The sequence below is a fragment of the Streptococcus vestibularis genome, assembly GCF_900636445.1.
GTDB lineage: Bacteria > Bacillota > Bacilli > Lactobacillales > Streptococcaceae > Streptococcus > Streptococcus vestibularis.
Window position 1 is genome coordinate 115,343 of the sequence record NZ_LR134275.1, and the last position, 57,671, is coordinate 173,013.

The window sequence follows — 57,671 nt, forward strand, 5'->3', positions numbered from 1 at the left end:
AGCAATTAACCAAGTAGCAATATACATTATCATGTTAACCAAAAATGCGACAACGATGACTATATTCCAATCATGGGATAAATTAGTAGTTACAATCCCCATAATTGTCGTACCAAAAAGTCCACCAATCTGTTTGTTAGCGTTTAGAGTTGCACCAGCAATTCCAGATAATTCTTGACCAGCAGCTTCCATAAGAATGGTTGTAGTTGCTGGAGTTAACACTCCGATACCTAGACTCATTAAAGAAAATAAAGGAATTAGGATGTATAGTTGAATTTCATGAAAAAGAACTCCAATTCCAAAAATTCCTGCTGCTCCTACAATGGCAAAAATAATTGAGACAGTAGCGAGGCTTCCCACGGAAAATCGTTTTACAGCACGTGCGTAAAATAAATTACCAATAATTAAGACAATCATTCCTGGTAGAATGAGTAGTCCAGAAACTATTGAGGAGAGGTTTAAATAAGTTTGAAAATAAAGTCCTAGCACCAAAACAATACCATATAATGAAATGTTAACTACTAAACCTAACAGATTAGAGACAATAAACTTAGCATTTTTTAATAGTTGGTGGGGAACAATAGGTGCTTTACTTTTTTTATCGTGGACTACTAAACCAATAGCAAATAATATAAATAGGAGAAGAAACAATAAAAGATTTGAGTTACTATAACCATATTGATTCCCTTCAACAAGGTAAATAACTAGACTTCCGATAGTTGTAACCAGCAATATATTACTAAAGATGTCAATTCTGGTTTTTAGATTGGCAATATTATTTTTCACGAGAAGTAATATCGAAATTACTGTCAAAATTCCAAATGGAATATTGACCAAGAAAATACCCCTCCATCCGAAGTAGTTAATAATTAGTCCACCAATAAAAGAACCAGTACCGGTTGCAACAGAAATAATTGCTGTCCAGATTCCTAACATACGTGCTCTTTTAGTAGAATCGGGGTATGAAATGAATAAAAGTGCTAATGAACTTGGCATGAACAAAGAAGCACCGAAACCTTGAATGAATCTAAGTATAATTAATGTTTCAATATTTGGTGAAAAAGAGCACCCTAACGAGGCAAGTGTAAAAATTGTCATTCCAATTAATAAAATTCTTTTAGCACCATATTTTGTTGTTAAATTTCCTGAAAGTAGGAGCAAAGACCCTAAAGCTAGTGTATAGGCATTAATAATCCAAATGGATTGCTCTAATGAGACGCTCATAGCTGTTTCAATATGAGGCACTGCAAGAACAACTCCGGTTGTATCTAGGACCGCCATAATGTATCCTAGCGAAAGAATAAAAAGTAGATAAGCTGGTGCTTTTGTATTTGTTTTTTTCATCAAGCTTCCTCCGTTATTTCATCAAACCAATTTTCATTTATCAATCAAAAGTAATATGTTTAACTTTCTGAAAATATTTTACTTGTGTATATCCATTACCAAAGTATCTTCCATCAGAACTGCCGAGGATATCTTCAATACGATCAAACTTAGTTATAATATCCATAGTAATTTCTCCCTTCAAGTGATATAATTAACTTATCATGTAATTATTTATGAAACAAGAAGGGAAAAAAAGTATAGTAACTATCAAAAAAGGAGGAAATGAATGGAGACTTGCAAGATGCAACCTTTGAAAAAATCAATTTGTCCAGCAAGAAGGGTCTTGAATTTACTAAAGGGTAAATTTACTCTTGAGATTTTATCTGAAATTATTGATGGTAATATACATTATGGTAGTCTTTTGCGTAGTGTAGAAGGTATTAATCCTAGAATATTAGCTCAACGGTTACATGATTTCGAGCAAGAAGGTGTTTTATCAAGAAAAGTTTTACCGACATCGCCTCCACAGGTTGAATATAAAATGACAAAAAAAGGTATTGCTCTAAGAAGTATCGTTGAAGAAATGAAAAAATGGGAGCAAACTTATAGAAATTAGATTGAATTTACATAATTTATTATTAATATTTTTCTATAAAATAGAAAATGTAATTCTGAAAGATTTGGTAACCTTGTTAATCAAAGCAACGTAAAACCCTAGTTCAAATGTGTGACTAGGGTTTTTTGGCTCTATAATTTTTGTCGTGGGTAAGACCATAGGTAAAAATAGGCAAAATAAAAAATCATCTAAATAGTGGTGTGAACTTTTTGGTAAAATCTAGCTCAATTCGTGTATTTTTAGGGTAAAATTCACACCACTCAATTGAAAGTTACTCAAATTAGATGAAATATTTCTTTCTGAAAACGTGGAGAAACATTGATATTAAGCATATATTGAAATTCATTCAAATACGAGATGTTCCAACCAGGTCTTAAGAAAGCTCGTAAAGCTAGCCAGTTCTCAAAACGTTAAGAACCAGCTACAATACAGAATTTACAACACTTCATGGTTCACACCATGGGGTGTTTTTTTGATGTTTTTTAATAAAATTCACACCATCATTTTTTGGCTACGAAATGCGATGTCACTTACAGTATGATTGAGGGGATTATTAGTGTTGCCATAAGTCTTTGTAATTTCTTTGTCGCTATGAGTTAGAGTTTCTGAAATTATTTCTAGCGAAACCTTATCTTCTTTTGCGAGTGTGGCACCGGTATGTCTAAGTTTGTGTGGAGAAGCTGTTTACTCAAAGTCTAATAACTACGGTAATATCAATTTTTTAAAATATTTGACCATAGGTTTAGTTTTACTCTTTGAGGTTAATCACTCAAAGTAAACCAATCTCATCTATTTGTGCCTAAGCTTTGGGGAGGTTTCTTACTCTCGTGTTTAGGAATAGTGAGAATAGGCTGGTATTTCATCTTTATATATACGAATTATAGAATATATTAAAAAAGTTTTAAAGAAATGTTGACAGATTTATAAATAGTGTTATAATCTATAGATATCAGGAGATATCAGGAGATATCAGGAGATATCAGGAGATATCAGGAGATATCAGGAGTCCTGATAAAGAATATAATATCCAATAGGGGAGAAATAATTATGAAAAAAGTATTGCTTACATCAGCTGCAGTTCTTGCGGTTTTTGCAGCAGGAACTCAAGTTTTTGCACAAGGTGAAAATCCAAAGAACTCAAATCAATTAACTCAAAAATCATATGTTTCTTGGGCTGATGCAGCAGCAGAGGCTAATGCTCAAGTAGATGCTCATTCAGCAGATATCGCAGCAGAAGCTCAAAATGATCCTACAGTTAAAGCGGCAGCCAATGCATTGGCTCAAGCACAAGATACTGTAGGTCACAACCACGAGTCAGATGTGGCAGCTGCTCAATCTAAATATGATGAAGCTCTATCTAATGCAACTAACGCTGTTCGTAATAAGTACATTCAAAAATTTCAACAAACTTACGTTGATGCAGCTAAAGCTGAAGGACGTTACTATAATGAGAGTGGTGTAGAAGCTAACCGTACTAATGATCAACGTATTGAAGATGATTTGATTGCTAATGGTAAGAAAGCTGCAAATGATAAAGCAGAAGCTAAAACTGCTCCATCAAAAGAAGATATGAAAAAAGCTCAAACTTCAGCAGAAAAAGTTAAAAAAGCAGAAGCAAAATCTAAAGCAGCTAAAGAAAACAAAGCTGGTTCTAAAGCAGAAGCTAAAACTCTTCCAAACACAGCAGCTGTTAAATAATTAATCGTTATTGCTGAAAAGAATATCACTGGGGCTTAGGCTTCGGTGATATTTTTCTATAGATAAAGAAAAGGATTTCATATTTCATGGGTAGTCATAATCGTAAATCTACTGGATCTCTCAAAAAACTGATTGTTGGGATTTCAGCCTTAGTGATTGCTGCTTTGGCGATTTTCCTTGGATTCCAGTACATGTCGCCAAAAGCGTCATCTTCTAGTGGCGTTAAGAGTGCTTTGACTACAAAAAAAGCAAGCACTTATAAGATTTCAGATGAGGAAAAATCTTATTTAAAGAACAAATTTGATGGTCTTACTGCAACTAACCCTGACGCCATAGCCTATATTTATGCGCCTGGTACACAGTTGGATGAGCCGGTTGTACAAACTAAAGATAATTCTACATATTTAGATAAAACATTTGAAGGAGGTAATGAACCTCTGTTTGGTACTGTGTTTATGGATATGGACAATAAGAAAGACTTTAGTGACCGTTTGACTTGGCTCTTTGGTCATGCTCGAGGAAGTCAGGTAGAAGACCACCGTATGTTTAATGATGTTAACTATTACAGTGATCAGTCGTTCTTTGATAACCACAAATATGTTGTTATAGAAACCCCTCAACGTAAGTATTATTATGAAGCGCTGGCTATGGTTATCGTGCCGGAGGATACAGCATTTTATCGTACATCCTTTAAAGATGATAAAGACTTTAAGGAACAATTGGATATTATTTATAATACAGCTGATGTTAAAAACAAGGATTTGAAGGTTAGTGCTTCAGATAAATACCTCGTTCTGTCCACTTGTCGTGAGGAGGATGCAACGATTCGTGCTAATCTCTACTTGCGTCAAATTCCAGATTCTGAAATGACAGATTTTGTTGCTAAGCATGGCAAAGATTTGGAATATAAACCAACACGTTAATAATTAAGGGAACTCTACTTCTTATGAAGTAGAGTTTTTATCTTGTCTAAGAAAACTGATCTTTTCAATCGTCGTGGAATTGAGATGTAACCGTTTATTAATCTTTTTTATCATCTATGGATAACATTTTTTTGTTACACTAGGAGTATGAAAAAGGAGATTATGATGAAACAGAGCCAAGCTAAAAAGCATGACAATGCGATGACTAATAAGATTTTGATGGGATTGATTGCTCTTGTCTTAGGTTTGCTTTTTCTTGAAATTTTGATTATTCATAGTAAAAATGAGCAGCAAAAGAGTGCTTCGAATCAAGTACAGACAGCACGTATCATGGCTAATGGGGACTTACTTTATCATGACGGTCTCTATATGAGTGCCTTACAGGCAGATGGTAGCTATGATTTCACGGAGAATTTTACATATGTGAAGCCATGGTTAAAGCAGGCTGATTTGGTCTTGGGTGATTTTGAGGGAACTATCAATCCTGATTATCCTTTGTCAGGCTACCCTTTGTTTAATGCTCCTCAATCAGTGACCGCAGCTATTAAGGATGCTGGCTATGATGTTATGGATTTGGCCCATAATCATATTTTGGACTCTGGTTTAGAGGGAGCTTTTACAACGGCTGATGCTTTTAAAGAGGTGGGCATTGACCCTGTTGGTGTTTATGAAAATCCTGTGCGTGATAAGGCGCCACTCCTCATCAAGAATGTTAATGGGATCAAGGTTGCAATACTTTCCTATGCTTATGGTTACAATGGCTTAGAGTCGAACTTGACGGATAAAGAGGTTGCAGACCACTTATCGAATTTGGATGAAAAACGTATGAAAGCCGAGATTCAGCGTGCAGAAAAAGAGGCTGATGTTACGGTTATCATGCCACAGATGGGCGTGGAATATCGTTTGGAACCGACAGATGAACAGATAACACTTTACCATAAGATGATTGATTGGGGTGCAGATATTATCTTTGGAGGTCACCCTCATGTGGTTGAGCCATCTGAGGTGGTTAAAAAGGATGGACAGCAGAAACTCATTATTTACTCAATGGGAAATTTCATCTCTAACCAGCGCATAGAGACTATGGATGGTGTGGATAGTGCGAAGTGGACAGAGAGGGGTGTCTTAATGGATGTTACTCTGGAGAAAAAGAATGGTCAAACCGCGATTAAGACAGCTCAAGCGCATCCAACCTGGGTTAACCGTACACCTAAGGGAACAACTTCGCCAGAGGGATATCCTTTATATACTTATCAAACCTATATTTTAGAGGATTTCATTAAAGGTGGAAAATACAGAAATAAACTGGACGAAGAAACCGAAGAGCGTATAGATACTGCCTATAAAGAAATGAATGCTCATGTTAATCTAAAATGGAAATAAGGCTAAGATATCGCTGAAATTTGGCGATATTTTTCTTTATCGACAAGTTACCAACAGACTTATCCACAGATGTGGAAAAGTCTGTTGATAGTGTTGAATGTTGATTTTTCAAGGTTTTAAAAAAAGAAAATTATTTAGGTTGTGAACAAGTTTATCCACAAGTAGCTAGGTCAAGGAGAGGATGTTTTCATAAACGATATTAGGTGAATTTCTCGGAAACATTCGTCTTTTTCAAGAAAAAAGAAGCAATTTTCATAAAAAATAGCATTTTTAATCAAAATATGCTAAAATTATACAAAATTAAATGATGGAGGCTTCTCATGAAAGCGATTATTACAGTTGTAGGTAAGGACAAAGCAGGTATTGTTGCAGGTGTTGCGACTAAGGTCGCAGAACTTGGTTTGAATATTGACGATATCTCTCAAACAGTTCTTGATGAATTCTTTACCATGATGGCGGTTGTATCATCGGAAGACAAACAAGATTTTACACACCTACGTGCTGAATTGGAAGCCTTTGGTGAGTCATTAAACGTCAAAATCAACATCCAAAGCTCAGCGATTTTTGATGCCATGCACAACTTATAAGATAGGAGTAGTTTAAAATGGATATTAAACAGGTTACAGAAACCATTGCCATGATTGAGGAACAGAACTTTGATGTTCGTACCATTACCATGGGGATTTCACTCCTAGACTGTATCGATTCAGATATCGATAAGGCGGCGGAAAAAGTCTATAATAAGATTGTATCTAAGGCTAAGAATTTGGTAGCTGTTGGTGACGAAATTGCTGCTGAACTTGGTATTCCGATTGTTAATAAACGTGTTTCTGTTACTCCGATTTCAATTATCGGTGCGGCGACAGATGCGACAGATTATGTACCTTTTGCCAAGGCACTAGACCGAGCAGCTAAGGAAATTGGCATTAACTTTATTGGTGGTTTCTCTGCATTAGTTCAAAAGGGCTACCAAAAAGGTGATGAGATTCTTATTAATTCTATCCCACGTGCGCTTGCTGAGACTGATTTTGTCTGCTCATCTGTCAACATTGGTTCAACAAAGACTGGTATTAACATGACAGCGGTACGTGACATGGGACGTATCATCAAAGAGGCTTCTGAGGCAGATCCAATGGGGCCAGGTAAATTGGTCGTCTTTGCTAATGCGGTTGAAGATAATCCATTTATGGCAGGCGCCTTCCACGGTGTTGGTGAGGCTGATGTTGTAATCAATGTTGGGGTTTCAGGTCCCGGTGTTGTGCAACGTGCTGTTGAGAAGGTTCCAGGTGAAAGTTTTGATGTTTTAGCTGAAACAGTTAAGAAAACCGCCTTTAAAATCACGCGTGTAGGGCAGTTGGTTGGTCAAATGGCTAGCGAACGTCTAGGTGTCGAGTTTGGTATAGTAGACTTGTCTCTTGCGCCAACTCCGGCAGTGGGTGATTCGGTAGCTCGTGTACTTGAAGCGATGGGGCTTGAAGTTGTTGGGACGCATGGTACTACTGCGGCTCTAGCTCTTCTTAATGACCAAGTTAAAAAAGGTGGTATCATGGCATGTAATCAGGTTGGTGGTTTGTCAGGTGCCTTTATCCCAGTTTCTGAAGATGAGGGAATGATTGCAGCGGTTCAATCTGGGCATATTAACCTTGAAAAATTAGAAGCCATGACGGCTATCTGTTCTGTTGGTCTAGATATGATTGCCATTCCTGCTGATACGCCAGATACAACAATTGCTGCCATGATTGCTGATGAAGCAGCTATTGGTGTCATTAACCAGAAAACAACAGCCGTTCGTATTATTCCTTATGGTAAGGAAGGGGACATGTTGGAACTTGGAGGTCTTCTTGGCTATGCACCAGTAATGAAGGTGAACAAAGCTTCATCGGCTGACTTCATTGCGCGTGGTGGCCAAATCCCAGCCCCTGTTCACAGCTTTAAAAACTAAGCGGATGATAAGTGCTTTACCGAATTGGTAAGGCATTTTCTGATGATTTTGCTAGCTAGATAGTCGGGTGGATTTGTGCTATAATGAATTCAAAATGACGGAAAGAAGGAGGGGTTATGAGTAAGGTTAAGTTGTATATTGCGAGACACGGCAAAACCATGTTTAACACCATTGGTCGTGCACAAGGTTGGTCTGATAGCCCTTTGACTCCGTTCGGTGAAGAAGGTATTCGTGAATTGGGGGTAGGTCTGAAAGCAGCAGGTATTTCTTTCAAGGCCGCATATTCTAGTGATTCAGGTCGAACGATTCAAACCATGGATATCATTTTACGTGAGACGGGTTTGGAAACCATTCCTTATAAACGTGACAAACGTATCCGTGAGTGGTGTTTTGGTAGTTTAGATGGTGGCTATGATGGTGAACTTTTTTATGGTGTGCTACCGAGAACAGATGCTTTTCAAGGTAAGGAGTTACATGAGGTAACTTATCCTGAGCTTGCACAAGGTATCCTTGATGTGGATACGGCTGGTTGGGCAGAGTCTTGGGAAGTACTCAGAAAACGTATTATAGAAGGGTTTACAGCTATTGCAGAAAATCTTGAGAGGTCTGGTGGTGGTAATGCTATCGTTGTTAGTCACGGTATGACCATTGCAACCTTTGCTTGGTTAATTGATCCTTCTGTAGAGCATCCTTCATTGGACAACGGTTCGGTTACTGTTGTTGCTTATGAAAATGGTAAATTTACATTAGAAGCGCTTGGCGATATGACCTATCGTCAGGTTGGGCGAGAGATAATAGAAAAAGAAAATGGTAAAAAATAACTATCCAAGTCGCCGTAAGGCGAAAAAGCAAACTAACTGGTTTTTGGTTATCAGTGGTGTCTTGATTACAGTTCTTTTAGTTGCAGCAGGACTTTATTCAGTATTTGGTGTCAGTCGTACGGTCCAACAAACCAATGGATTATCAGTAACAAAAAGTAGTAAGCAAGCTACCGATGCGACTCAAAGCAAGGATACAAAGGGACTACCTGACGTATCTCCTAAAGACTGGGAATTGCTTTTGGTAAATCGAGATAATAAGTCTAAAGAACTTAATCCTGAGCTTGCTAATGTCGATGGTGTTTCTGTAGATGCAAGAATTGCTAAGAACGTTAAGCAGTTTTTAGCAGCTGCTCAAGAAATTGATCCAAGTTATCACTTGATATCAGGTTATCGTAGTGTTGCTTATCAGACAGAACTTTATAACAGTTATGTTCAGCAGGAAATGGCTGCTGATCCGACTTTGACAGAGTCTCAGGCAGAGAAGAAGGTTCAGACTTATTCACAGCCACCAGGTGCTAGTGAGCATCAGACAGGTCTTGCGATTGACATGAGTACTGTAGACAGCTTAAATGAAGCAGATCCAGATACTGTGGCTAAGGTCAAAAAGTTAGCGCCAAAGTATGGCTTTGTTCTTCGTTTCCCAGATGGTAAGACATCGTCAACAGGTGTGGGTTATGAGGATTGGCATTTCCGCTACGTTGGTAAAGAATCAGCAGAGTACATGACTGAACATAATATTACTTTGGAAGAATATTTGGCATTATTAAAGGAGAAAACTAAGTGAGACGACGTTTTAAACTAACAGCCTTCATAAGCTTAGTTGCTCTTTTCGCTTTAGGTATTCTCTTGCCTTTGATTCTTCATGCCTCTACAGATGATAATGCTCGTTCGGTAAAGGTTGCTTATACGCAGAAAGGGTTTATTGAAAACTTAGCACCAACAGCACAAAAAATGTCTAAAAACTATGGTGTCCCTGCGTCAATTCTCCTTAGCCAAGCTGCATATGAATCGAATTATGGTAGTAGTCTCTTATCTGTTAAATATCATAACATCTACAGTCTCCCTGCTCAGCCAGGTCAAGAACGTATTCGTTTAAAGGATAGTATCTACAGTAAAGGGGAATGGCAATACCAAAAGGTGGATTTTGCAGTTTTTAAGGATTGGTCAAGTTCTATGATGACTTATTTAGAAGAACTTCGCCAAGGAACGTGGGGCGAGTCGACCTATAAAGAGGTGGCAGGAACGACTAGTTATAAAGTTGCAGCAGAAAAACTACAAGCTGCGGGTTTTAGCAGTGATCCAGATTATGCCAAACACCTCATATCTATTATTGAGACCTCTCATTTGTCAAAATATGATTGATAAGATTAGAGTACCTCTGAGGTGCTCTTTTTTTGCTTTTCTAGGTCTTAAGATGTATTTTTAGCACTCTTACAAAAAGAGTGCTAATTTTTTGGTTTTTTGGGTTGACATGTTCAAGTTTAGGTGTATAATAGAATCATAAGTTAGCAGTCGATGTGTTAGAGTGCTAATAAATAGAAATGAGGTGACATCGTGATTACGCAAAGGCAAAACGCTATTTTGAATTTGATAGTTGAGATGTTCACTCGTACACATGAACCGGTTGGTTCTAAAGCGTTACAAGAATCAATTGATTCGAGTTCAGCGACCATTCGTAATGACATGGCCAAGCTTGAAAAGATGGGCTATCTTGAAAAAGCTCATACCTCTAGTGGGCGTATGCCAAGCCGAGCAGGTTTCCAGTATTTCGTTGCTAATTCTTTGAATCTTGATACGATTGATGAACAAGATATTTATCAAGTGGTCAAGGCCTTTGATTTTGAAGCCTTTAAACTTGAAGATATCTTGGATGCAGCGGCGAAGCTGCTGGCAGAAATGACAGGATGTACAGCAGTGATTCAAGATGTGGAACCGACACGACAACGTCTGACTGGATTTGACATTGTTCATCTATCCAATCACGACGCTTTAGCGGTTCTTACTCTAGATGAATCTAAGCCGGTGACAGTTCAATTTGCTATTCCAAAAAATTTCTTGTCTAGTGATTTGGAAACTCTTCATAAGCTTGTTCAAGAACGTTTTTTGGGAAACACTGTCTTAGATATCCATTACCGATTGAGAACTGAGATTCCTCAGATTGTGCAAAAGTATTTCAAAATAACAGATAATGTTCTAGATTTGTTTGATTATATCTTTTCACAACTTTTTAAGGAATTGATTTTCATCGAAGGTAAGGTTGCATCACTGACTTATGCCGACTTAAAAACCTATCAATTTTTGGACAATCCACAACATGTGGCACTTGAGCTTCGATCAGCTATCTCCGATGATGAAGTGACCAAGATTTCGGTTGCAGAATCAACTGAAGAAGTGCTTGAAAATGTCACAGTTATGAGTCATAAATTCCTGATTCCTTATCGTGGGATGGCACTCATGCATGTGATTGGTCCAGTTGAAATGGATTATCGTCGCATGGTTAGTTTGGTCAATGTTATTAGTAGAGTTTTGGTTATGAAGTTGACGGATTATTACCGTTATCTCAATAGTAACCATTATGAAGTTAATTAAGCTATAACGTTTTAAAAAGTATAGAAAGAGGTGAATGCCTTGACAGAAGATATTAAAAAAGAAGAAGTAAAAGAAGAGGAAGCTACCGAGACAACTGAAGAAGTTGTAGAAGAAACAAGGGAAACTTCTGAGCTTGAAGAAGCACAAGCGCGTGCGGAGGAATTTGAAAATAAATACCTTCGTGCCCATGCAGAGATGCAAAATATTCAACGCCGTGCTAATGAAGAACGTCAACAATTACAAAAGTATCGTAGCCAAGATTTAGCAAAAGCAATCTTGCCATCACTTGATAACCTTGAACGTGCTCTTGCTGTTGAGGGTTTGACTGATGATGTCAAAAAAGGTTTGGAAATGGTGCAAGAAAGTTTAGTGCATGCTCTTAAAGAGGAAGGAATCGAAGAAATTCCAGCTGATAGTGATTTCGATCATAACTTCCACATGGCGATTCAAACAATGCCTGCAGATGATGAACATCCAGCAGACACGATTGCACAAGTTTTCCAAAAAGGTTATAAACTCCACGAACGCGTTTTACGCCCAGCTATGGTAGTTGTATATAATTAATTGAAAACTTGTCCGAAATGACAGAAAACTATGAATGAAAGATAAAAAAAGCAAAATAGAAATTAAAGTAAAAAGGGGAAAACATATGTCTAAAATCATTGGTATTGACTTAGGTACAACAAACTCAGCAGTAGCAGTTCTTGAAGGAACTGAATCAAAAATTATCGCAAACCCAGAAGGTAACCGCACAACTCCATCTGTTGTGTCATTCAAAAACGGTGAAATCATCGTTGGTGACGCTGCAAAACGTCAAGCAGTAACAAACCCAGATACAATTATCTCTATCAAATCTAAGATGGGTACTTCTGAAAAAGTTTCTGCAAACGGTAAAGAATACACACCACAAGAGATTTCAGCTATGATTCTTCAATACTTGAAAGGTTATGCTGAAGATTATCTTGGTGAAAAAGTAACTAAAGCAGTTATCACAGTTCCTGCTTACTTCAACGATGCACAACGTCAAGCAACAAAAGACGCTGGTAAAATCGCTGGTCTTGAAGTAGAACGTATCGTCAACGAACCAACAGCAGCAGCCCTTGCTTACGGTTTGGATAAGACTGATAAAGAAGAAAAAATCTTGGTATTCGACCTTGGTGGTGGTACATTCGACGTATCTATCCTTGAACTTGGTGACGGTGTCTTTGACGTATTGGCAACTGCAGGGGATAACAAACTCGGTGGTGATGACTTTGACCAAAAAATCATCGACCACATGGTTGAAGAATTTAAGAAAGAAAATAGAATCGACTTGTCAACAGACAAGATGGCTCTTCAACGTTTGAAAGATGCAGCTGAAAAAGCTAAGAAAGACCTTTCTGGTGTCACTTCAACACAAATCAGCTTGCCATTCATCACTGCTGGTGAGGCTGGACCTCTTCACTTGGAAATGACATTGACTCGTGCGAAATTCGATGATTTGACTCGTGACCTTGTCGAACGTACGAAAACTCCAGTTCGTCAAGCCCTTTCAGATGCAGGATTGAGCTTGTCAGATATTGACGAAGTTATCCTTGTCGGTGGTTCAACTCGTATTCCTGCTGTTGTAGAGGCTGTTAAAGCTGAAACTGGTAAAGAACCAAACAAATCAGTTAACCCTGATGAAGTAGTTGCCATGGGTGCTGCTATCCAAGGTGGTGTTATCACTGGTGATGTCAAAGACGTTGTCCTTCTTGATGTAACTCCATTGTCACTTGGTATCGAAACAATGGGTGGAGTGTTCACAAAACTTATTGACCGCAACACTACTATTCCAACATCTAAATCACAAGTCTTCTCAACTGCAGCAGACAACCAACCAGCCGTTGATATCCACGTTCTTCAAGGGGAACGCCCAATGGCAGCAGATAACAAGACTCTTGGACGTTTCCAATTGACTGATATCCCAGCTGCACCTCGTGGTATCCCACAAATCGAAGTTACTTTCGATATTGATAAGAACGGTATCGTATCTGTTAAAGCGAAAGACCTTGGAACTCAAAAAGAACAAACAATTGTCATCCAATCTAACTCTGGTTTGACAGACGAAGAAATTGAAAAGATGATGAAAGATGCTGAAGCAAATGCTGAAGCAGATGCAAAACGTAAAGAAGAAGTAGATCTCCGTAACGAAGTTGACCAAGCTATCTTTGCGACTGAAAAAACAATCAAAGAAACAGAAGGTAAAGACTTCGATACAGAACGTGATGCTGCTCAATCAGCTCTTGATGATCTTAAGAAAGCTCAAGAATCAGGCAATCTTGATGACATGAAAGCTAAATTGGAAGCTCTTAATGAAAAAGCTCAAGCTCTTGCAGTTAAACTTTACGAACAAGCTGCAGCAGCACAACAAGCTCAAGCAGGAGCAGAAGGTGCACAAACAGCAGATAACTCAGGCGACGACGTCGTAGACGGGGAGTTTACTGAAAAATAAGATGCAAAGCCCGTTAAAACCTCACAGTGAAAATAGGAGATTCGACGCAGAAACTTTAGTTTCTAGGAAGATTTATTTTTTTCACCAAGAGGTTAGGGGGTGCTCAATTCTGACTAATTAGTAAATGATAGTAAGAAATCCAGAGGTTGCAAACCAGCCTCTGTTTTTCGCTAAAATAAGTGAATATAAGATATAGTTTTACTTCGTATCATAACAAATAAATATAGAAAGGAACAAAGAGTGTTCGTCATTGAACACGGGCTATGGATTAAGCCAAAAAGAAAGTTGGTTTCAAGGAACTGATAGTTTATCTTCAAAACTATTACTTTGGCTTTCTCCATTAGATGCCCTTTGTATCTAAAATTATGAACAATACCGAATATTACGATCGTCTTGGGGTATCTAAGGATGCCTCTCAAGATGAAATTAAACGTGCCTATCGTAAGATGTCTAAGAAATACCACCCAGACATTAATAAAGAACCAGGTGCAGAAGAAAAATATAAAGATGTCCAAGAGGCTTACGAAACTCTAAGTGACGACCAAAAACGTGCAGCCTATGACCAATATGGACCAGATGGTGCGAATGGTTTTGGTGGTCAAGGAGGTTTTGGTGGCTTCGATGGTGGTGCAGGCTTTGGAGGCTTTGAGGATATCTTCTCTAGCTTCTTTGGTGGTGGTGCTACTCGTAACCCAAATGCTCCACGTCAAGGTGATGACCTTCAGTACCGTGTCAACTTAAGCTTTGAAGAGGCGATTTTTGGTGCAGAAAAAGAAGTGCACTACAATCGTGAAGCGACATGTAAGACATGTTCGGGATCTGGTGCAAAACCTGGAACAAGCCCTGTAACTTGTGGTCGCTGTCATGGTCAAGGGGTTATCAATGTTGATACGCAAACACCACTTGGTATGATGCGTCGTCAAGTAACCTGTGATGTCTGTCATGGAACAGGTCAAGAAATTAAGGAGCCATGTCAAACTTGTCACGGAACAGGACATGAAAAACAAAGCCATAAAGTATCTGTCAAGATTCCAGCAGGTGTTGAAACAGGTCAACAAATCCGTCTTGCTGGTCAAGGTGAAGCTGGTTTCAATGGTGGACCTTATGGAGATCTCTTTGTAATCATCAATGTTAATCCAAGTGATAAATTTACGCGTGATGGATCAACAATTTACTATACACTTAATATTTCCTTTGTCCAAGCAGCCCTTGGTGACACTGTCGAAGTACCAACAGTTCACGGAAATGTTGAGATGACCATTCCAGCAGGAACTCAAACAGGCAAAACTTTCCGTCTAAAAGGAAAGGGTGCTCCACGTCTTCGTGGAGGTTCACAAGGAGACCAACACGTTACAGTTAAGATTGTAACTCCTACGAAGCTAAATGATGCTCAAAAAGAAGCTCTCCTTGCATTTGCCAAAGCAAGTGGTGATGAAAAAATCGCACCACAGAAAAAAGGTTTCTTCAATAAAGTAAAGGATGCCTTAGAAGATTTATAAAGGAAGGACGCTTAATGCGTCTTTTTCTTTTTTGCCAGAAACTGTATGGGGTCAGTTGGCAATCGATCTACTTTTTATCCTTAAAAAAATCTGATATGATAATTTCATGGTTAGATATAAAGCGACAATTTCCTATGATGGTACACTTTTCTCAGGTTTTCAAAGACAACCAAATGCACGTTCTATTCAAGAAGAACTTGAAAAGACTCTATTACGGTTAAATAGTGGTACTCCTGTCACCGTTCATGGAGCGGGTCGCACAGATGCAGGTGTTCATGCCTATGGACAAGTTATCCACTTCGATTTACCTCAGGAGCGAGATCCAGAGAAGTTACGTTTCGGTTTAGATACACAGTGTCCAGATGATATTGACATTGTTAGTATCGAGCTTGTATCGGAGGAATTCCATGCGCGATACAACAAGCATAGTAAAACCTATGAGTTCCTAGTAGATGCAGGGCGACCTAAGAACCCCATGATGCGTAATTATGCTACCCACTATCCCTACCCTCTAAGTCTAGCTCCTATGCAAGAGGCTGCTATGGAATTGGTTGGCACACATGATTTTACAGGCTTCACAGCTTCAGGGACCTCTGTAGAAAATAAAGTGCGTACAATTACCCAGGCAAGTGTATCTATCGATGAGAAAACTGGGTTTTATATCTTTACTTTTTCTGGGAATGGCTTTCTTTATAAGCAAGTTAGAAATATGGTTGGAACATTGTTGAAAATTGGAAATGGACGCATGCCAGTTTCGCAAGTGAAGACCGTGTTGGAAAGTTGTGACCGCAATCTTGCGGGGCCAACCGCAGCAGGTAATGGGTTATATTTGAAGGAGATACGATATGAGAGATAAATTGATTTTAGCGATTTCAGGGAATGATATTTTTAGTGGTGGCGGGCTTCATGCGGATTTAGCGACCTTCACCACAAATAAACAGCATGGATTTGTGGCTCTTACCTGTCTAACAGCTATGACTGAGAATGGTTTTGAGGTCATTCCGGTTGATACTAATGTTTTTAAACAACAACTTGATTCACTAAAAGATGTCCCCTTCTCAGCAATTAAAATTGGTTTGTTGCCTAACGTTGAGATCGCAGAATTAACGTTGGATTTTGTTAAAAATCATTCTGATATTCCAATTGTCTTGGATCCCGTTTTAGTATGTAAGGAGACTCATGACGTTGAAGTTTCTCAACTACGTGATGAATTGGTTAAATTTTTCCCTTATATCACGGTTATCACTCCGAATTTACCTGAAGTCGAACTGCTTATAGATAGGAAGGTTAAGACTCTTGATGAGATGAAGCATGCGGCTAGCTATCTCAATGAATTAGGTGCTAAGACTGTCGTTGTCAAAGGTGGAAACCGCTTGGATGGTAATAAAGCGATAGATGTCTTTTATGATGGAAGAGACCACAAATTGTTTGAAGAAGCTGTGCTAGACAAAAACAATACCGGTGCAGGATGTACATTTGCTTCAAGTATAGCTAGTGAATTAGTTAAAGGATGTTCAGAAACTGAAGCTGTGGCAAATGCTAAAGCCTTTGTTTATGAATCAATTAAACAATCAAATGAATTTGGAGTAGTTCAATATGCAAAATAAGAAAACAAAAGAGCTAACATTATTGGCTATCTTAACAGCTTTATCAGTGACCTTTGGATTCGTAGCTAAAATTCCAACTCCGACAGGGCTCTTAACCTTGGTAGATGCGGGAATCTACTTCACAGCCTTCTATCTTGGGAAGAAAGAGGGGGCAATTGTGGGCGGGTTGTCTGCTTTTCTGATAGATCTGCTATCATCTGCTCCGCAATGGATGTTTATCAGTTTGTTAATCCATGGTGCACAAGGTTATTTTGCTGGCTTTAAAGGGAACTATCGTATCCTAGGCCTTCTGATTGCAGCAGTTGTGATGGTGGGTGGCTATGCACTTGCTTCAGTATTTATGTATGGAACAGGAGCTTCAATCGCAGAAGTAATTCCTAATTTCTGCCAGAATGCCCTTGGCGTAGTTGTTGGATGGGTATTGTATCAAGGATTCAAAAAAGTTCAATCTAAAAAAGGTTAATAGATTTACTAAAACCCTATTGACAATAACTAAATTGGGTGTTAAGATATAAAAGTTGTCTTAAGTGATTTGTCTCTAACTCGTAAAGGTTCCAAAACTTTAAAAAAGTTATTGACAAGTTTAAGCAGAGATGATATTATAAATAAGCTGTTTCGAAAGGGATGGCAAACGCCAAGAAGTGAAAAAAACTTTAAAAAAGGTGTTGACAAGATATTCTATCTTTGCTAGAATATAGAAGTTGTCTCAAGAGAGACAAAGACCTTTGAGAACTGAATAAGAAACCAAGTGCAGGGTTATGATAGAAGAATTATAACCTGTCAATTTACAAGAATAAATCGTCAGACGACGGTAATGAGTTAACGCTCGAACAATTATTAAAGATTTTAATGAGAGTTTGATCCTGGCTCAGGACGAACGCTGGCGGCGTGCCTAATACATGCAAGTAGAACGCTGAAGAGAGGAGCTTGCTCTTCTTGAATGAGTTGCGAACGGGTGAGTAACGCGTAGGTAACCTGCCTTGTAGCGGGGGATAACTATTGGAAACGATAGCTAATACCGCATAACAATGGGTGACACATGTCATTTATTTGAAAGGGGCAATTGCTCCACTACAAGATGGACCTGCGTTGTATTAGCTAGTAGGTGAGGTAACGGCTCACCTAGGCGACGATACATAGCCGACCTGAGAGGGTGATCGGCCACACTGGGACTGAGACACGGCCCAGACTCCTACGGGAGGCAGCAGTAGGGAATCTTCGGCAATGGGGGCAACCCTGACCGAGCAACGCCGCGTGAGTGAAGAAGGTTTTCGGATCGTAAAGCTCTGTTGTAAGTCAAGAACGAGTGTGAGAGTGGAAAGTTCACACTGTGACGGTAGCTTACCAGAAAGGGACGGCTAACTACGTGCCAGCAGCCGCGGTAATACGTAGGTCCCGAGCGTTGTCCGGATTTATTGGGCGTAAAGCGAGCGCAGGCGGTTTGATAAGTCTGAAGTTAAAGGCTGTGGCTCAACCATAGTTCGCTTTGGAAACTGTCAAACTTGAGTGCAGAAGGGGAGAGTGGAATTCCATGTGTAGCGGTGAAATGCGTAGATATATGGAGGAACACCGGTGGCGAAAGCGGCTCTCTGGTCTGTAACTGACGCTGAGGCTCGAAAGCGTGGGGAGCGAACAGGATTAGATACCCTGGTAGTCCACGCCGTAAACGATGAGTGCTAGGTGTTGGATCCTTTCCGGGATTCAGTGCCGCAGCTAACGCATTAAGCACTCCGCCTGGGGAGTACGACCGCAAGGTTGAAACTCAAAGGAATTGACGGGGGCCCGCACAAGCGGTGGAGCATGTGGTTTAATTCGAAGCAACGCGAAGAACCTTACCAGGTCTTGACATCCCGATGCTATTTCTAGAGATAGAAAGTTACTTCGGTACATCGGTGACAGGTGGTGCATGGTTGTCGTCAGCTCGTGTCGTGAGATGTTGGGTTAAGTCCCGCAACGAGCGCAACCCCTATTGTTAGTTGCCATCATTCAGTTGGGCACTCTAGCGAGACTGCCGGTAATAAACCGGAGGAAGGTGGGGATGACGTCAAATCATCATGCCCCTTATGACCTGGGCTACACACGTGCTACAATGGTTGGTACAACGAGTTGCGAGTCGGTGACGGCAAGCTAATCTCTTAAAGCCAATCTCAGTTCGGATTGTAGGCTGCAACTCGCCTACATGAAGTCGGAATCGCTAGTAATCGCGGATCAGCACGCCGCGGTGAATACGTTCCCGGGCCTTGTACACACCGCCCGTCACACCACGAGAGTTTGTAACACCCGAAGTCGGTGAGGTAACCTTTTGGAGCCAGCCGCCTAAGGTGGGATAGATGATTGGGGTGAAGTCGTAACAAGGTAGCCGTATCGGAAGGTGCGGCTGGATCACCTCCTTTCTAAGGAAAAACGGAATGTACTTGAGTTTCTTATTTAGTTTTGAGAGGTCTTGTGGGGCCTTAGCTCAGCTGGGAGAGCGCCTGCTTTGCACGCAGGAGGTCAGCGGTTCGATCCCGCTAGGCTCCATTGAATCGAAAGATTCAAGTATTGTCCATTGAAAATTGAATATCTATATCAAATTCCATATGTAAGTAATTACATATAGATAGTAACAAGAAAATAAACCGAAACGCTGTGAATATTTAATGAGTTAGGTCGAAAGGCCAAAATAAGGTTAAGTTAATAAGGGCGCACGGTGGATGCCTTGGCACTAGAAGCCGATGAAGGACGTGACTAACAACGAAATGCTTTGGGGAGCTGTAAGTGAGCAATGATCCAGAGATGTCCGAATGGGGGAACCCGGCAGGTAATGCCTGTCACTCATTACTGTTAAGGTAATGTAGAGGAAGACGCAGTGAACTGAAACATCTAAGTAGCTGCAGGAAGAGAAAGCAAAAGCGATTGCCTTAGTAGCGGCGAGCGAAACGGCAAGAGGGCAAACCGAAGAGTTTACTCTTCGGGGTTGTAGGACTGCAACGTGGACTTAAAGATTATAGAAGAACTACCTGGGAAGGTAGGCCAAAGAGAGTAATAGCCTCGTATTCGAAATAGTCTTTATACCTAGCAGTATCCTGAGTACGGCGAGACACGAGAAATCTCGTCGGAATCTGGGAGGACCATCTCCCAACCCTAAATACTCTCTAGTGACCGATAGTGAACCAGTACCGTGAGGGAAAGGTGAAAAGCACCCCGGGAGGGGAGTGAAATAGAACCTGAAACCGTGTGCCTACAACAAGTTCGAGCCCGTTAATGGGTGAGAGCGTGCCTTTTGTAGAATGAACCGGCGAGTTACGATATGATGCGAGGTTAAGTTGAAGAGACGGAGCCGTAGGGAAACCGAGTCTTAATAGGGCGCATTAGTATCATGTCGTAGACCCGAAACCATGTGACCTACCCATGAGCAGGTTGAAGGTGAGGTAAAACTCACTGGAGGACCGAACCAGGGCACGTTGAAAAGTGCTTGGATGACTTGTGGGTAGCGGAGAAATTCCAAACGAACTTGGAGATAGCTGGTTCTCTCCGAAATAGCTTTAGGGCTAGCGTCGATGTTAAGTCTCTTGGAGGTAGAGCACTGTTTGGGTGAGGGGTCCATCCCGGATTACCAATCTCAGATAAACTCCGAATGCCAATGAGATATAATCGGCAGTCAGACTGCGAGTGCTAAGATCCGTAGTCGAAAGGGAAACAGCCCAGACCACCAGCTAAGGTCCCAAAATATATGTTAAGTGGAAAAGGATGTGGGGTTGCACAGACAACTAGGATGTTAGCTTAGAAGCAGCTATTCATTCAAAGAGTGCGTAATAGCTCACTAGTCGAGTGACCCTGCGCCGAAAATGTACCGGGGCTAAAACATATTACCGAAGCTGTGGATACCTTTATAGGTATGGTAGGAGAGCGTTCTATGTGCGAAGAAGGTGTACCGTGAGGAGTGCTGGAGCGCATAGAAGTGAGAATGCCGGTATGAGTAGCGAAAGACAGGTGAGAATCCTGTCCACCGTAAGACTAAGGTTTCCAGGGGAAGGCTCGTCCGCCCTGGGTTAGTCGGGACCTAAGGAGAGACCGAAAGGTGTATCCGATGGACAACAGGTTGATATTCCTGTACTAGAGTATATAGTGATGGAGGGACGCAGTAGGCTAACTAAACCAGACGATTGGAAGTGTCTGGCCAAGCAGTGAGGTGTGATATGAGTCAAATGCTTATATCTCTAACATTGAGCTGTGATGGGGAGCGAAGTTTAGTAGCGAAGTTAGTGATGTCACACTGCCGAGAAAAGCTTCTAGCGTTAATTATACTCTACCCGTACCGCAAACCGACACAGGTAGTCGAGGCGAGTAGCCTCAGGTGAGCGAGAGAACTCTCGTTAAGGAACTCGGCAAAATGGCCCCGTAACTTCGGGAGAAGGGGCGCTGACTGATGGTCAGCCGCAGTGAATAGGCCCAAGCAACTGTTTATCAAAAACACAGCTCTCTGCTAAATCGTAAGATGATGTATAGGGGGTGACGCCTGCCCGGTGCTGGAAGGTTAAGAGGAGTGCTTAGCGTAAGCGAAGGTATGAATTGAAGCCCCAGTAAACGGCGGCCGTAACTATAACGGTCCTAAGGTAGCGAAATTCCTTGTCGGGTAAGTTCCGACCCGCACGAAAGGCGTAATGATTTGGGCACTGTCTCAACGAGAGACTCGGTGAAATTTTAGTACCTGTGAAGATGCAGGTTACCCGCGACAGGACGGAAAGACCCCATGGAGCTTTACTGCAGTTTGATATTGAGTATCTGTACCACATGTACAGGATAGGTAGGAGCCTATGACCTCGGGACGCCAGTTTCGAGTGAGGCGTTGTTGGGATACTACCCTTGTGTTATGGCTACTCTAACCCAGATAGGTTATCCCTATCGGAGACAGTGTCTGACGGGCAGTTTGACTGGGGCGGTCGCCTCCTAAAAGGTAACGGAGGCGCCCAAAGGTTCCCTCAGAATGGTTGGAAATCATTCGCAGAGTGTAAAGGTATAAGGGAGCTTGACTGCGAGAGCTACAACTCGAGCAGGGACGAAAGTCGGGCTTAGTGATCCGGTGGTTCCGTATGGAAGGGCCATCGCTCAACGGATAAAAGCTACCCTGGGGATAACAGGCTTATCTCCCCCAAGAGTTCACATCGACGGGGAGGTTTGGCACCTCGATGTCGGCTCGTCGCATCCTGGGGCTGTAGTCGGTCCCAAGGGTTGGGCTGTTCGCCCATTAAAGCGGCACGCGAGCTGGGTTCAGAACGTCGTGAGACAGTTCGGTCCCTATCCGTCGCGGGCGTAGGAAATTTGAGAGGATCTGCTCCTAGTACGAGAGGACCAGAGTGGACTTACCGCTGGTGTACCAGTTGTTCTGCCAAGAGCATCGCTGGGTAGCTATGTAGGGAAGGGATAAACGCTGAAAGCATCTAAGTGTGAAGCCCACCTCAAGATGAGATTTCCCATGATTTTATATCAGTAAGAGCCCTGAGAGATGATCAGGTTGATAGGTTAGAAGTGGAAGTGTGGTGACACATGTAGCGGACTAATACTAATAGCTCGAGGACTTATCCAAAGAAAGTAACTGAGACATATTGACAACGATTTGGTTTCTTGATACAGTATAGATATTCAATTTTGAGTTGAGAATACTCAGAGTTAAGTGACGATAGCCTAGGAGATACACCTGTTCCCATGCCGAACACAGAAGTTAAGCCCTAGTACGCCTGATGTAGTTGGGGGTTGCCCCCTGTTAGATACGGTAGTTGCTTAGCACAAAGGGAGTTTAGCTCAGCTGGGAGAGCATCTGCCTTACAAGCAGAGGGTCAGCGGTTCGATCCCGTTAACTCCCATAGGTCCCGTGGTGTAGCGGTTATCACGTCGCCCTGTCACGGCGAAGATCGCGGGTTCGATTCCCGTCGGGACCGTTCAAGTAGAAATATTTGAGACTCGTTAGCTCAGTTGGTAGAGCAATTGACTTTTAATCAATGGGTCACTGGTTCGAGCCCAGTACGGGTCATATATGCGGGTGTGGCGGAATTGGCAGACGCACCAGATTTAGGATCTGGCGCTTAACGGCGTGGGGGTTCAAGTCCCTTCACCCGCATTAGAAAAAGTTAGCCGGCTTAGCTCAGTTGGTAGAGCATCTGATTTGTAATCAGAGGGTCGCGTGTTCAAGTCATGTAGCCGGCATAAAACGCGAACGTAGTTCAGTGGTAGAACATCACCTTGCCAAGGTGGGGGTCGCGGGTTCGAATCCCGTCGTTCGCTTGAGGAGCCGGGGTGGCGGAACTGGCAGACGCACAGGACTTAAAATCCTGCGAAAGGAAACTTTCGTACCGGTTCGATTCCGGTCCTCGGCATAATTTAATAATAAGCACCCTTAGCTCAACTGGATAGAGTACCTGACTACGAATCAGGCGGTTAGAGGTTCGACTCCTCTAGGGTGCATTTTATCGGGAAGTAGCTCAGCTTGGTAGAGCACTTGGTTTGGGACCAAGGGGTCGCAGGTTCGAATCCTGTCTTCCCGATTAAGACCTTTGAGAACTGAATAAGAAACCAAGTGCAGGGTTATGATAGAAGAATTATAACCTGTCAATTTACAAGAATAAATCGTCAGACGACGGTAATGAGTTAACGCTCGAACAATTATTAAAGATTTTAATGAGAGTTTGATCCTGGCTCAGGACGAACGCTGGCGGCGTGCCTAATACATGCAAGTAGAACGCTGAAGAGAGGAGCTTGCTCTTCTTGAATGAGTTGCGAACGGGTGAGTAACGCGTAGGTAACCTGCCTTGTAGCGGGGGATAACTATTGGAAACGATAGCTAATACCGCATAACAATGGGTGACACATGTCATTTATTTGAAAGGGGCAATTGCTCCACTACAAGATGGACCTGCGTTGTATTAGCTAGTAGGTGAGGTAACGGCTCACCTAGGCGACGATACATAGCCGACCTGAGAGGGTGATCGGCCACACTGGGACTGAGACACGGCCCAGACTCCTACGGGAGGCAGCAGTAGGGAATCTTCGGCAATGGGGGCAACCCTGACCGAGCAACGCCGCGTGAGTGAAGAAGGTTTTCGGATCGTAAAGCTCTGTTGTAAGTCAAGAACGAGTGTGAGAGTGGAAAGTTCACACTGTGACGGTAGCTTACCAGAAAGGGACGGCTAACTACGTGCCAGCAGCCGCGGTAATACGTAGGTCCCGAGCGTTGTCCGGATTTATTGGGCGTAAAGCGAGCGCAGGCGGTTTGATAAGTCTGAAGTTAAAGGCTGTGGCTCAACCATAGTTCGCTTTGGAAACTGTCAAACTTGAGTGCAGAAGGGGAGAGTGGAATTCCATGTGTAGCGGTGAAATGCGTAGATATATGGAGGAACACCGGTGGCGAAAGCGGCTCTCTGGTCTGTAACTGACGCTGAGGCTCGAAAGCGTGGGGAGCGAACAGGATTAGATACCCTGGTAGTCCACGCCGTAAACGATGAGTGCTAGGTGTTGGATCCTTTCCGGGATTCAGTGCCGCAGCTAACGCATTAAGCACTCCGCCTGGGGAGTACGACCGCAAGGTTGAAACTCAAAGGAATTGACGGGGGCCCGCACAAGCGGTGGAGCATGTGGTTTAATTCGAAGCAACGCGAAGAACCTTACCAGGTCTTGACATCCCGATGCTATTTCTAGAGATAGAAAGTTACTTCGGTACATCGGTGACAGGTGGTGCATGGTTGTCGTCAGCTCGTGTCGTGAGATGTTGGGTTAAGTCCCGCAACGAGCGCAACCCCTATTGTTAGTTGCCATCATTCAGTTGGGCACTCTAGCGAGACTGCCGGTAATAAACCGGAGGAAGGTGGGGATGACGTCAAATCATCATGCCCCTTATGACCTGGGCTACACACGTGCTACAATGGTTGGTACAACGAGTTGCGAGTCGGTGACGGCAAGCTAATCTCTTAAAGCCAATCTCAGTTCGGATTGTAGGCTGCAACTCGCCTACATGAAGTCGGAATCGCTAGTAATCGCGGATCAGCACGCCGCGGTGAATACGTTCCCGGGCCTTGTACACACCGCCCGTCACACCACGAGAGTTTGTAACACCCGAAGTCGGTGAGGTAACCTTTTGGAGCCAGCCGCCTAAGGTGGGATAGATGATTGGGGTGAAGTCGTAACAAGGTAGCCGTATCGGAAGGTGCGGCTGGATCACCTCCTTTCTAAGGAAAAACGGAATGTACTTGAGTTTCTTATTTAGTTTTGAGAGGTCTTGTGGGGCCTTAGCTCAGCTGGGAGAGCGCCTGCTTTGCACGCAGGAGGTCAGCGGTTCGATCCCGCTAGGCTCCATTGAATCGAAAGATTCAAGTATTGTCCATTGAAAATTGAATATCTATATCAAATTCCATATGTAAGTAATTACATATAGATAGTAACAAGAAAATAAACCGAAACGCTGTGAATATTTAATGAGTTAGGTCGAAAGGCCAAAATAAGGTTAAGTTAATAAGGGCGCACGGTGGATGCCTTGGCACTAGAAGCCGATGAAGGACGTGACTAACAACGAAATGCTTTGGGGAGCTGTAAGTGAGCAATGATCCAGAGATGTCCGAATGGGGGAACCCGGCAGGTAATGCCTGTCACTCATTACTGTTAAGGTAATGTAGAGGAAGACGCAGTGAACTGAAACATCTAAGTAGCTGCAGGAAGAGAAAGCAAAAGCGATTGCCTTAGTAGCGGCGAGCGAAACGGCAAGAGGGCAAACCGAAGAGTTTACTCTTCGGGGTTGTAGGACTGCAACGTGGACTTAAAGATTATAGAAGAACTACCTGGGAAGGTAGGCCAAAGAGAGTAATAGCCTCGTATTCGAAATAGTCTTTATACCTAGCAGTATCCTGAGTACGGCGAGACACGAGAAATCTCGTCGGAATCTGGGAGGACCATCTCCCAACCCTAAATACTCTCTAGTGACCGATAGTGAACCAGTACCGTGAGGGAAAGGTGAAAAGCACCCCGGGAGGGGAGTGAAATAGAACCTGAAACCGTGTGCCTACAACAAGTTCGAGCCCGTTAATGGGTGAGAGCGTGCCTTTTGTAGAATGAACCGGCGAGTTACGATATGATGCGAGGTTAAGTTGAAGAGACGGAGCCGTAGGGAAACCGAGTCTTAATAGGGCGCATTAGTATCATGTCGTAGACCCGAAACCATGTGACCTACCCATGAGCAGGTTGAAGGTGAGGTAAAACTCACTGGAGGACCGAACCAGGGCACGTTGAAAAGTGCTTGGATGACTTGTGGGTAGCGGAGAAATTCCAAACGAACTTGGAGATAGCTGGTTCTCTCCGAAATAGCTTTAGGGCTAGCGTCGATGTTAAGTCTCTTGGAGGTAGAGCACTGTTTGGGTGAGGGGTCCATCCCGGATTACCAATCTCAGATAAACTCCGAATGCCAATGAGATATAATCGGCAGTCAGACTGCGAGTGCTAAGATCCGTAGTCGAAAGGGAAACAGCCCAGACCACCAGCTAAGGTCCCAAAATATATGTTAAGTGGAAAAGGATGTGGGGTTGCACAGACAACTAGGATGTTAGCTTAGAAGCAGCTATTCATTCAAAGAGTGCGTAATAGCTCACTAGTCGAGTGACCCTGCGCCGAAAATGTACCGGGGCTAAAACATATTACCGAAGCTGTGGATACCTTTATAGGTATGGTAGGAGAGCGTTCTATGTGCGAAGAAGGTGTACCGTGAGGAGTGCTGGAGCGCATAGAAGTGAGAATGCCGGTATGAGTAGCGAAAGACAGGTGAGAATCCTGTCCACCGTAAGACTAAGGTTTCCAGGGGAAGGCTCGTCCGCCCTGGGTTAGTCGGGACCTAAGGAGAGACCGAAAGGTGTATCCGATGGACAACAGGTTGATATTCCTGTACTAGAGTATATAGTGATGGAGGGACGCAGTAGGCTAACTAAACCAGACGATTGGAAGTGTCTGGCCAAGCAGTGAGGTGTGATATGAGTCAAATGCTTATATCTCTAACATTGAGCTGTGATGGGGAGCGAAGTTTAGTAGCGAAGTTAGTGATGTCACACTGCCGAGAAAAGCTTCTAGCGTTAATTATACTCTACCCGTACCGCAAACCGACACAGGTAGTCGAGGCGAGTAGCCTCAGGTGAGCGAGAGAACTCTCGTTAAGGAACTCGGCAAAATGGCCCCGTAACTTCGGGAGAAGGGGCGCTGACTGATGGTCAGCCGCAGTGAATAGGCCCAAGCAACTGTTTATCAAAAACACAGCTCTCTGCTAAATCGTAAGATGATGTATAGGGGGTGACGCCTGCCCGGTGCTGGAAGGTTAAGAGGAGTGCTTAGCGTAAGCGAAGGTATGAATTGAAGCCCCAGTAAACGGCGGCCGTAACTATAACGGTCCTAAGGTAGCGAAATTCCTTGTCGGGTAAGTTCCGACCCGCACGAAAGGCGTAATGATTTGGGCACTGTCTCAACGAGAGACTCGGTGAAATTTTAGTACCTGTGAAGATGCAGGTTACCCGCGACAGGACGGAAAGACCCCATGGAGCTTTACTGCAGTTTGATATTGAGTATCTGTACCACATGTACAGGATAGGTAGGAGCCTATGACCTCGGGACGCCAGTTTCGAGTGAGGCGTTGTTGGGATACTACCCTTGTGTTATGGCTACTCTAACCCAGATAGGTTATCCCTATCGGAGACAGTGTCTGACGGGCAGTTTGACTGGGGCGGTCGCCTCCTAAAAGGTAACGGAGGCGCCCAAAGGTTCCCTCAGAATGGTTGGAAATCATTCGCAGAGTGTAAAGGTATAAGGGAGCTTGACTGCGAGAGCTACAACTCGAGCAGGGACGAAAGTCGGGCTTAGTGATCCGGTGGTTCCGTATGGAAGGGCCATCGCTCAACGGATAAAAGCTACCCTGGGGATAACAGGCTTATCTCCCCCAAGAGTTCACATCGACGGGGAGGTTTGGCACCTCGATGTCGGCTCGTCGCATCCTGGGGCTGTAGTCGGTCCCAAGGGTTGGGCTGTTCGCCCATTAAAGCGGCACGCGAGCTGGGTTCAGAACGTCGTGAGACAGTTCGGTCCCTATCCGTCGCGGGCGTAGGAAATTTGAGAGGATCTGCTCCTAGTACGAGAGGACCAGAGTGGACTTACCGCTGGTGTACCAGTTGTTCTGCCAAGAGCATCGCTGGGTAGCTATGTAGGGAAGGGATAAACGCTGAAAGCATCTAAGTGTGAAGCCCACCTCAAGATGAGATTTCCCATGATTTTATATCAGTAAGAGCCCTGAGAGATGATCAGGTTGATAGGTTAGAAGTGGAAGTGTGGTGACACATGTAGCGGACTAATACTAATAGCTCGAGGACTTATCCAAAGAAAGTAACTGAGACATATTGACAACGATTTGGTTTCTTGATACAGTATAGATATTCAATTTTGAGTTGAGAATACTCAGAGTTAAGTGACGATAGCCTAGGAGATACACCTGTTCCCATGCCGAACACAGAAGTTAAGCCCTAGTACGCCTGATGTAGTTGGGGGTTGCCCCCTGTTAGATACGGTAGTTGCTTAGCCTTTATCCGCCATAGCTCAGTTGGTAGTAGCGCATGACTGTTAATCATGATGTCGTAGGTTCGAGTCCTACTGGCGGAGTATAGTTTTTTAAGCTAGATATTGTCTAGCTTTTTTGGTTCATTTGTCAACTGTAGTTAAGGTTTGACAAAAAGTCTTCGAGCTAGTGGCATATAGGCTTCTGACATATTCATCGTAATAAACTGTATCTTGCTCATCCCAGGACATAACAGTAGGGAGTTGCTCTTTATGTTCCTTGAAAGTAAACTGGTCAAGTTTATGATAGTTAGTGGACGTTGAGACATGAAGTCTTTTGGCAATATCTATTAGTGATCCCTTTTCAGTAAGGAGTTGTGTAACTTTTTGTCGGACTAGATTTGTAATTTGGTGTTTTTTCTCAACGATTGATGTCTCGACCACAGTGACTCTCTGACACCCTTTACACTGGAAGAAAGCCTTTTCAAGGATATAGTAGTGTTGGTATTCCAGTTTTACTTGAACCTTGATGAGGGTATCTTTTTCAAAAACAAGAGAAATAATGACGTTAGTGTTTTTTATTCTGTGGTATTCTGAATAAATCTCATGAGTTCTTCCTAAGAATGGTTTAGTTGCTTTTCATTATAGTTCTTATGGGACTTTTTGGGTACATTCAAAAAAGCTCTATAATCTCTACAGTGGTTTTACCAACTACAGAAATTATAGAGCCTTGAAAACCACTAGCGGTGCTAGTGGTTCTGAAAAGCTTTTAGCGATATATCAATAATATCTCCCTAAAGTGTTATATTAGATAAGTTTTCCTGATCACTAACTAATATACTAAAGAAAATCCTTGATGTGACAGGATAATAATAGTTTAGTACATACTACAAGGAATTATAAGTATCATATTGTGTTCGCATTAAAATATCGACGTGAGATAATTTATGGAAAATACAAAACAAGTATAGTTCAAATCTTACGATTATGTTGAAATACATAGATCATATTCACATGTTGGTGAGTATACTATATAAACTAATTGTTTCTTCATTTATGGGATATTTAAAGGGTAAGAATAGCTTAATGATATTTGTCGGAAACGCTAATTTAAAGTATAAATATGAGTGCTGTAAATTTAGTTTTTAGGCTTTTTGTTGATATTGAGACCAGTTAGTCGGGCTATCGAGAAAAGGTGAGATGAAGGAAAACGATTCGGTAGATCTTTAGCGGTGCTTTTCAGCCGAAGAGCAAACCACCCGTGAAAATGATATGATACCTCTTAAGTAGACAAGGTAAATATCTAAAATTTACTTAAGAGGTATTTTTATGTCTAGAAGAGAAAGATTCACCCCCTGCGAGAAAGAACAAGCTTGTCTCGATTATATTAATGGTAATCGCTCCAGATCTGAAATATGTAACTGTCTCCATATTTCCACAAGGACGATTCAAGATTGGGCTGCCATCTATAAAAAATATGGGATTTTAGGATTCACAAAGAAAACAAAAAACCGTTCCTATTCAAAAGAATTTAAAATGGAACTTGTAGAAAAATGTATTAGTGGTGAGGTTTCATCTATTGATTTAGGTCATCAGTATGATATTTCTTAAGGACTTTTAAGAAAGTGGATTAGGATGTATAATGCGAATATAGAACTTAAGGATTACGCTCCAAAACGGGGGATCTATATGGCAAAAGCAAGACGTAAAACCACTATTGATGAACGCAAAGAGATTGTCAACTATTATGCCATCAAAGACTATACTGTCAAGAGCGTCCACAAAGTAGATATGACTGTAAAACGCCTTTGGAAGTTAGAAGCGCTGTCTTAACATCAGAACATCCTTTGTCATACTCAATCGCTAAGAATAACAAAATTGAAAAGTACAAGTCTAAGTGGTCTGCATAACAAAACAGCCGTACATTTATTTTGTACGACTGACCTTCAAAAACAGACACTTTTTTAGATAGTTAACCTGTCTACTTGACAGGGGGCATATCATAGTGGGTGGTTTTGACTCTATCTCACTCATTCCTCTAATTGTTTTAGCCAAGTTATTTATAGTGACATATATGTCTCTATTTTATTTTTCTACATTCTTTTATAATAGGTCTGTAGTTATCTAATTACAAAATTTATATTTATTATTGGAGGTTCAATGGAACAAGAAGTTTTTGTTCACGCATATGAAACTGTAAGGCCGATTGTACTTAAGGCTTTTAGGCAATACTTTATTCAGCTTTGGGATCAAGCTGACATGGAGCAAGAGGCGATGATGACTTTGTATCAGCTTTTAAAAAAGTTTCCTGATTTAGAGAAAGATGATGATAAGTTACGTCGTTACTTTAAAACTAAGTTTAGGAATCGACTTAATGATGAAGTGAGGCGGCAGGAGTCAGTAAAACGTCAAGCTAATAGACAGTGCTATGTTGAAATCTCAGATATTGCTTTTTGTATTCCCAATAAGGAGCTAGATACGGTTGATAGACTTGCTTATGATGAGCAGCTTAATGCTTTTCGTGAGCAGTTATCATCGGAAGATTCTCTTAAGTTGGATCGATTGTTGGCTGGTGAATGCTTTAGGGGAAGGAAAAAGATGATACGAGAGTTAAGAGTTTGGATGGTTGACTTTGATCCATGTAATGAAGAAGACTGAGTTGAAATTATTCTCTAGTTTGTTTTATTCAATAATTATGGACATTATTCGTATCAGTTAATTTGTTTATTATTAGTGACTCTTATTATAAGATGAGTTTGTTTATTTTACTTCTATTGTGTTTCCAGTAATTCTTGGAAGTTCAACCTTTTCTTTAAATATAGCTTCTTGGTAAAGTTTTAAGAAGTCTGCATAGATATGGACTTGTTGTCCATTTTTTGTAAAAATGTCAACACGAAAAACAAGTTGTCCGGAAGGTTTTGAAGTTAATCCGATGATATTTGGAGTCCCAATAATTTCAGGATAATTTTCAATGTTGTCTTTATTAACTTGTTGGATAATGCTTGTTACTTTATTGATATCGGTAGAAGTATAGACTGGGATGTCAATTTGAGCTCTCATATCTCCACGAGATTTATTGGAAACGATTTTGATATTACGATTAGGTATAAAATGGAGTGTTCCATCAAAGCCTCGAATCTGAGTAGTGCGGATACCCACAGTAGAAACAAGACCTGTAATGGCTTCTACCTCAACAGAATCACCAACTTCAAATTGATTTTCTAATAAGATGAAAAAACCATTAACGACGTCTGATAGGAAGCCTTGAGCTCCTAGACCAAGGGCAACACCGGCAAGTCCGGCTCCAGCTAGAAGGCTAGATACGGGAACACCCAAAATACTTAGAAGCCAGTATACAAGGAAAAAGTAAAGGATATAGTTCATGCAATTGTGCAGTAGGCGTTCAATAGTTTTTTTACGGGCGGATGTTTGAATGGTCCATGATAGTGAACGTCCGACAGTATGTTTAAATAAAAAGTTGATAATCTTTTTACTAAGCAGAAAGATGATGAGGAGAATGAGAAGTTTAATCCCTTTCGAAATAAGTAGCATTAGGCTTTCTTCGAAATTAAATTGCTGTATATACTTTTGTAAAATATTCATATCTCTAGTTTATCAAAATTTGTAAAAAGAAGCAGTCTCTAACGATTTTCTTGATATTAAATTGGAGAAAAAAACTTTCAAAAGGCTTTGAAATATGGTAAACTAAACTGTATCTATAAAAAATTTTAAGGAGAATGACTACATGTCTGTATCATTTGAAAACACAGCCACTAACCGTGGTGTGGTGACATTTACTATCGGTCAAGATAAAATTCAACCAGCTTTGGATCAAGCGTTTAACAAGGTTAAAAAGAATTTGAACGTACCAGGTTTCCGAAAAGGACACATGCCTCGTGCCGTATTTAACCAAAAATTTGGTGAAGAAGCTCTTTACGACGATGCTTTGAATGCAATTCTTCCATCAGCTTATGAAGCAGCGATTGCTGAACTTGATCTTGATGTTGTTGCACAACCAAAAATTGATGTAAAATCAATTGAAAAAGGTCAAGATTGGACACTTACTGCAGAAGTTGTTACAAAACCTGAAGTAAAACTTGGTGCATATAAAGATCTTGAAGTTTCAGTTGAAGCTTCTAAAGAAGTTACTGATGAAGAAGTTGATGCTAAGCTTGAAAACGAACGCAGAAACTTGGCTGAATTGGTCGTTAAAGAAGGTGCAGCTGAAAATGGCGACACTGTTGTTATCGACTTTGTTGGTTCAGTAGATGGTGTTGAATTTGACGGTGGTAAAGGTGAAAACCACTCTCTTGAACTTGGTTCAGGTCAATTTATCCCAGGATTCGAAGACCAATTGGTTGGAGCAAAAGCTGGTGATGAAGTAGAAGTTAAAGTTACTTTCCCAGAAGACTATCAAGCTTCTGACCTTGCAGGTAAAGCTGCTGTATTTGTTACTAAAGTTAACGAAGTTAAAGCTAAAGAAGTTCCTGCTCTTGATGATGAGTTGGCTAAGGATCTTGACGATGAAGTTGAAACTCTTGATGAGTTGAAAGCTAAATATCGTAAAGAACTTGAAGCAGCTAAAGAAATCGCATATGATGACGCTGTTGAAGGTGCTGCACTTGATTTGGCTGTTGAAAACGCTGAAATCGTTGAATTGCCAGCAGAAATGGTTGAAGACGAAGTTCACCGTGCTATGAACGAATTCATGGGTAACATGCAACGTCAAGGTATCTCTCCTGAAATGTACTTCCAAATCACTGGTACAACTCAAGAAGATCTTCACAAACAATATGAAGCTGACGCTGACAAACGTGTGAAAACTAACCTTGTTATCGAAGCTGTTGCTGCTGCTGAAGGATTCGACGCTACAGAAGAAGAAATCCAAAAAGAAATCAACGATCTTGCAGCTGAGTACAACATGGAAGTATCACAAGTTTCTGCACTTCTTTCACCTGAAATGCTTAAACACGATATCACTATGAAGAAAGCTGTTGAAGTTATCACAAGCACAGCAAAAGTTAAATAATATGACTAAAATCAAGTTTCTGTTGAGACTTGATTTTTTCTTCTATAAATGCTTTGACTATTGACTCTTTTTAGCGTAAAATAAAAGGTAGCGAAAAATTGATTGCTGAGCTATTTCTGATGGAAAGTAGCTTGAGTAAGAATGAAGGAGAACCACTTTGGAACTAGACGTATTTGCTGGACAAGAAAAAAGTGAATTATCAATGATTGAAGTGGCCCGTGCTATCTTAGAAACACGTGGTCGTGATAATGAAATGTATTTCAACGATTTAGTCAATGAAATTCAAAATTACTTAGAAAAATCGGATGCTGATATCCGTAGTGCTTTGCCATTCTTTTATTCAGATTTGAATACGGATGGAAGTTTTATTCCACTAGGTGATAACAAATGGGGCTTGCGTTCATGGTACGCAATTGATGAAATCGATGAAGAGGTCATCACATTGGAAGATACTGACGAAAATGCACCAAAACGTAAGAATAAGAAAGTTAATGCCTTCATGGATGGCGATGAAGATGCTATCGATTATAATGATGATGATCCAGAAGATGAAAACTTCACACCTGATTCTGATAGTCTTGAATATGACGACGATAGCGAAGATGATGAGAAAGCCGAAGTGGAATCTTATGACTCTGAGTTGAATGAAATTATTCCAGATGACGATTTGGATGATGTTGAGTTGTCAGAAGAAGATGATGATGATGACTATGAGGATGAGTCAAACGACTAAGTTTTTATTGACAAATGGTCTTGGATAGTTTAGACTATTTATCGGGCACCTCTTTTGAAGAGGTCGTGATTAAGGCTCCCAGAGTAAAACTCTTGGGGGTCATTTTTGTTTTTAGTCATTTACTGGTTTTGTTGATATTGAGTTACTGAATAGTACTCATGTTGGGCATTGGTAAAGGATTATTTTGATTATTGAATACGGTAATCAATTTGCTATTTTTTATGGTTTTACATTATATTAAAGGAGTTAATATGACAAAATATATTTTCGTCACTGGTGGTGTGGTATCTTCAATTGGTAAAGGGATTGTAGCTGCAAGTCTTGGACGTTTGCTTAAGAACCGTGGTCTTAAGGTAACGATTCAAAAATTCGATCCTTACATCAATATTGATCCAGGGACAATGAGTCCTTACCAACATGGTGAAGTTTATGTCACTGATGATGGTGCTGAAACTGACCTTGACCTTGGTCACTACGAGCGTTTTATTGATATCAATCTTAATAAATACTCTAACGTTACTACTGGTAAGATTTACAGCGAAGTTTTGCGTAAGGAACGTAAAGGTGAGTATCTAGGTGCGACTGTTCAGGTAATTCCTCATATCACAGATGCTTTGAAAGACAAGATTAAGCGTGCAGCGACAACGACTGATTCAGATGTCATTATCACTGAAGTTGGTGGTACGGTTGGTGATATTGAAAGTCTCCCATTCCTTGAAGCGCTTCGTCAAATGAAGGCTGATGTGGGTGCTGACAACGTTATGTATATCCACACAACGCTTCTTCCTTATTTGAAGGCTGCTGGTGAAATGAAGACAAAGCCAACGCAACACTCTGTTAAGGAATTGCGTGGTTTGGGTATCCAACCAAATATGTTGGTTATTCGTACAGAACAACCTGCTGGTCAAGGAATCAAGAATAAGCTGGCTCAGTTCTGTGATGTTGCACCTGAGGCTGTTATCGAATCACTCGACGTGGAACATATCTATCAAGTGCCACTTAATATGCAGGCTCAAGGTATGGATCAGATCGTTTGTGATCATTTGAAACTGGATGCTCCAGCTGCAGATATGACAGAATGGTCTGCTATGGTTGATAAGGTACTTAATCTTAAGAAGACAACTAAGATTGCCCTTGTCGGTAAGTATGTGGAGCTTCACGATGCTTACTTGTCAGTGGTTGAGGCACTTAAACACTCTGGTTTGGCAAATGATACTGCTATTGATATTGACTGGGTCAATGCTAATGATTTGACTGCTGAAAATGTTGCTTCTCGTTTGGCTGATGCTGATGGTATTATTGTTCCTGGTGGTTTCGGTCAACGTGGTACTGAAGGTAAGATTCAAGCTATTCGTTATGCACGTGAAAATGATGTGCCAATGTTGGGTATCTGTCTCGGTATGCAATTGACATGTATTGAGTTTGCTCGTCATGTCCTTCACTTGGATGGCGCTAATTCAGCTGAGCTTGATCCAAACACAAAATATCCAATTATCGATATTATGCGTGATCAAATTGACATTGAAGACATGGGTGGTACTCTTCGTCTCGGTCTTTACCCATGTAAGTTGAAACCAGGTTCTAAGGCTGCTGCAGCTTATGGCAACCAAGAAGTTGTTCAACGTCGTCACCGTCACCGTTATGAATTTAATACTAAGTTCCGTGAACAGTTTGAGGCTGAGGGCTTTGTATTCTCAGGTGTGTCACCAGATAATCGTTTGATGGAAGTTGTAGAACTCCCAGACAAGAAATTCTTTGTGGCAGCGCAATACCACCCAGAATACCATAGCCGTCCAAACCATGCGGAAGAACTTTACACTGCCTTTGTAACAGCAGCGGTTGAAAATGCGAAATAATTATCTAAGATAGAGTGGGATAGCCTACTCTGTTTTTTATTGGCTCCTTTTATGCTAAAATAAAGGGAATAATAAGAAAGAACGAGGGAAACAAATGGCTAAATTCGGCTTTTTGTCAGTATTAGAAGAAGAACTAGATAAGCACCTGGATTATGATTTTGCGATGGACTGGGATAAAAAGGATCATGTTGTAGAAGTAACGTTTATCCTAGAAGCGCAAAACAGTAGCAATGTGAAGACTATTGATGATAAGGGTGAAGTGTCTGATGAGGATGTTATTTTTGAAGACTACGTGCTCTTTTACAATCCAGCAAAATCGCGTTTTGATGAAGAGGACTACCTGGTAACAATCCCATATGAACCTAAGAAAGGTCTATCTCGTGAGTTTTTAGCTTATTTTGCAGAAACCTTGAATGAGGTGGTAACGGAAGGGTTGAGTGACTTGATGGATTTTCTATCTGATGATGGACCTGAGGAATTTGGTTTAGTTTGGGACAAAGATGCTTTTGAAAAAGGGAAAGCTCAACTTGAAGAGAAGGAATTTTTTGCTTATCCAAGGTATTAAAGGGAGCGAAAAGGGATGGATGCTTATTTAAAAGATCAATTTGATTTTACAGGTGTTAAGGCTGCCTTACTCGTAGAACAAAGTATTTTGGTCATTCTCAGAGATGATAAACCAGATATTCCTTGGCCCAATATGTGGGAGTTGCCAGGTGGTGGAAGAGAAGGTCAAGAAACGCCTCTTGAATGTCTTCAACGTGAGGTCTGGGAGGAGCTAGGCTTGACTTTGAAAGAGGAATCAATTATTTGGTCGAAAATCTATCCTAGTATGTTGGATAAAGATAGGTTAGCTGTTTTTGTAGTTAGCCAAATTAGCCAAGAGCAGTATCGCGAGATTCGTTTTGGTGACGAGGGACAGGCATTTAAGCTAATGCCTGTAGCGGATTTTATAAAAGTAGAAGGTGTCATTCCCCAGTTGCAGGAACGTTTTAAAGACTATTTAGTAGGAAAGGAAATTGATAATTAAATGGACAAATGGCAAGAATTAACGATTGAGGTTAATCGTGAGGTCGAAGAGGCGGCTTCTAATATTTTAATTGAATCTGGTAGTCAAGGTGTGGCTATTGATGATAGTGCAGATTATTTGGAAAATGCGGACCGTTTTGGGGAACTTTATCCTGAGGTTGAGCAGGTTGAGACGGTTAAAATTACGGCTTATTATCCGGAATCAGCAGATATCGAGGCCATTACAAAGCAGGTCAATGAGCGTTTGGCTGAGTTGACGGATTTTGGTCTTGAAACGGGAGATATTCACTTGGCTACTCAAGAATTGGTTGAAGAAGATTGGGCTGAGAATTGGAAAAAATACTATGAACCAGCACGAATTACTCATGATTTGACCATTGTACCGTCATGGACAGATTATGAGGCATCAGTGGGTGAGAAGATTATCAAACTGGATCCTGGTATGGCCTTTGGAACAGGGACACATCCAACGACTAAGATGAGCCTTTTTGCACTCGAACAGGTGCTTCGTGGTGGCGAGACTGTGATTGATGTGGGAACTGGATCGGGTGTCCTCTCGATTGCTAGCTCTCTTCTGGGAGCTAAGGAAATCTATGCCTATGACCTTGACGACGTGGCGGTTCGAGTGGCACAGGAAAACATTGATATGAATCCTAGCATGGAAAATATCCACGTTGCTACGGGAGATCTTTTGAAGGGTGTGACGCAAGAAGCTGATGTTATCGTGGCTAATATTTTGGCGGACATTCTCATTCATCTGACGGAAGATGCCTACCGTTTGGTTAAGGACGAAGGTTATTTGATTATGTCAGGGATTATCTCTGAAAAATGGGATATGGTGCGTGAATCGGCTGAAAAAGCAGGTTTCTTCCTAGAAACTCACATGGTTCAGGGAGAGTGGAATGCTTGTGTCTTCAAGAAGACAGATGATATTTCAGGTGTGATTGGAGGCTAAATGCAACAATATTTTATAAAGGGGCAAGTGGAAAATCCAGTAATCATCAAAGACAAGGATACTGTGAAGCATATGTTTAACGTTATGCGCTTAGCAGATGATGATCAGGTTGTCTTGGTTTTTGAAGACGGTATTAAGTATCTTGCACGTGTGACTGACCGTGAGAATCATGTCTTGGAAGTGATTGAAGTTTTAAATGAGAATGTTGAGATGCCCGTATCTGTAACCATTGCTTCTGGTTTTCCCAAGGGAGATAAGCTGGAGCTGGTGACACAAAAGGTAACAGAGCTTGGAGCTCAGGCTATTTGGGGCTTCCCTGCCGACTGGTCTGTGGTTAAGTGGGATGGTAAGAAGCTAGCCAAGAAGGAAGATAAGCTTGCCAAGATTGCTTTAGGAGCTGCAGAACAATCCAAGCGTAATCGTGTTCCAGAAGTCAGATTGTTTGAGAAGAAGGGAGAATTTCTATCAGAATTAGATAATTTTGATAAGATTTTTATCGCCTATGAGGAAACAGCCAAAGCAGGCGAGTTGGCTACCCTAGCTCGTGAGTTGGCTCAGGTAGAGAATGGTCAGAAAATTCTCTTTATCTTTGGACCAGAAGGTGGTATTTCTCCGTCTGAGATTGATGCATTTGAAGAAGCTGGTGGCGTTAAGGTTGGCCTTGGACCGCGTATTATGAGGACGGAAACAGCTCCCCTCTACGCTTTGAGCAGTGTGAGTTATGCCCTAGAATTGAATAACTAAGAGAAAGTTGGCTTTGTTCCAACTTTTTTGTATTTGACACTTTTAGGCTGAGGTTTGATCTTGGCTTTTCTTTTGCATGAAAAATTGAGCATTTTTAAAAAAGTTTATACTCTTATTTAGATTAAATATAATTGTATTATCTTTATAAAAGTGGAAGATTTTTAATGAAAACGAATCGTTATGTGATTCAATCTGCTGTGGTTTTGGGACTTGTTGCTCTCTTGACTGTACCACAAGTCGTAGGGGCAAGCTGATGAGGCAACGGCAGCAGTACCAACGACCTCTACTGAAACTGTTACAGAGCCCGTTCATGAGGGGCAGACAGTTGATATGCAGATTTTGTCAACAACAGATCTTCATACCAACTTGGTTAACTATGACTATCATCAAGATAAGCCGTCTCAAACCGTTGGTCTGTCTAAAACTGCTGTCCTTATCAAAAAAGCTCGTGAAACCAATCCCAATACGGTCTTGGTGGACAGAGGTGATACGATTCAGGGAATTCCTTTTGGAACTTATAAGGCCTTGATTGATCCTGTTGCCCAAGGTGAGACTCACCCTATATACAAGGCTTTTGAGATGCTTGGTTACGATGCTGAAACGCTTGGAAACCACGAGTTTAACTATGGTCTCGAATTTTTGGATCATATGGTTAAGGCTGCTAAGATTAATATTATCAATGTCAATGTGCGTAATGCTCAAACTGGTGATTACTATTACAACCCTTATAAGATTGTCAACAAGACCTTTACTGATACGGACAGCAAATGGAAAGTTGTCAATAGTAAGGCCAAGCTTGAAAAAAATGATACTAAGTCAGATATTGCGGATAAAGATCTAATTGATATGGTTGTTTATGACCACAATGGGACATCAACACAAGCAGGATTTGCAGAGTATCGTTTGGTAGTTAAGAAAAAGGCAAATCAAGTTGATGATACGACTAATAAAGAATCTGAGAAGTCACCAAAAGGTGTCGAGACGACGGACCAATCTAAGCGTGAGATATCAAAAGCTACTGTAGTTGCCAGCGTGGCTAAACCTGCCCCAGCTATCCAGTTGTCAAACGCTCAAGTCGTTATCTTGCCTCAAGCTCAAGTACAAGAAACTCAAGGTTTAAGTTCAGTTAAGGCCTTTCCCAACACTGGTTCAGATGAATCTTTGTCAGCAACTTTAGCTGGTCTGGTTCTTATGACCTTGGCTGGATTCTTTGGAATCAAAAAACACGAAAAAAATTAAGCAAAGGAAAAGCCCCTATCAGGGCTTTTTTGCTGTAATTTTAGCGTTGGTTAAAGTTCTTTTGTGCTTCTAGGATAATAGGTGCCAGACGTTCGATATCAGACTGTGTGCCACGAAGCTCAAAGTCTCCCAACATAGGGAAGCCAAAACGTTGACTGTATTGTTTGGCGGTTAGGCAGTACTGGTTATTGAAGTTACGGTTACCAGAACCGATGATACCAAAGCAACGTTTGTGGTTATCATGGGCTGCGATAAAGTCACCCAGTGGATTGGTTAGGATTTCAACATCTCCATTGTCAACTCCATTTCCTCCTTCAAGGTAGGTTGGCAAGAGTGCGACAAAGGGTTCATCTACTTGGAAGGTTTCATGATTAAGCTCTTTAATATTGATTTGGCGACATTCAATCCCGTGGTTGAGGGATAGGTAGTCAGACATACGTTTGACAAAGCTTTGGGTATTACCGCTTAGACTAATATAAACGAGGGTAAGTTGAGACATAAGCGTCCTCTTTCTATCTATATCTTGTGTTTTCTCAATCATTCTAACACAAGATGTTGTGGTTTTCAAGTTAGCTCCTTGCGCTTAAGAATTGCCTATCTAGCTCTTTTTCTTTACTTGTAAAAGTGATAAAATAAAGGTTATTAAAAGAAGCGAAGGAAGAAATCATGGCTAAAGATAAAAATGTAACAGGAGAAGAAATTTTAGACATTTGCTCGGCCTACATGTCAGCAGATGATTTGAAATTAGTTGAAGAAGCCTGGCATTATGCGACAGATGCTCATAGTGGGCAATTTCGTCAGTCAGGAGAACCTTATATTATTCACCCTATTCAAGTGGCAGGTATCTTGGCAGATCTCCATCTTGATGCAGTGACAGTAGCCTGTGGTTTCTTACACGATGTCGTTGAAGACACCGAAAAAACGCTCGATGATTTGGAAGCGGATTTTGGTACGGATGTACGAAATATCGTGGACGGTGTTACTAAGCTTGGTAAGGTTGAGTACAAGTCTCACGAGGAGCAGTTGGCTGAAAATCACCGTAAGATGCTTATGGCCATGTCTAAGGATATCCGTGTCATCTTGGTTAAATTGGCCGATCGTTTGCACAATATGCGTACCCTTAAGCATCTTCGTAAGGATAAGCAAGAGCGCATTTCTCGTGAAACTATGGAAATCTATGCTCCTTTGGCCCACCGTCTGGGTATTAGTCGTATCAAATGGGAATTGGAAGATATGTCCTTCCGTTACCTTAACGAGGTAGAATTTTATAAGATTTCCCACATGATGAAGGAAAAGCGTCGCGAGCGTGAGGCACTTGTGGACGAGATTGTCGATAAAATTAAGACTTATACAGCTGAACAAGGGCTTGTCGGTGATGTTTATGGTCGTCCAAAACACATCTACTCTATTTTTCGTAAGATGCGTGACAAGAAGAAACGATTTGATCAGATTTATGATTTGATTGCTATTCGTTGTGTTATGGAGACGCATAGTGATGTTTATGCCATGTTGGGATACATCCATGAGCTCTGGCGTCCGATGCCTGGACGTTTCAAAGACTATATTGCCAATCCTAAATCCAATGGTTATCAGTCTATCCATACGACGGTTTATGGACCTAAAGGGCCTATTGAAATCCAAATCCGTACTAAGGAGATGCACCAAGTTGCCGAATACGGGGTTGCAGCTCACTGGGCTTACAAGAAAGGCATCAAGAGCAAGGTAGATTCGAAAGAGTCTGCTTTGGGAATGAATTGGATTAAGGATCTTGTGGAACTCCAAGATGCCTCGAACGGGGATGCTAAGGGATTTGTTGACTCTGTAAAAGAAGATATCTTCTCAGAGCGAATTTATGTCTTTACACCAAATGGTGCTGTTCAGGAATTGCCTAAAGATTCAGGTCCTATTGACTTTGCCTATGCCATCCATACCCAAGTCGGTGAGAAGGCCACAGGTGCCAAGGTTAATGGTCGTATGGTGCCTCTGACTGCCAAACTCAAGACGGGTGATGTGGTTGAGATTGTCACCAATGCCAATTCCTTTGGTCCTAGTCGAGACTGGATTAAGATGGTCAAAACTACTAAGGCCAGAAATAAAATTCGTCAATTCTTTAAGAATCAAGACAAGGAAGCTTCAATCACCAAGGGTCGTGAGCTTTTGATTGCCTATTTCCAAGAGCATGGCTATATTGCCAATAAGTACCTAGACAAGAAACATATAGAGAAGATCCTTCCTCGTATGAGTGTGCGTAGTGAGGAAGCTCTTTATGCTGCTGTTGGCTTTGGGGAAATTAGTGCTGCTGCTGTTTTCAATCGTCTGACAGAAAAAGAACGCCGTGAGGAAGAGCGTGCTAAGGCAAAAGCTGAAGCTGAAGAGTTAATGAATGGTGGCGAAGTCAAAACTGAGAAGAAAGAAATTCTCAAGGTTAAAAGTGAAAATGGCGTCATCATTCAAGGTGCCTCTGGTCTCCTAATGCGTATTGCTAAGTGCTGTAATCCAGTACCTGGAGATGAGATTGAAGGTTATATCACCAAGGGCCGTGGAATTGCTATTCATCGTTCAGATTGTAATAATATCAAGAGTCAAGAAGGTTATGAGCAACGTTTAATCGAAGTGGAGTGGGATGAACGTAATGCCAATAAATCTTACTTAGCTGAGATTGACATCTATGGCCTTAACCGTTCTGGTCTGTTGAATGATGTTCTTCAAATCTTGTCAAATACGACCAAGAGCATCGCTACGGTCAATGCGCAACCGACTAAGGACATGAAGTTTGCCAATATTCACGTTAGCTTTGAAATTGCAAACCTTATTGAATTGACTGGTCTTGTGGATAAGATTAAAATTATCCCTGACGTTTACAGCGTTAAACGTACGAATGGTTAAGGAGTTACTGCGATGAAGATTGTAATTCAGCGCGTGCAAAGTGCCTCTGTGGTTATTGAGGATTCTACGGTTGGTGCTATCAAGCAGGGCCTCTTACTCTTGGTCGGAGTTGGTCCAGAGGACACCAAAGAGGATCTAGAGTATGCAGTTCGTAAGATTGTCAATATGCGCATTTTTTCAGATGAAGATGGCAAGATGAATCTCTCTGTTAAGGATATTGGTGGTCAGATTTTGTCGGTTTCTCAGTTTACGCTTTTTGCAGATACGAAAAAAGGAAATCGACCGGCATTTACGGGTGCTGCAAAGCCTGACGTGGCTAGCCAGTTCTATGACGATTTCAACCAATCCTTGTCAGCTCATGTTCCTGTAGAAAGGGGACGCTTTGGTGCAGATATGCAGGTTAGCCTGATCAATGATGGACCTGTTACCGTTATCTTGGATACTAAAAATAGATAAATAAATCATTTCTCATTTTGTGTGGGAGATGTTTTTTTATTCTCATCAAATTTAGTATTTTAGGAGCTGAAATGTCATCATTTACTGCTTATTTTTGTCATTTTATATAGAATTAGATAACTGAATATCTAATTAAATTAGAAAATACACTTCTCAAGTTTCTGAAAAGCCTTACCATTCAAGATGAAAAAATTACTATTTACGAGGATTTCCGGAAATTCCCTTGTTTTACAAAAAAGATTAAGTTGACATTAGTTTCATAAGAAAAACCAAGCAAATTTTATGAAACTAAAAATAACTCTAGTTTACAGCATGCAAATACAAATAGTGATAAACTGAAGCGGGACGTCATTCGACATCAGAAACGAAGACGATGACTGTCAACTTGACACTTCAACATGCTTCAGAAATCATCGGTCAAGATAATGTTGACATCACGTTGGCAGCAGGTGCTTCAGCTAAGGTTTCAAACTTGATAGTAGCGTCAGGATGGTTGACAAACAATACAGGTTACTTGGTGACAATCAGTGTCAACGATAAATCAGGTGCAGTCTTGTCTGTTGAGAAGGATTGAAACGTATTCCCACGTTACGGTATCGTAGCAGGTTCACCAACTGATCAAAACAGTATCCTTGTTAAAAATCTTAAGGCTACATTGCTAAAACAGCAAAATCTCATAAGTGGGGAGGACATGTTGTTTCTATCCTTATAGCTATAGTCCTAGCAGGTGCAGCAACCCTTGCAGCTCTTCGTAACTTCTTGATGTCAAAAAAGTTGATAAATAATAAGTAGAACTCTTTGTGTAAACAAGGAGTTTTCTTTATAATGGCTGCTATTTTTTCTTAAAATTGTGATACAATAGAAATAGTTTGAATATTGTGTCAAAGGAGAGCCAATGATTACTGCAAATGATATCGTAAAGGCTAATGAAGTCTTAAAAAACGTGGTGGAACGCACACCACTAGATTTTGATCGCTACTTATCTGAAAAATACGGGGCGACTATTTATATTAAAAAAGAAAATATGCAAAAGGTACGTTCCTTTAAATTGCGTGGAGCCTACTATGCTATCCATCAATTGAGTGACGAGGATAAGGCGCGTGGTGTGGTTTGTGCATCAGCCGGAAACCATGCTCAAGGGGTTGCTTATACTTGTAATGAAATGAAGATTCCTGCAACTATCTTTATGCCAGTAACAACGCCTCACCAAAAAATTGGTCAAGTCCGTTTCTTTGGTGGTAAGTTTGTAACAATCAAATTGGTTGGAGATACCTTTGATGCTTCTGCTCAAGCAGCACAGGAATATACCAAGTCTGAAGGCATGACTTTCATTGATCCATTTGACGATTATAATGTCCAAGCGGGTCAAGGAACTGTTGCTTATGAAATTTATGAGCAGGCTCAAGAGGAAGGTGTTTCTTTTGATAGTATCTTAGTGCCGGTAGGTGGGGGTGGACTCATCTCTGGTGTGGCTACCTATATCAAGGATGTGGCACCGTCTATAGAAGTTATCGGTGTTGAGGCTAGTGGTGCTCGTAGTATGCGTGCTGCTTTTGACCGTGGTTATCCTATTAAACTTGAAGAAATTGATAAGTTTGCGGATGGGATTGCTGTTCAAAAGGTAGGTGTCAAGACCTATGAAGTCGCACGTAAATATGTTGACCGCCTCTTGGGGGTTGATGAAGGATTGATTTCAGAAACCCTAATTGATATGTACTCTAAGGTTGGTACCATTGCAGAACCTGCAGGGGCGGCATCAGTGGCAGCTTTGGAAGTGATCAAAGATGAGATTAAAGGAAAAACCATCGTCTGCATCATTTCAGGTGGTAACAATGACATCAACCGTATGCCAGAGATGGAAGAACGTGCGCTTATCTATGATGGTATCAAGCATTACTTTGTGGTTAACTTCCCACAACGTCCTGGTGCCCTTCGTGAATTTGTAAATGATATCTTGGGACCAAATGATGATATTACTCGTTTTGAGTACATCAAACGTGCTAATAAAGGAAAAGGTCCAGTTCTCATTGGTATAGCTCTTAGTGACAAGAATGACTATGATGGACTTCTCAAGCGTCTCTCTTCCTTTGACCCAAGTTATATCAACCTTCACGGTAACGAAACACTTTACAATATGCTTGTCTGAGGACAGGTTCAGATAATGAAAAAAGAATCGACGAAAGTCGGTTTTTTTGTTTTTATTAAGAATAAAAACAGAATGCTAAAAATAGGTTTAACAAAACAAGGTTATTTAGTCCTATCTATTCATATTTTATTCACTTTAAGAACCCCTTTTTTATTTTTAAATATAAATATTAGATTAGAAAGAAAAAACATAATTGTTTTCTGTAAATAAGACATGAGTAGATAAAGTGTTATAATATGAACATTTTGAACGTTTAAAACATCTTAAAAAGGCTATTAAATTTTTAAAAAAATACCCAAAAAAGTCTTGACAAATTTTCGGGGGGGGGGGGGGATAATTAGTGGGGTATTTTAATTAATGGGGTATTAATATGAAAAAAAAGGAGTCTATGATGAATTCTAAGAAAATCATCTCTTCAGTGTCTTTAACGACAGCCATCCTTGCAACAGGGATCATTAGTCAAGAAGCACATGCTGATAGTGTTGATACTACTACGACAACTGTCAGTCAGGCACAGTCCCAACCAGTTACTGCAGAGCAAGTTGCATCTGCAAAAGCAAGTTATGATACGAATCAAGAAGCTCAAGCACAAGCCCAGTCTGTGGTTGACAGTAAAAAGCAGGCTCTAGAGACTGCTAAAGCAAATACTACAGCAGCACAAGATGCTGTTGCACAAGCAGAAACAGTTACAGCACAAGCGACAGAAGTTAATATTCAGAGTGCTAAAGAGGCTATCCCAACAGCTGAAGCTAAAGTACAGCCTGCTAAAGAAACTGTTGAAACGGCAAAAACAGATGTAACTACAAAAGAAGCTAATCAGTCGCAAGCCCAAGCAGCCGTTAATGAAGCGCAAGGTAATGTGAATCAAGCTCAGAAAGCAGTTGCAGAAGCGACACAGATTCAGTCTGAGAAACAAACCGCGGTTGATACAAGTGCTAAAGAAGTTGAAACAGCTAAACAAGGTGTCGTCGATGCACAAGCTACAGTGGCTGAGAAGACCGATAAAGTATCACAAGCTGGACAGACCGTTGAAACAGCCAAACAAAATGACGTCAACCTTGACGCTGATACAAAAGAAGCTGAAATCAATGTTGAAAAAGCAGACCAAGCCGCACAAGTTGCAAAAAGTGAAGTTGCTACAGCAAAAGCAAAAGCTGACGAAACAGCGCAAGCCCTTAAAGACGCAGAATTCAATCACCCAACACATGTTGTAATGTCTGATGAATTCAAACAACACTTTAAGCAATACGCATTTGGGTCAATGTCTGATGAGGCCTTAGAAAAAGCTATTGCATCAGAACCAGCGTCACGCGATTTGAACACAGCATACTTATCAACATTTACAGACGACACAACAGGTCAAAAGTATGATGTAACGAATCTCCCAATTGAATTACAAACAGAATTGAGCCAATATTTTGCATATTTGGTTAATGATGTTCGCCAACAACTTGGACAACCAAAACTTGTTGTAAATACCGATGCTATTAAATTTGCAACGTTAGTAGCTGAAAAATATGATAAAAATCATGACCCATTTAGTGGACATGATAACAAAGCTATTAATGAAGCCGCAAAAGAAATGGGATACTGGTATAATCGTAAAAATAAATCTAATGCTTACGAAAACTTAGCTGGTAACAGCCCAGATTCAGCATATGATTTAGATTCTAATGGTAATAGTACATATAAGATTGGTGATAAAGTTGAGTTAACTAAATCAGAATTATATAAATTAGTTGCTGAAAATGTAAATGGCTTTATTTATGAAGGTAGTTCAAATGGTCATTATGGTCACGCTATTTCATTAGTAAAACAGCCATCATTAGGTATTGCATTCACATTGAGTCATACTGATTTCGGATTCGGTACAGTTCCGATGATTGAAACCCATGTGTTATATACACCGGTGCATGACCTTGTCAACTTTGATAAGAAATTACTTGATGAAAGCAAGAATGTACCTGATTTGAAAATCCCAGATAAGCAAGCTGCAGAAGTTGCCGACCGAGCAGCACAAGCAGCCTTGGTAACAGCAACAGCGCAAGCACAAGCAGCACAAACACGTTTTGAACAAGCGAAAGCTACATACGATGCATTGGTAGCAACACCACGTCAAACAGCTGACGCAGAAGCTAAATTGGCAACCGCAAAAGCTGAATTGGCAAATGCCCAAACAGCGCTTGAAACAGCTGAAAACACATTGGCAACAGTGACAGCGTCATATGCTGATAAAGTAGCAGCTTTGGATATGGCAAAAGCATCACGCGATGAAGCTGTAAACGCTTTGACAGCCGCACAAAGCAAATTAGATGCAGCTAATGATGAATTGGCACAACGTGAAACAGCAACAACAGTAGCAAAAGCAAAACTAGCTGAACTTGAACAAGCAGTAATAGATGCAAAAGCTACTTATGAGCAACTTGTGAAAGCTAAAGATAATCTTGAAACCGCTCGACAAGCTTATACCCAAGCGGTGACAGCACAAGAAGCTGCTCAAGCTGCCTATGACAAAGCAATGGTAGTGTTAACGAATGCAAAAGCTCAAACGGCATTGAGTGGCACTAAGTATACTAACTTGAAAGTTGCCTATGATGCTCGTATTGCTTATGAAGAGGCTCAAAGAAAGTCAAAAGAAGAAGTGCTACGCCGACAAGCTGAGAGTGATGCTAAAGCTAAACAAGTAAGACAGGATGTGAATGGTACCCAGTCTAATCGTGTGAACTCAAATACACATGTTGGACTTCCGGAATTTATATCTTCAACAAATGAAGTTAAAACAACATCATTCTCTGCAGCCCAAGTAGCAACAGCAGAGGCGACACAAGCAGTCGTAAACCGTCGTGGTACGACTGACTATCAAGCGCCACTCCCACAAACTGGTGAATCTGATACAGCAGTCTATCTTTTAGCGGGACTAGGTATGCTTGGACTTTCGGGTGTGACAGCTCGTAAACGTCGTGGATAAAGTTGACTTTGACTGCTAAAGGTTTGAAAGCTGAATTAACCAAAGAAAAATAATAAAAGAGGAACTACCTAGATTGTGCTAGGTAGTTCCTTTTGAAAGGGTATTATGAAAAAGAAATTATTAAGTTTTGTATTGTTGTCTAGTCTGTTGCCACTTGTCGCCTGCCAGAAGCTACCAACATCACAGTCGAAAACAAAAAATTCTACTTCAACAACCTCTCAAGTGAAAGAGTCACAAAATGAGACTCCTTCAACCTCAAGTAGTGCTAGTAAAAAAGCAGATAACGAAAAACTCTATGCATCTGTTTTAGATATGTATCGTCCGATTATTGTGAATAAAAGTGTATCTTCTGTTCCTAGTAGTTTAGCAACTGATGAAGCTTATGCAACTAATATTATTTTTGATGCAGTTAATGCGGGGGAAACTATTCAATATAGTTTTGCTGATATTAATAAGGATGGTAAGGATGAACTTCTAATTGGGTCTCCTGAAAGAGTACACGCTATTTATTATCTTAATAATACGGATCAGCCTGTGTTTGCTATTAGTGCTGGGACTTATGCTAAGGGTGGTTATTTGTCTGATATGAAGATTTATAGTGATGGTACCATCTACTGCCAACAATTTCAGAGAATGAGACCAGAAGCTAAGGCAGAAACTTATGAAATTAAGAATGGAGCTTTCAATCAGACACAGTCTGTTGACTTTAGTATGGCAGATACAAAAGATGGCACAAGTCTAGTTGGTCTTAATGGTGCTAGTTTATTTGAACTAGGTCAAGAGTCATGGAAAGATTTTAGTGTTTCCAATGACAGTCAAACTAGTACAAATGAAGCTAAGAATGACTCTAGTAGTAAAGAGAGTAGTTCAAGTAAATCTGATGCTAAACAGTCCGGTATGGATATTAATGCTATTCAAAGAGGTGATTTCTCTAGTGTTGCTGGGACTTGGAAAAATGGTAGAGGTGACACCTTGACTTTTGATAATAACGGTCTGGTTAGTGATAAAGAGAGGGTAACGACTGAATATGCGAAATTTACAGATGGCTACCTCACTGCAAGTACTGGTCCAAAATCAGGCGTAGGACCTGGTGGCGCAGCTATGGCATTTCTTCCTATAGGTGTATCCTTAACGAGTGCTGTTACCTCATCAAATGATAACGTAGATGACCAATCAGACAAAAACAAGGACCGTATATGGACCGGTCAGTCGCTAATTGGCACAACTGATGATAGTTATTTTTATTATAAAGTAAACTAATCTTGTTAATATATATTAGAGGTTAAAATATGAAGCAATTTGGCAAATGGCTGTTGGTTGTTGTAGTGACGATCATAGCTTTGAAATATACTTATGGTTTTCTTTACAATGTTTTTCAGCCATTTAGTGATTTTTTGATTACACATCTATCTTTTCCTAATTGGTTGGCAAATTTCCTAGGTGGAACCTTTCATACTAGTATCTATGTACTTGCTGTTTGGTGGTTTTCTGGCATCCTTGGTCTGATTCCTCGTCTTGGTCAGTTCATTGAAAAGTATGGTTGGGTAGTTTTTATTCTTTCTTGGTTAGGTATTAGTGCAACAGTAATTATTGCCCTCCTGGTTCTTGCAGCTATAGCTATTTGTTATTTATTCTCAGAAACAATGAATGAGCCAAGCGAAAGTATCACGATCTCGGGTGGTGGTATGGATACTTCTGTTCAGAATGATATTCGCCGTCAAGATGAAAGAAACAAGGCTCTGGATGAACGTGACCGTATTGAAAGAGGTTTAATGCATCAGAAACGTTGTGCGGAACGTGCGGGAAACCAAGCAGATGTACGATTTTGTCAGGATGCAATAGATTATAATCGGAAGAATTCTCCTCGTTGAGTGGGAACGTCTTTCGGACTTTGACCCAAGTTACATTAATCTTCACGGTAATGAAACACTTTACAATATGCTTGTCTGAGGACAGGTTCAGATAATGAAAAAAGAATCGACGAAAGTCGGTTCTTTTCTACTTTGACTTAGCTATAAAGTGGCACTAAGGCTTTATCTTCAAACTAAAACCCCAGTATTTCTACTGAGGCTTTCTTTATTCGATAATTAAGAGTCCATCTTTAATGGCGAATGGATTGTCTTTATTGATGCGGTCGTAGAACATAATACCGTTAGTATGGTCGATTTCATGTTGAACAACGATTGAGTTGTAACCACGGAGTTTAACACGTTGCTTTTCGCCCTCTTTGTTGAAATATTCAACAGTTACTCGAGCATGACGAACCACGTAACCAGGAACGTCGCGGTCAACTGAGAGACACCCTTCTCCATCACCCAAAGCAGCATCCTGAACAGAATGGGCAACTACTTTAGGGTTGTACATGATTTCTTGAAGGCTATATGCTTCTTTTGGTGGGTTACCTTCAGCGTCTTCAGGGTTTGGAACGAGAACAGCGATAATGCGTTTTGAAATATCTAATTGAGGGGCTGCAAGACCGACTCCCCCACGAAGCCCCATTTTTTCGGCAATAACAGGATCTTGTGAGTTACGAAGAAACTGCATCATTTTTTCGCCTAGGATAATGTCTTCGTCTGATAGTGGGAAGGTTACATCTTCAGCGACAGCACGCAAGGTTGGATTTCCTTCGCGAATGATATCATTCATATCAATCATATGGCTGGCGCGGATAATTTTGGTTTGAGCATCCATTTGTTTACCTCTATTTTCTTTGATTTACTTGTTTATAACTATAGCACAAAAGGGTTGAAAATTAAACCATCAAGGGTTAAAGTGAGGCTTTTTCTAATCGATAAAAGCCAGTTTTTCCAAGGTTTGTCTCTCTAAAATACGATAGGTCTTAAAAGCCTCTTTTTCGATAGTCCCCTGATCGATAAATTGTTTGATAACTCGCTGTACATGACGATAGCTAGTCCCAAAACGGGAAGCTAAAATGGAAGGCGATAATTGAAAGATATTCTCTTCTTCACTATTCAAAATATGGGTGGCCAGACGCTCTTTGACAGAGTAACTAGCATTCGTTGAGGCAGTGATACCTTGCTTATGCAGTGCCATAGCTAGGTTACGTCCAATTTGGTAGAGAAAAACAGGGTCTTTGAGGAGTGCTTCCTTATTATTTAATGGGAGCTGAACTGCTTGAACTTCTTCTAAAGCAATGACTGAAGAACCCGCTAATTGATTGGTCATGAGTTCAATATCTCCCAGTAGCTGTGGTTGTTGAGGCATTTCTAGGATGTGTTCTTTACCATTGGACAGGGAGCGAACAATTTTTACCCTACCTGATAAAATGTAGGTCAGCTCAGTGATAGCTTGTCCCTGAGTGCAAATGTAATCGCCTTTTTGAAAGGTGACTTTCTGTAATTGGCTGAGATAGGAGGCTGAGAAGACTTGTTCAAGTTGAGGGTGAATAGTGTGGTTACGCATACATCTCCTTTTTAGGACTTAGGTCCTATTTTTTTATCTCTTCTTAGATTATAATGAAAAAATAACTATCGGACAAGTAAAGAAAGGATGCTCTTATCCCTATATTATGATTATGACAAAGATTTTAGAAAAAATGAGCCTACTCGGGTTATCTTTGCTTTTGATTTCGGCCTTCTCGATTTCAACCGCTCTACCACCTATGTTGGACTACTATAGTCCAACCTATTCTGCGGCTCAGGTGGAGCTTTTAGTATCTGTTCCTTCATTTTCCGTAGTAGCGATGCTCTTGCTTAATTCATTTATTGACAAATGGCTAAGTGATAGACAGCTAATTGTGACTGGATTGCTTTTACTTAGTAGTGCTGGGATTTTTCCTTTTTTTGTACAAGCCTATCCTCTTGTCTTACTGTCACGTATTGCTTTTGGGATGGGGATTGGCCTTATCAATGCTAAGGCGATTGCCATCATCAGCCAACGTTATCAAGGTAAAGAGCGGGTTCAGATGTTAGGTATTCGTGGCTCCATGGAGTTGATTGGTGGAGCTTCTTGTTCCCTTTTGGTTGGACAATTACTGAAAATTCATTGGACACTTGCTTTTCTTATCTACGGTTTTGGTTTTATCATCCTAGCTATGTACCTTCTCTTTGTACCACCGATGGAGCAGGTAGAGAAGGAAGAGGTACAAAAAAGTAAACAAGGTTTGAATAAAAAAGATTTTGCTATGATTTTAGGCATGGCCCTCTTGGCAGGTTTTGTGATTTGCATTAATTCATCGATTAGTTTGCGCGTGCCTCTTTTTCAAGTTGATGGTAAGACCATTGTAAGTGGTCAATCAGCTCTGGTCCTTAGTTTGGAGCAGGGCATTGGGATTGTAGCTGGACTTAGCTTTGCTTCATTACTAGCTCACATTAAGAACCGTCTCTTGCCGATGGCCCTGTTTTGCCTATCTATCTGTCTATTTGGAATAGCTCTGGCTAACAACTTGCTGATATTGATTTTGTCTTCTGTTGGTGTTGGTTTCTTTTACAGTATTATTTTGACCATTATCTTTCATCGTCTTTCTGAATGTATTGCTAGAAATTTGCTGAATAAGGCGACTGCTTATGTCCTCTTAGGATGCAACCTAGGCTCAGCCGTATCCCCTTATGTTTTGAAATTGCTGGCACTTGTCTCTTCAAGCTTTAGTTGGATTTTCCTAGCTTATGCTATAGTCAGTTTTTTACTTTTCTTAGGATTTCTTCTGAATTCAAGAGTGGTTAAAAAAGCCTAAGTTAGAAAGTCTCAAACAGTGAATCTTACGATTGACAAAGATTAGTAGATAAGCTAAAATAAAGAAGTCGGAAAGACAAACCAACTCTTTCTTGGTTTTAGGAGAGCCAATCCTAAGACTCGGATAGAGCAAAAAAAGGAGAAAAATATGGCAATCTCAAAAGAGAAAAAAAATGAACTCATTGCACAATACGCACGTCACGAAGGTGACACTGGTTCAGTAGAGGTTCAAGTTGCTGTCCTTACTTGGGAAATCAACCACCTTAACGACCACATCAAACAACACAAAAAAGACCACGCTACTTACCGTGGTTTGATGAAAAAAATCGGTCACCGTCGTAACTTGTTGGCATACCTTCGCCGCACAGACGTTAACCGTTACCGTGAGTTGATCAGCTCACTTGGACTTCGTCGTTAATTCAAGATACAAGTGCTTAGGCCTTATATCTTGAATACACGAAATTGAAACTGCTCTATGATGGAGCAGTTTTTATTTTTGACTAGGATTTTGGCTCGAGTTCAAAATAGATCGCTGGATTCAGAGAGCTATTATTTTGTCTTTTATTCCGAGTATATAAGACGTCTTCGTTTAATTTTTTGTATTCATCTAAAAAAGTGCTCTAATAAAACCTCCAGATTTAAGTTCTGTAGGTTTTTCTATGTTAAAATTTTTTTGATTAATGTTTGAAACTGAGGGAGTTGATGAATTGCAGTCCCGACAAGTAGACCTAACATATTTAAGACGATATCTCCTAAATCAAATATTCCCAGATGTCCGAAGTATTGGATGGATTCAACGGAGAAAAGGGCGATGAGACAGAGTAGGAGATTACTCATTCGGGAAGAAAAGAGGAGCCCTAGGGGGATGAACATTAATAGGTTCATGATGGGAACAAAGTGGCTGCCCAAGTATAGTTCCTGAGCGAAGGAAAGAGGATTAAGGGATAGCCCTTGGATGCCGATGTTTTTCAAGAAAAGTAGGTAGAAGAGGGAAAGAAAGTAAATGAAGTAAAGTAGGAGAAGTGTTTGTTTTTTTATTTTCCTAGTGAGAAGGAGTTTTAAAAAAGCGTAGACGAAGTACCCCAGTAAAATAATAATGACTAGGTTTAGGAAAACTTGGAAGTAGGGACCGTAATGGGCGATATAATGAACATATTGTTCCAGATGTCCTCTGTAAAACCAGTAAGACAAGCCAAATGAGATGATTCTTAGTAGGATGTTACTCAATACTTTTTCCACTTTTCCCTTCCTTTTGCATATGATGAGTATATATTATATCAAAAAAATGTTTAAAGAAAGTTAAGAAACTGTAACGAAGATTTTATAGAATTGGTGGGTAGGGCAAAATCAAAGGCTAAAAAGGGACTTTGAAACAGCAATTCTACTTTTGACTAATAATTTTTGTAAGCAGGCTATGAAACCTTATAAAATAATTAAATTTAAAAAATTAGAAGATAGCATCCTGTCTTAATACTGTTAAAATATTATGATATGGTAGTGATTTTTAATAAAAAAGGAGTTCGTCTTATGAATAAAAAGGTTTTGGCGACAGCTGGAATTGCAGCACTTGCAGTTTCTACTTCAGTTGCTAAAGCTGATGAGGTAACGACAAATGGTCAAGTCTCAACAACAGCATCAGTATCATCGACAGCTACACAAGCTATCCCAACTCAATCACAAGTAGAAACGGCTAGGGAACAAGCAAATGCTGCAAGTCAAGCGGTATCGCATCAAGAGTCAGTAGTCGCTAATCACGAAGAGACTATCAATCAAGCTAAAGCAAACTTAGCGATTGCAGATGCTAACTTGCAAAAGGCACAAACAGCAACCGATGAAGCAAGTCTAGAAGCCATTGCTGTAGCTCAAGGTCAAGTAACCAGCGCTGAACATGCAGCTGAGAAAAAAGCCCAAGAAGAATTGGAAGCCGCTCAGGCCGCTTATAAGGAAAAAGCTACTGCTATTTCATCTAAAGAAGAGCAATTGACTGCAGATCAAAATGCTGCTAACCAAGCTAAAGCAGCCTATGAAACTGCTCAAACAGTAGCGAATGAAAAGGTAGTCGCTCTTGCTGTTGCTGAAGCAGCTAAGAAAAAAGCAGAAGCTTCAACAACTAATATTCTCCAAAGATTCACAGTATCATCAGAGTACATCAGTGCTCTTAAGATTTATGAGTCAAGAACATCAACTGCAGAAGAAAAATATCAAGCTGAACAAACCTTGAAGGATGTTAACAAACGTGATCGTGAAAACAATAAATACCAAGATAATGAAGCGGATAAAAACATTACAATCAGCGACTTGAACAAGCTTAGTGAAGCTCAAATTACAGATTTGTCATTGTATACTTCAAGCTTGATTAACCAAATCCGTTCAGCTTTTGGTACAACTGAAACGTCTGTATCAAAAGGTAGTGTTATGGCCACAGACCGCGTTACAGATGGCTATGTGGCAGATAACTGGGGTTGGGAATCTATCAGTAACCGTAGACACGATAGTGCTGCTCTTGCCTGTGCTGGTAAGTCATTTAATACTGTAAATATTGGCGAAAATCTTAATACTTGGCAAGGTTTGACAGGACCATTCACTCTTAACGAGATTAAGGAGTATATCTATGAAGCTATGCTTGACTTCATGTTTAATGGTCAGGAGTGGAACCACGCCCGTTCTATTGCTGGACTTACATCTGATGGTGGCGAAACATACATTGGTACTGATCTCAGTGTAGTTGCTGGTGCCTTTAATGTCCACGTAAACAATATCAATGAAAATTCTATCTCTTTTGATAGTAGTTTTGACACAACTAAGATTGCTAACCCTTATGTAGGTAGCCAATCTCAACCATCTTTAAATGCAAATCTAGCAGCTGCAAAAGTAGCTTATGAAACTGCTAAGCAAGCTAACGATCAAGCTCAAAGTGACTTGGCTAGCAAGAAAGTTGCTTCTGAATCAGCAACTCTGAAACTTAAAAATACTCAGTCAGAACTTACAGCTCTTAAAGCAACTGCAAGCAAGTTGGCAGCTGCTCAGACTAACCTTTCTGAAAAACAAGCAGCCTTGAAACAAGCTTTGGCTTTTGCTAAGAATCGTGTAGCCGCCCTTACAAATGCTTCAGCTAACCTAGCTAAGGCTAAAGCAGAACGTGCAATAGCCTTTGCTAAACTTACTGCAGCTAAAGGTGCTCTTTCAACTGAACGTGCGAAACTTGTTGAATTGTCAGCTAAGCGTGATAAATTAATGAGCGAATACACGACTGTTCAAACTGCCTTTGATAACTATATGAAAGCTAAGGCAGACAAAGAACGTCAAACACAATTGTCTAAAGAGTTTGCTAAAATCACATCTAAAGGTCTTACACCAGTGTCAATTTATGATGTAGATGGTAAAGTTGTTGCTCTCACAACACAAGAACAAGCAGCTCAAACTGTAGCTCAAGTTCCTGTAAATTATGGTCAAACAAAAGCTGAGAAACAAGCTCCTGTACAAGAAGCAGATAGTTTGCCAGAAACAGGTGAGTCAACTGCATCAGGATTCAGTCTTGTAGGTCTCTTCATGACACTATTGGCTTTCCTTGGTTTCGTTGACAGACGTACACGTCGTAACTAAGCAAATAGAGACAAAAAAACGGCAGTTGCCGTTTTTTATAACAGAGAATCTAAAAAAGTTAAGGTCGAAACCTTAACTTTTTCGTTTTTAACCCAAGAAACGTTTGAGGAATTCCTTGGTACGTTCTTCTTTAGGATTTTCAAAGATTTGTTCTGGGCTACCTTGTTCAGCGATTACCCCTTTATCCATGAAGATGACACGGTCAGAAACATCACGTGCGAACTCCATTTCATGGGTAACAATAATCATGGTCAAACCAGTTTCAGATAGCTCCTGCATAGTCTTGAGTACTTCCCCTACCATTTCTGGGTCAAGGGCTGAAGTTGGCTCGTCAAATAGGATGGCTTCTGGATCAACAGAGAGGGCACGAGCAATGGCAACACGTTGTTTTTGTCCCCCTGAAAGTTGCTTTGGTTTAGCTTTCCAGTATTGTTCCCCCATACCAACTTTCTCCAAGTTAGCTTTGGCGATACTTTCAGCTTTTTTACGGTCACGTTTGAGAACAGTTGTTTGAGCTACGATAGCATTTTCCAAAACATTAAGGTTTTCAAAGAGGTTGAAAGATTGGAAAACCATACCGAGTCTTTCACGATAGGTAGTGAGGTCGTAACCTTTTTCAAGGACATTGTCTCCATGATAGAGGATTTCACCACCTGAAGGTGACTCGAGTAGGTTAATAGAGCGAAGGAAGGTTGATTTCCCTGAACCTGAAGAACCAATAATTGAGATAACCTCACCCTTTTTGACGCTGAGGGAGATATCTTTGAGGACTTCATTTTTTCCGTATGATTTTTTGAGGTTTTTAATTTCTAAAATCGTCTCAGTCATTAGTGAACCCCTCCTTGTGTGTAAGTATCTTGATCCAAACGGCGTTCTACATAACGCAAGATGCGTGTCACTGTGAAGGTGAGGACAAA

At 40.8% G+C, this 57,671-nt stretch carries 45 protein-coding genes, 12 tRNA genes, 6 rRNA genes and 3 pseudogenes (2 of these 66 running past the window's edge); 56 read left to right on the forward strand and 10 right to left on the reverse strand.

Annotated features, from left to right (window positions below; all coding sequences use genetic code 11):
* On the reverse strand, nucleotides 1-1,344 hold the 5' portion of the coding sequence (locus EL076_RS00710) for an MFS transporter (RefSeq protein WP_117647554.1). The gene continues 27 nt to the left of window position 1, outside the view; the window shows 1,344 of its 1,371 coding nt (coding positions 1-1,344); its start codon is at nucleotides 1,342-1,344; the stop codon falls past the left edge of the window.
* Nucleotides 1,345-1,612: 268 nt separating this feature from the next.
* On the opposite strand from EL076_RS00710, the gene EL076_RS00720 reads away from it, so the two are divergent.
* Nucleotides 1,613-1,942 (forward strand): winged helix-turn-helix transcriptional regulator, encoded by a 330-nt coding sequence (locus EL076_RS00720; protein WP_117647549.1) that lies wholly within the window; start codon nucleotides 1,613-1,615, stop codon nucleotides 1,940-1,942.
* A gap of 492 nt (nucleotides 1,943-2,434) precedes the next feature.
* Here EL076_RS00720 and EL076_RS10445 read toward each other — a convergent pair.
* A pseudogene (locus EL076_RS10445) lies at nucleotides 2,435-2,623 on the reverse strand (site-specific integrase); the annotation flags it as partial.
* A 366-nt stretch (nucleotides 2,624-2,989) separates the two neighbouring features.
* Between EL076_RS10445 and abpA the strand changes: the two are divergent.
* The 33 genes from abpA to EL076_RS00890 all read left to right on the forward strand — a co-directional run bounded on the left by abpA (nucleotide 2,990) and on the right by EL076_RS00890 (nucleotide 28,526).
* Nucleotides 2,990-3,640: an amylase-binding adhesin AbpA gene (gene abpA / locus EL076_RS00730; RefSeq protein ID WP_003092326.1), complete on the forward strand. Its 651-nt coding sequence runs from the start codon at nucleotides 2,990-2,992 to the stop codon at nucleotides 3,638-3,640.
* An 86-nt stretch (nucleotides 3,641-3,726) separates the two neighbouring features.
* Nucleotides 3,727-4,563, forward strand: a complete 837-nt coding sequence (gene srtB / locus EL076_RS00735; RefSeq protein WP_126428909.1) for a class B sortase, LPKTxAVK-specific — start codon at nucleotides 3,727-3,729, stop codon at nucleotides 4,561-4,563.
* Nucleotides 4,564-4,728: 165 nt separating this feature from the next.
* Nucleotides 4,729-5,946, forward strand: coding sequence for a CapA family protein (locus EL076_RS00740; protein ID WP_003092345.1), 1,218 nt, complete (start codon nucleotides 4,729-4,731; stop codon nucleotides 5,944-5,946).
* A 320-nt stretch (nucleotides 5,947-6,266) separates the two neighbouring features.
* The gene (locus EL076_RS00745) at nucleotides 6,267-6,533 is read left to right on the forward strand and encodes an ACT domain-containing protein (protein ID WP_003092287.1); all 267 of its coding nucleotides are present in this window, start codon (nucleotides 6,267-6,269) and stop codon (nucleotides 6,531-6,533) included.
* A 17-nt stretch (nucleotides 6,534-6,550) separates the two neighbouring features.
* Nucleotides 6,551-7,888 (forward strand): PFL family protein, encoded by a 1,338-nt coding sequence (locus EL076_RS00750; protein WP_003092306.1) that lies wholly within the window; start codon nucleotides 6,551-6,553, stop codon nucleotides 7,886-7,888.
* Between the two features lie 116 nt (nucleotides 7,889-8,004).
* Nucleotides 8,005-8,709 (forward strand): histidine phosphatase family protein, encoded by a 705-nt coding sequence (locus EL076_RS00755; RefSeq protein ID WP_003092360.1) that lies wholly within the window; start codon nucleotides 8,005-8,007, stop codon nucleotides 8,707-8,709.
* The gene (locus EL076_RS00760; RefSeq protein ID WP_003092352.1) at nucleotides 8,696-9,493 is read left to right on the forward strand and encodes a M15 family metallopeptidase; all 798 of its coding nucleotides are present in this window, start codon (nucleotides 8,696-8,698) and stop codon (nucleotides 9,491-9,493) included. The genes EL076_RS00755 and EL076_RS00760 overlap by 14 nt, the downstream gene beginning before the upstream one ends.
* Nucleotides 9,490-10,071 (forward strand): glycoside hydrolase family 73 protein, encoded by a 582-nt coding sequence (locus EL076_RS00765; RefSeq protein WP_126428910.1) that lies wholly within the window; start codon nucleotides 9,490-9,492, stop codon nucleotides 10,069-10,071. The genes EL076_RS00760 and EL076_RS00765 overlap by 4 nt, the downstream gene beginning before the upstream one ends.
* 192 nt (nucleotides 10,072-10,263) lie before the next feature.
* Entirely contained in the window at nucleotides 10,264-11,298 is a 1,035-nt protein-coding gene (gene hrcA, locus EL076_RS00770) for a heat-inducible transcriptional repressor HrcA (protein WP_003092314.1), read from the forward strand.
* Between the two features lie 39 nt (nucleotides 11,299-11,337).
* Entirely contained in the window at nucleotides 11,338-11,862 is a 525-nt protein-coding gene (gene grpE, locus EL076_RS00775) for a nucleotide exchange factor GrpE (RefSeq protein WP_003092317.1), read from the forward strand.
* A gap of 85 nt (nucleotides 11,863-11,947) precedes the next feature.
* Nucleotides 11,948-13,771, forward strand: coding sequence for a molecular chaperone DnaK (gene dnaK, locus EL076_RS00780; protein WP_126428911.1), 1,824 nt, complete (start codon nucleotides 11,948-11,950; stop codon nucleotides 13,769-13,771).
* Between the two features lie 365 nt (nucleotides 13,772-14,136).
* Nucleotides 14,137-15,270, forward strand: coding sequence for a molecular chaperone DnaJ (gene dnaJ / locus EL076_RS00785; RefSeq protein WP_126430133.1), 1,134 nt, complete (start codon nucleotides 14,137-14,139; stop codon nucleotides 15,268-15,270).
* Between the two features lie 106 nt (nucleotides 15,271-15,376).
* Nucleotides 15,377-16,126 carry a tRNA pseudouridine(38-40) synthase TruA gene (gene truA / locus EL076_RS00790; protein ID WP_003092334.1) on the forward strand — a complete coding sequence of 250 codons (750 nt, stop codon included), beginning with the start codon at nucleotides 15,377-15,379 and terminating at the stop codon, nucleotides 16,124-16,126.
* Nucleotides 16,116-16,877, forward strand: a complete 762-nt coding sequence (locus tag EL076_RS00795; protein ID WP_126428912.1) for a bifunctional hydroxymethylpyrimidine kinase/phosphomethylpyrimidine kinase — start codon at nucleotides 16,116-16,118, stop codon at nucleotides 16,875-16,877. The genes truA and EL076_RS00795 overlap by 11 nt, the downstream gene beginning before the upstream one ends.
* Nucleotides 16,867-17,340 carry an ECF transporter S component gene (locus EL076_RS00800; protein ID WP_037600219.1) on the forward strand — a complete coding sequence of 158 codons (474 nt, stop codon included), beginning with the start codon at nucleotides 16,867-16,869 and terminating at the stop codon, nucleotides 17,338-17,340. Before EL076_RS00795 ends, EL076_RS00800 begins: the two co-directional genes overlap by 11 nt.
* 382 nt (nucleotides 17,341-17,722) lie before the next feature.
* Nucleotides 17,723-19,270 (forward strand): 16S ribosomal RNA (locus EL076_RS00805).
* A 54-nt stretch (nucleotides 19,271-19,324) separates the two neighbouring features.
* Nucleotides 19,325-19,397, forward strand: a tRNA-Ala gene (locus EL076_RS00810).
* 146 nt (nucleotides 19,398-19,543) lie between these two features.
* Nucleotides 19,544-22,443: ribosomal RNA gene (locus EL076_RS00815) — 23S ribosomal RNA — on the forward strand.
* 83 nt (nucleotides 22,444-22,526) lie between these two features.
* Nucleotides 22,527-22,642, forward strand: a 5S ribosomal RNA gene (rrf, locus tag EL076_RS00820).
* Between the two features lie 5 nt (nucleotides 22,643-22,647).
* A tRNA-Val gene (locus EL076_RS00825) sits at nucleotides 22,648-22,720 on the forward strand.
* Nucleotides 22,721-22,722: 2 nt separating this feature from the next.
* A tRNA-Asp gene (locus EL076_RS00830) sits at nucleotides 22,723-22,795 on the forward strand.
* Between the two features lie 19 nt (nucleotides 22,796-22,814).
* Nucleotides 22,815-22,887 (forward strand) — tRNA-Lys (locus tag EL076_RS00835).
* Between the two features lie 5 nt (nucleotides 22,888-22,892).
* Nucleotides 22,893-22,974: transfer RNA gene (locus tag EL076_RS00840), tRNA-Leu, on the forward strand.
* Between the two features lie 13 nt (nucleotides 22,975-22,987).
* Nucleotides 22,988-23,060, forward strand: a tRNA-Thr gene (locus EL076_RS00845).
* A gap of 6 nt (nucleotides 23,061-23,066) precedes the next feature.
* Nucleotides 23,067-23,138 (forward strand) — tRNA-Gly (locus tag EL076_RS00850).
* A 6-nt stretch (nucleotides 23,139-23,144) separates the two neighbouring features.
* Nucleotides 23,145-23,230, forward strand: a tRNA-Leu gene (locus tag EL076_RS00855).
* Nucleotides 23,231-23,244: 14 nt separating this feature from the next.
* Nucleotides 23,245-23,318, forward strand: a tRNA-Arg gene (locus EL076_RS00860).
* Nucleotides 23,319-23,324: 6 nt separating this feature from the next.
* Nucleotides 23,325-23,398: transfer RNA gene (locus tag EL076_RS00865), tRNA-Pro, on the forward strand.
* Nucleotides 23,399-23,527: 129 nt separating this feature from the next.
* Nucleotides 23,528-25,075: ribosomal RNA gene (locus EL076_RS00870) — 16S ribosomal RNA — on the forward strand.
* Nucleotides 25,076-25,129: 54 nt separating this feature from the next.
* A tRNA-Ala gene (locus EL076_RS00875) sits at nucleotides 25,130-25,202 on the forward strand.
* 146 nt (nucleotides 25,203-25,348) lie between these two features.
* Nucleotides 25,349-28,248 (forward strand): 23S ribosomal RNA (locus tag EL076_RS00880).
* Between the two features lie 83 nt (nucleotides 28,249-28,331).
* Nucleotides 28,332-28,447: ribosomal RNA gene (gene rrf, locus EL076_RS00885) — 5S ribosomal RNA — on the forward strand.
* Together the 16S, 23S and 5S rRNA genes with 12 tRNA genes alongside form the textbook arrangement of a ribosomal RNA operon.
* A 5-nt stretch (nucleotides 28,448-28,452) precedes the next feature.
* A tRNA-Asn gene (locus EL076_RS00890) sits at nucleotides 28,453-28,526 on the forward strand.
* Nucleotides 28,527-28,594: 68 nt separating this feature from the next.
* Here EL076_RS00890 and EL076_RS00895 read toward each other — a convergent pair.
* A pseudogene (locus EL076_RS00895) lies at nucleotides 28,595-29,024 on the reverse strand (helix-turn-helix domain-containing protein); the annotation flags it as partial.
* A gap of 346 nt (nucleotides 29,025-29,370) precedes the next feature.
* Here EL076_RS00895 and EL076_RS00900 point away from each other — a divergent pair.
* From EL076_RS00900 to EL076_RS00910, 4 genes and pseudogenes are all read left to right on the forward strand, one after another.
* Nucleotides 29,371-29,546 (forward strand): annotated as a pseudogene (locus tag EL076_RS00900) (transposase); the annotation flags it as partial.
* Nucleotides 29,547-29,750: 204 nt separating this feature from the next.
* Complete coding sequence (locus EL076_RS09905; RefSeq protein ID WP_064519106.1) at nucleotides 29,751-30,032, forward strand: helix-turn-helix domain-containing protein; 282 nt, start codon at nucleotides 29,751-29,753, stop codon at nucleotides 30,030-30,032.
* A 78-nt stretch (nucleotides 30,033-30,110) separates the two neighbouring features.
* Entirely contained in the window at nucleotides 30,111-30,254 is a 144-nt protein-coding gene (locus EL076_RS09910; RefSeq protein WP_225901374.1) for a hypothetical protein, read from the forward strand.
* A 327-nt stretch (nucleotides 30,255-30,581) separates the two neighbouring features.
* Nucleotides 30,582-31,079, forward strand: coding sequence for a sigma-70 RNA polymerase sigma factor region 4 domain-containing protein (locus EL076_RS00910; RefSeq protein ID WP_003095137.1), 498 nt, complete (start codon nucleotides 30,582-30,584; stop codon nucleotides 31,077-31,079).
* A gap of 102 nt (nucleotides 31,080-31,181) precedes the next feature.
* On the opposite strand, the gene EL076_RS00915 is transcribed toward EL076_RS00910, so the two are convergent.
* The gene (locus EL076_RS00915; RefSeq protein ID WP_126428913.1) at nucleotides 31,182-32,024 is read right to left on the reverse strand and encodes a mechanosensitive ion channel family protein; all 843 of its coding nucleotides are present in this window, start codon (nucleotides 32,022-32,024) and stop codon (nucleotides 31,182-31,184) included.
* Nucleotides 32,025-32,166: 142 nt separating this feature from the next.
* Between EL076_RS00915 and tig the strand changes: the two genes are divergently transcribed.
* The 8 genes from tig (at nucleotide 32,167) to EL076_RS10540 (ending at nucleotide 40,003) form a co-directional block, all read left to right on the forward strand.
* Nucleotides 32,167-33,450, forward strand: coding sequence for a trigger factor (gene tig / locus EL076_RS00920; protein ID WP_003095183.1), 1,284 nt, complete (start codon nucleotides 32,167-32,169; stop codon nucleotides 33,448-33,450).
* 157 nt (nucleotides 33,451-33,607) lie between these two features.
* A complete protein-coding gene (gene rpoE, locus EL076_RS00925; protein WP_003098181.1) occupies nucleotides 33,608-34,183 on the forward strand; it encodes a DNA-directed RNA polymerase subunit delta in 576 nt (191 codons plus the stop codon).
* Between the two features lie 251 nt (nucleotides 34,184-34,434).
* Nucleotides 34,435-36,039 carry a CTP synthase gene (locus tag EL076_RS00930; RefSeq protein WP_126428914.1) on the forward strand — a complete coding sequence of 535 codons (1,605 nt, stop codon included), beginning with the start codon at nucleotides 34,435-34,437 and terminating at the stop codon, nucleotides 36,037-36,039.
* Nucleotides 36,040-36,133: 94 nt separating this feature from the next.
* Nucleotides 36,134-36,604 (forward strand): DUF3013 family protein, encoded by a 471-nt coding sequence (locus EL076_RS00935; protein ID WP_126428915.1) that lies wholly within the window; start codon nucleotides 36,134-36,136, stop codon nucleotides 36,602-36,604.
* Between the two features lie 15 nt (nucleotides 36,605-36,619).
* Complete coding sequence (locus EL076_RS00940; protein ID WP_126428916.1) at nucleotides 36,620-37,066, forward strand: NUDIX hydrolase; 447 nt, start codon at nucleotides 36,620-36,622, stop codon at nucleotides 37,064-37,066.
* Entirely contained in the window at nucleotides 37,067-38,020 is a 954-nt protein-coding gene (prmA, locus tag EL076_RS00945) for a 50S ribosomal protein L11 methyltransferase (RefSeq protein ID WP_126428917.1), read from the forward strand.
* Nucleotides 38,021-38,764 (forward strand): 16S rRNA (uracil(1498)-N(3))-methyltransferase, encoded by a 744-nt coding sequence (locus EL076_RS00950; RefSeq protein ID WP_126428919.1) that lies wholly within the window; start codon nucleotides 38,021-38,023, stop codon nucleotides 38,762-38,764. It abuts the gene before it with no gap.
* Nucleotides 38,765-39,094: 330 nt separating this feature from the next.
* Complete coding sequence (locus EL076_RS10540; protein ID WP_269148167.1) at nucleotides 39,095-40,003, forward strand: LPXTG cell wall anchor domain-containing protein; 909 nt, start codon at nucleotides 39,095-39,097, stop codon at nucleotides 40,001-40,003.
* Between the two features lie 40 nt (nucleotides 40,004-40,043).
* On the opposite strand, the gene nrdI is transcribed toward EL076_RS10540, so the two are convergent.
* Nucleotides 40,044-40,502 carry a class Ib ribonucleoside-diphosphate reductase assembly flavoprotein NrdI gene (nrdI, locus tag EL076_RS00960; RefSeq protein WP_022496522.1) on the reverse strand — a complete coding sequence of 153 codons (459 nt, stop codon included), beginning with the start codon at nucleotides 40,500-40,502 and terminating at the stop codon, nucleotides 40,044-40,046.
* Between the two features lie 167 nt (nucleotides 40,503-40,669).
* Here nrdI and EL076_RS00965 point away from each other — a divergent pair, with 167 nt between their 5' ends.
* The 7 genes from EL076_RS00965 to EL076_RS00990 all read left to right on the forward strand — a co-directional run bounded on the left by EL076_RS00965 (nucleotide 40,670) and on the right by EL076_RS00990 (nucleotide 50,330).
* Nucleotides 40,670-42,889: a RelA/SpoT family protein gene (locus EL076_RS00965; RefSeq protein ID WP_003095154.1), complete on the forward strand. Its 2,220-nt coding sequence runs from the start codon at nucleotides 40,670-40,672 to the stop codon at nucleotides 42,887-42,889.
* Between the two features lie 12 nt (nucleotides 42,890-42,901).
* Nucleotides 42,902-43,345: a D-aminoacyl-tRNA deacylase gene (gene dtd, locus EL076_RS00970; RefSeq protein ID WP_003095022.1), complete on the forward strand. Its 444-nt coding sequence runs from the start codon at nucleotides 42,902-42,904 to the stop codon at nucleotides 43,343-43,345.
* A gap of 373 nt (nucleotides 43,346-43,718) precedes the next feature.
* Nucleotides 43,719-43,919 (forward strand): hypothetical protein, encoded by a 201-nt coding sequence (locus tag EL076_RS09915; RefSeq protein WP_003095079.1) that lies wholly within the window; start codon nucleotides 43,719-43,721, stop codon nucleotides 43,917-43,919.
* Between the two features lie 321 nt (nucleotides 43,920-44,240).
* A complete protein-coding gene (gene ilvA, locus EL076_RS00975) occupies nucleotides 44,241-45,491 on the forward strand; it encodes a threonine ammonia-lyase IlvA (protein ID WP_126428920.1) in 1,251 nt (416 codons plus the stop codon).
* A gap of 370 nt (nucleotides 45,492-45,861) precedes the next feature.
* Nucleotides 45,862-48,459 carry an SEC10/PgrA surface exclusion domain-containing protein gene (locus EL076_RS00980; protein ID WP_232009658.1) on the forward strand — a complete coding sequence of 866 codons (2,598 nt, stop codon included), beginning with the start codon at nucleotides 45,862-45,864 and terminating at the stop codon, nucleotides 48,457-48,459.
* 105 nt (nucleotides 48,460-48,564) lie between these two features.
* A complete protein-coding gene (locus tag EL076_RS00985; protein WP_126428921.1) occupies nucleotides 48,565-49,719 on the forward strand; it encodes a DUF6287 domain-containing protein in 1,155 nt (384 codons plus the stop codon).
* Between the two features lie 29 nt (nucleotides 49,720-49,748).
* Complete coding sequence (locus EL076_RS00990; RefSeq protein WP_126428923.1) at nucleotides 49,749-50,330, forward strand: hypothetical protein; 582 nt, start codon at nucleotides 49,749-49,751, stop codon at nucleotides 50,328-50,330.
* Nucleotides 50,331-50,535: 205 nt separating this feature from the next.
* Here the strand turns inward: EL076_RS00990 and def are convergent, their stop codons facing one another.
* On the reverse strand, nucleotides 50,536-51,150 hold the full coding sequence (gene def, locus EL076_RS00995) for a peptide deformylase (RefSeq protein WP_002883663.1): 615 nt from the start codon (nucleotides 51,148-51,150) through the stop codon (nucleotides 50,536-50,538).
* 93 nt (nucleotides 51,151-51,243) lie between these two features.
* Nucleotides 51,244-51,882: a cyclic nucleotide-binding domain-containing protein gene (locus tag EL076_RS01000; protein WP_126428925.1), complete on the reverse strand. Its 639-nt coding sequence runs from the start codon at nucleotides 51,880-51,882 to the stop codon at nucleotides 51,244-51,246.
* Between the two features lie 106 nt (nucleotides 51,883-51,988).
* On the opposite strand from EL076_RS01000, the gene EL076_RS01005 reads away from it, so the two are divergent.
* Both EL076_RS01005 and rpsO read left to right on the forward strand, forming a co-directional pair.
* Nucleotides 51,989-53,152, forward strand: a complete 1,164-nt coding sequence (locus EL076_RS01005) for an MFS transporter (RefSeq protein WP_126428927.1) — start codon at nucleotides 51,989-51,991, stop codon at nucleotides 53,150-53,152.
* 147 nt (nucleotides 53,153-53,299) lie between these two features.
* On the forward strand, nucleotides 53,300-53,569 hold the full coding sequence (gene rpsO, locus EL076_RS01010; protein ID WP_003098158.1) for a 30S ribosomal protein S15: 270 nt from the start codon (nucleotides 53,300-53,302) through the stop codon (nucleotides 53,567-53,569).
* Between the two features lie 239 nt (nucleotides 53,570-53,808).
* On the opposite strand, the gene EL076_RS01015 is transcribed toward rpsO, so the two are convergent.
* Nucleotides 53,809-54,390 carry a VanZ family protein gene (locus EL076_RS01015; RefSeq protein ID WP_126428929.1) on the reverse strand — a complete coding sequence of 194 codons (582 nt, stop codon included), beginning with the start codon at nucleotides 54,388-54,390 and terminating at the stop codon, nucleotides 53,809-53,811.
* Between the two features lie 288 nt (nucleotides 54,391-54,678).
* On the opposite strand from EL076_RS01015, the gene EL076_RS01020 reads away from it, so the two are divergent.
* Nucleotides 54,679-56,754, forward strand: a complete 2,076-nt coding sequence (locus tag EL076_RS01020) for an SEC10/PgrA surface exclusion domain-containing protein (protein WP_126428931.1) — start codon at nucleotides 54,679-54,681, stop codon at nucleotides 56,752-56,754.
* A gap of 87 nt (nucleotides 56,755-56,841) precedes the next feature.
* Here the strand turns inward: EL076_RS01020 and EL076_RS01025 are convergent, their stop codons facing one another.
* Nucleotides 56,842-57,582: an amino acid ABC transporter ATP-binding protein gene (locus EL076_RS01025; protein WP_003098153.1), complete on the reverse strand. Its 741-nt coding sequence runs from the start codon at nucleotides 57,580-57,582 to the stop codon at nucleotides 56,842-56,844.
* On the reverse strand, nucleotides 57,582-57,671 hold the 3' end of the coding sequence (locus tag EL076_RS01030; protein ID WP_126428933.1) for an ABC transporter substrate-binding protein/permease. It continues 1,458 nt past the right edge of the window; 90 of the gene's 1,548 nt are visible here — the last part of the coding sequence; its start codon lies beyond the right edge, outside the window; it ends in the stop codon at nucleotides 57,582-57,584. The genes EL076_RS01025 and EL076_RS01030 overlap by 1 nt, the downstream gene beginning before the upstream one ends.

What these genes read in the sequence shown, in the direction of transcription:
- EL076_RS00720 (WP_117647549.1), top strand. Translation starts at nt 1,613, where the DNA reads ATGGAGACTTGCAAGATGCAACCTTTGAAAAAATCAATTTGTCCAGCA.
- def (WP_002883663.1), bottom strand. Translation starts at nt 51,150, where the DNA reads ATGGATGCTCAAACCAAAATTATCCGCGCCAGCCATATGATTGATATG.
- EL076_RS00915 (WP_126428913.1), bottom strand. Translation starts at nt 32,024, where the DNA reads ATGAATATTTTACAAAAGTATATACAGCAATTTAATTTCGAAGAAAGC.
- srtB (WP_126428909.1), top strand. Translation starts at nt 3,727, where the DNA reads ATGGGTAGTCATAATCGTAAATCTACTGGATCTCTCAAAAAACTGATT.
- EL076_RS09910 (WP_225901374.1), top strand. Translation starts at nt 30,111, where the DNA reads ATGGCAAAAGCAAGACGTAAAACCACTATTGATGAACGCAAAGAGATT.
- EL076_RS00940 (WP_126428916.1), top strand. Translation starts at nt 36,620, where the DNA reads ATGGATGCTTATTTAAAAGATCAATTTGATTTTACAGGTGTTAAGGCT.
- EL076_RS00930 (WP_126428914.1), top strand. Translation starts at nt 34,435, where the DNA reads ATGACAAAATATATTTTCGTCACTGGTGGTGTGGTATCTTCAATTGGT.
- EL076_RS00910 (WP_003095137.1), top strand. Translation starts at nt 30,582, where the DNA reads ATGGAACAAGAAGTTTTTGTTCACGCATATGAAACTGTAAGGCCGATT.
- EL076_RS09915 (WP_003095079.1), top strand. Translation starts at nt 43,719, where the DNA reads ATGACTGTCAACTTGACACTTCAACATGCTTCAGAAATCATCGGTCAA.
- EL076_RS00950 (WP_126428919.1), top strand. Translation starts at nt 38,021, where the DNA reads ATGCAACAATATTTTATAAAGGGGCAAGTGGAAAATCCAGTAATCATC.
- dnaJ (WP_126430133.1), top strand. Translation starts at nt 14,137, where the DNA reads ATGAACAATACCGAATATTACGATCGTCTTGGGGTATCTAAGGATGCC.
- EL076_RS09905 (WP_064519106.1), top strand. Translation starts at nt 29,751, where the DNA reads ATGTCTAGAAGAGAAAGATTCACCCCCTGCGAGAAAGAACAAGCTTGT.
- truA (WP_003092334.1), top strand. Translation starts at nt 15,377, where the DNA reads ATGGTTAGATATAAAGCGACAATTTCCTATGATGGTACACTTTTCTCA.
- EL076_RS00980 (WP_232009658.1), top strand. Translation starts at nt 45,862, where the DNA reads ATGAAAAAAAAGGAGTCTATGATGAATTCTAAGAAAATCATCTCTTCA.
- EL076_RS00935 (WP_126428915.1), top strand. Translation starts at nt 36,134, where the DNA reads ATGGCTAAATTCGGCTTTTTGTCAGTATTAGAAGAAGAACTAGATAAG.
- EL076_RS01020 (WP_126428931.1), top strand. Translation starts at nt 54,679, where the DNA reads ATGAATAAAAAGGTTTTGGCGACAGCTGGAATTGCAGCACTTGCAGTT.
- EL076_RS00740 (WP_003092345.1), top strand. Translation starts at nt 4,729, where the DNA reads ATGAAACAGAGCCAAGCTAAAAAGCATGACAATGCGATGACTAATAAG.
- EL076_RS00755 (WP_003092360.1), top strand. Translation starts at nt 8,005, where the DNA reads ATGAGTAAGGTTAAGTTGTATATTGCGAGACACGGCAAAACCATGTTT.
- abpA (WP_003092326.1), top strand. Translation starts at nt 2,990, where the DNA reads ATGAAAAAAGTATTGCTTACATCAGCTGCAGTTCTTGCGGTTTTTGCA.
- EL076_RS00965 (WP_003095154.1), top strand. Translation starts at nt 40,670, where the DNA reads ATGGCTAAAGATAAAAATGTAACAGGAGAAGAAATTTTAGACATTTGC.
- EL076_RS01000 (WP_126428925.1), bottom strand. Translation starts at nt 51,882, where the DNA reads ATGCGTAACCACACTATTCACCCTCAACTTGAACAAGTCTTCTCAGCC.
- EL076_RS01025 (WP_003098153.1), bottom strand. Translation starts at nt 57,582, where the DNA reads ATGACTGAGACGATTTTAGAAATTAAAAACCTCAAAAAATCATACGGA.
- EL076_RS01005 (WP_126428927.1), top strand. Translation starts at nt 51,989, where the DNA reads ATGATTATGACAAAGATTTTAGAAAAAATGAGCCTACTCGGGTTATCT.
- ilvA (WP_126428920.1), top strand. Translation starts at nt 44,241, where the DNA reads ATGATTACTGCAAATGATATCGTAAAGGCTAATGAAGTCTTAAAAAAC.
- EL076_RS00985 (WP_126428921.1), top strand. Translation starts at nt 48,565, where the DNA reads ATGAAAAAGAAATTATTAAGTTTTGTATTGTTGTCTAGTCTGTTGCCA.
- tig (WP_003095183.1), top strand. Translation starts at nt 32,167, where the DNA reads ATGTCTGTATCATTTGAAAACACAGCCACTAACCGTGGTGTGGTGACA.
- EL076_RS00760 (WP_003092352.1), top strand. Translation starts at nt 8,696, where the DNA reads ATGGTAAAAAATAACTATCCAAGTCGCCGTAAGGCGAAAAAGCAAACT.
- EL076_RS10540 (WP_269148167.1), top strand. Translation starts at nt 39,095, where the DNA reads ATGCAGATTTTGTCAACAACAGATCTTCATACCAACTTGGTTAACTAT.
- EL076_RS00795 (WP_126428912.1), top strand. Translation starts at nt 16,116, where the DNA reads ATGAGAGATAAATTGATTTTAGCGATTTCAGGGAATGATATTTTTAGT.
- nrdI (WP_022496522.1), bottom strand. Translation starts at nt 40,502, where the DNA reads ATGTCTCAACTTACCCTCGTTTATATTAGTCTAAGCGGTAATACCCAA.
- prmA (WP_126428917.1), top strand. Translation starts at nt 37,067, where the DNA reads ATGGACAAATGGCAAGAATTAACGATTGAGGTTAATCGTGAGGTCGAA.
- EL076_RS00745 (WP_003092287.1), top strand. Translation starts at nt 6,267, where the DNA reads ATGAAAGCGATTATTACAGTTGTAGGTAAGGACAAAGCAGGTATTGTT.
- dtd (WP_003095022.1), top strand. Translation starts at nt 42,902, where the DNA reads ATGAAGATTGTAATTCAGCGCGTGCAAAGTGCCTCTGTGGTTATTGAG.
- rpsO (WP_003098158.1), top strand. Translation starts at nt 53,300, where the DNA reads ATGGCAATCTCAAAAGAGAAAAAAAATGAACTCATTGCACAATACGCA.
- dnaK (WP_126428911.1), top strand. Translation starts at nt 11,948, where the DNA reads ATGTCTAAAATCATTGGTATTGACTTAGGTACAACAAACTCAGCAGTA.
- EL076_RS00990 (WP_126428923.1), top strand. Translation starts at nt 49,749, where the DNA reads ATGAAGCAATTTGGCAAATGGCTGTTGGTTGTTGTAGTGACGATCATA.
- EL076_RS00750 (WP_003092306.1), top strand. Translation starts at nt 6,551, where the DNA reads ATGGATATTAAACAGGTTACAGAAACCATTGCCATGATTGAGGAACAG.
- EL076_RS00800 (WP_037600219.1), top strand. Translation starts at nt 16,867, where the DNA reads ATGCAAAATAAGAAAACAAAAGAGCTAACATTATTGGCTATCTTAACA.